The organism is Gemmatimonas sp. UBA7669 (assembly GCF_002483225.1).
GTDB lineage: Bacteria > Gemmatimonadota > Gemmatimonadetes > Gemmatimonadales > Gemmatimonadaceae > Gemmatimonas.
Genome location: NZ_DLHL01000036.1, coordinates 1 through 42,128, shown reverse-complemented (window position 1 = coordinate 42,128; position 42,128 = coordinate 1). Strand labels below are relative to the sequence as shown.

The window sequence follows — 42,128 nt, the reverse complement described above, 5'->3', positions numbered from 1 at the left end:
ACTACTTAATCAGAGATTCCTTAGCGCGGAGGCGATTGGGCAATCGCGCGGCCTCGGTCCCCCGTGCATTTTGAGGGAAGCGGACTTGCATCCGTCCCACCCCGTCCCCTCGCCCGTCCCGGAGCTCGAATGCCCAATACCTGCGTGTCCTGGTACAACCGTCTCGTGGCCAAGAGCGACATCAAGTCGCGGGCCGCCATCGTCAAGGAGCTGCGCCAGGCAAGTGAAGGCCGTTCCACCGGCAACGGCGCGCCGGAGGGACACTCCGGCATTCACTCCATGTCCTACGATTCGTCCGAGAAGACCGCCATCACCTACGACACGCTCATGGGTGGGACAGGCGGTGTGGCCATCGACAAGGGCAAGCACGGCGTATTTGTGCAACCGGGCGACATCGACAAGGTGCTGGCCACCATGTTGAGCTCCAAGGCCGCCAAGTACATGTTCACGCAGCTCGACGGCAATGGTGTGATCGGCAAGATGACAGCCTACGTGCCGCCTTCCGAACGCAAGCCAGTCATGTCTACCAGTGCGGGCGCGGCCGGCGGCGAGCGCGGCGTGGGCGGTGTGGTTTCCGGCGGCAAGCAGAATGAGTCGGTGGGCATGTTCATCTACTTCAAGATGGGCAACAAGGGCGGCAGCGAATATCTGCACCTGCAGACCTGCTACCCCATTGCCGATGCCGACATTGGTATCAGCAGCGACGGTGCGCGGGTGGTCATCACCGGGCAGGCCGCCGGTGGCGGTGGCGGCGCGGGCGTGAACACGACGTACAAGTTCGACTGGATTGGCGCTGACGCCCCCCGGCCATGATCAGGCGCGCTGTGGCGGCGGCCAGGCGTCTTGCTGGACTGGGTGCCGCCGCGGTGCTGGTGGCCTGCGGCGGCGACGCCGCGCCAACGGAAACCGACGGGCCGCTGGAGCGGGATGCCAGCGCCGCCTTTCAGACGGACTCCATGAGCTATGGGCTTGTGCGCACCACGCAGGAATACCAGGGACGCGTGGAGATGCAGTACACCAACCGGCGCAACGACACCGTGTACGTGGCCAATTGCGGAGGGGCGACGGCGGTGAAACTCGAACGACTCGTGGCCGGCCAGTGGCGTACCGCCTTCGAGCCGCCGGTCTTCAACTGCTTCAGTCAGCCCATTGTCATCGCGCCCGGGGCCACGCGGCGTTTCACCTTGCTCATCGGGGCCGGCGTGCAGGGCAGCGCGGTTGAGCCCCGCTGGCCGTATGCCGATGTGGAGGGCACGTACCGCGTGGTGTGGGGGCAGTTCCTCACCTCATACCGCGAAGATCGCTCCCCCAAGGGTGACGCCCTGCCGCTCGACCAGCGGCTCAGCAACCGCTTTCGACTCGTACTGTCCACCGTACGCTGAATCGCACCCTGAATCACGGCATGGTCACGCCTCCTGCCTTGACAGTGCGTCGCACACTCGCCGCGCGTCTCCAACGTCGTGTCTGGGCCGTGACGGGCGTTTACGCCCTGTTCGCAGCGCTCTGGATTGCCTTTTCAGACCAGCTGCTGCTCGTGATCGCGGGCAGCGCCGATCGATTCGTGCAGCTCAGTGTGTACAAGGGCCTGTCGTTTGTGGCGGTGACGTCCATCCTGCTGTTTGTGGTGCTGCGCCGCCTGCTCGATCGGGTGGCGGCGCGCGAACAACGCGAACGCGCGCGATACGAGGCCCGTATTCTCGGGCAGCAGCGCATTCTCGAACATGTCGCCCACGGGACCACGCTGTCTGCGTCGCTTGACGACATCGTGCGATTCATCGAAGCGCAGATGCCGGACATGCTGGGCTCCATCCTGCTGCTCGAGACAGACGGCAAGCGCCTGCGTCATGGTGCGGGGCCCAGTCTGCCCCGCGAGTATATGGCGGCCATTGATGGGGCGCCCATCGGCCCCATGGCCGGCTCCTGTGGCACCGCCGCCTTTCGTGATGACGCCGTGTACGTCGAGGACATCGCCACCGATCCTCTCTGGACCGACTACAGACACCTCGCGCTGCCACACGGGCTGCGGGCCTGCTGGTCCACCCCCATTCGCTCGGCGGAGGGCCGCGTGCTGGGCACCTTCGCCATGTACTTCCGCACGCCCGGCATGCCGCGCGAGGATCATCTCGCGCTGGTGGACATCGCCACACAGTTGGCCTCCATTGCCATCGTGCGCGCCAACACCGAGCAGGCGCTGCGCGACAGCGAGTCACGCTTTCACGCATTCATGGACGCCGCGCCGGCCATCGCATGGGTGACCGACGAAGACGGACGGCATGAGTACATGAACCATGCCTGGACGCAGGTGTTCGGGCGTGACCGCGAGGGCTTTCACGGTCAACGTGCGACGGACCTGGTGCCATCCGAGGTCGCCGCCCGCATTCGCGAGAGTGATGCGCAAGTGCTCGCCTCTGGTGCCCCGCTGCAGATCGCCGAAGATCGAACGGTGGTGGCCGGGAAGGAGGCGTGGTGGAACGTCGTGAAGTTCCCATTCCAAAGTGCCGATGGCCGGCGACTGCTGGGCGGGGTAGCCATCGATGTCACGCCGCGCAAGCGCATGGAGCAGGAACTGAACCGCACGCGGGCCCGCCTCGAAGTGGTGGTGGAGAACCTGCGCGAAGGGCTCATCATCACCGATCCGGTGGGTGACTTCCTGCTTTGGAATCCCGCCGCGCTGCGCATGCTGGGTTTCGCCGATCCTGAAATCGGTCGTCGGCACCAGCGGGACTTCTCCAGGTACTTCGAGGTGTCCACGGTGGAAGGCGAGCCGCTGGCCTTGGCCGATTGGCCGCTCGCGCGCGTGCGACGTGGTGAGGTGCTGGATCACTTCGAAGTGCGTGTCCGGCGCAAGGACACGGACTGGCAGCGCATCTTCAGCTACTCCGGCGCCTGCGTATCGCTCGACAGCGGTGACGAGCTGGCCTTCGTGACACTCGCGGATGTCACCGAGCGACGCGAGCAGGAGCGGCAGCTGCGTGAACTCAACGCCGGACTTGAAGAGCGGGTTGAGCAGCGTACCCGCGAACTGCGCGCCGCGTTGGAGCGCGCGGAGTCAGCGGATCGTCTCAAGTCGGCGTTTCTGGCTACCATGTCCCATGAGTTGCGTACGCCGCTCAACTCGATCATTGGCTTCACCGGAATCCTGCTGCAGAAACTGGCCGGCCCGCTCAACGACGAGCAGGCGCGTCAGATGGAAATGGTGCGGGGCAGCGCGCGCCACCTGCTGGCCCTCATCAACGACGTGCTCGACATCTCGAAGATCGAAGCGGGGCAACTGGAGGTCGCGGCTGAGTCTTTTGCGCTGTCGCCGATACTCGACCGCCTCATGGCCACCATGCAGCCGCAAGCCGAAAAGAAGGGGTTGGCGCTGGTGCTCATGGCCGATGAGCTACCGGCCGAGCTGCATACCGATCGGCGCCGCACCGAGCAGATTCTGCTCAACCTGCTCTCGAATGCCGTCAAGTTCACCGACCGCGGGCAGGTGACCCTGCGGGTGGGCACGGATGCGGCGTGGCAGCGTTCACCCAGCGACGCCCCGGTGGCCGCCGTACGCTTCGTGGTGCAGGACACCGGCATCGGCATCGCCGATCGGGATCTGCCGGCGTTGTTCCAGCCGTTCCGTCAGGTGGACTCAGGACTCGCCCGCCAACATGAGGGGACCGGCCTCGGACTGTCCATCTGCCGCCGGCTGACGGAGCTGCTTGGCGGCGACATTACCGTAGCGAGCACACCGGGCATTGGCAGCAGTTTCACGGTTACGCTTCCCCTTCACCTGCAGCGTCACGCATGAGCTCCCGCATCCTGCTGATCGAGGACAACGAGCAGAATCGCTATCTGGCGACGTTTCTGCTCGAGCGGCACGGCTACCAGGTGGAGAGCGCCGTTGATGGCGCCAAGGGCGTGCAGGCCGCCGCGTCGCATCCTCCCGACATCATTCTGCTCGACATCCAGTTGCCGCAGATGGACGGGCACGCTGTCGCGCGTGCGCTGCGTGAACTGCGCGCACTCGATGCCACCCCCATCATTGCCGTGACCTCCTATGCCATGGTGGGCGACCGCGAGAAGTCACTCGCTGCGGGCTGTGACGGCTATATCGAGAAGCCCATCGATCCGGATACCTTCGTGGATACCATCCGGGACATCGTGGAGAGTGTGCGAAGCACCAGAGGCCGCTCATGACGCACATTCTCATCGTCGATGACAAGCCGGAGAACCTGTATTATCTCCGCGCCTTGTTCTCGGGGTCTGGCTACACGGTGGAAGAAGCGCGGCACGGTGCCGAAGCACTGGTCGTGGCGCGCAGTCATCCGCCAGATGTGATCATCTCCGACCTGCTCATGCCGGTCATGGATGGCTACACCCTGCTGCGCTATTGGAAGGCCGACGCGGAGTTGCAGCGCATTCCCTTCGTGGTGTACACCGCCACCTACACGGAGGAGAAAGACGCGCGCCTTGCGCTGGACCTGGGGGCCGATGCCTTCATTCTCAAGCCCTGCGAGCCGGACGTGCTGCTCGAGCAGGTGGAAGCCGTGCGGACGCGCCGCGTTTCGACGCCCGGGGTGGAGAGCAGCGATCCACGGCGCAACGAAGTGATGCAGGTGTACAGCGAGGCGCTCATTCGCAAGCTGGAGGAGAAATCGCTCCAGCTCGAGGACGCCAACAAGCGCCTGGCGCGTGCGTCGCTGCTGCTGGAGATTGCCGGCCGCGTGGCGCGCATGGGTGGCTGGTGGCTGGAGCTCGATGCCTCGCACGTGGTGTGGTCGGCGGAAACCTGCCGCATACACGGAGAGCCGGAAGGCACGGCGCCCGATCTCGAACGGGCCCTGCATTACTACGAACCGCTGAGATCGCGTCCGGCCGTGCAAGCGGCATTGGCTCGCTGTCGGTCGGAGGGCACGCCCTTCGACCTCGAACTCGAGCTGGTGACCCGTCAGGGACACACCGTGGCCGTGCGCGTGATTGGCGAAGCCGTGCGCGACGAGCATGGGCGTACGGTGCGTATCCAGGGCGCCATCCAGGACGTGACCGAACGCCGCGCCGCCGATCGGCGGCTGGCGCAGCAGGCGGCGCTGCTCGAGAAGGCGCAGGATGCCATTCTCGTCCGTGCGTTGGACGACACCATCCTGTACTGGAACCAGAGCGCCGAGCGACTCTACGGGTGGAGTGCGGCCGAAGCCGTCGGGCGCAATGCCCATGAACTCATCAACGACGACTCCGCCGAATTCCTGGACGCGAAGGCCGCGCTGATGGAGCGCGGCGAGTGGACCGGTTCACTGCGGCAAGTCGCACGCGACGGACGCCGCGTGGTGACGGAGTGCCGTTGGACGCTGGTGCGGGATGAAGAGGGCAAGCCGGAGTCGATTCTCGCCATCAACACCGATATCTCCGAGCGGCGCAACCTCGAGCTGCAATTCCTCCGCGCGCAGCGTCTGGAGAGCATCGGCACGCTGGCCGGTGGGATCGCGCATGATCTCAACAATGTGTTGGCACCAGTCATGCTGTCCCTCAGCCTGCTGCGGGACATGGTGGGGCCGGAGGGCGAGTCATTGGTGAACAGTCTGCAGCAAAGCGTGGGGCGTGGCGCGGATCTGGTGCGTCACGTCCTGTCGTTTGCGCGTGGACTCGATGGCAAGCGTGAGCCGCTCGATTTGCGCGAGGTCGCGCGTGAGCTCGAATCGGTGGTGCGCGAGACCTTCCCCAAAAACGTGGCCTTCACCATACAGCTTGCAGAGGCACCCTGTCTGTTGCGCGGCGATGCCACGCAGCTGCACCAGGTCATCATGAATCTGGCCGTGAACGCGCGTGATGCCATGCCTGAGGGTGGCGCGTTGCAGATCGTGGTGGATCGTGAGCAGGTGAGCGCTGGACCCGTAGCCACGGCCATCGGACTTGCACCGGGTGCCTACGTGCGTCTGGTGGTAGAAGACAGTGGCGAGGGCATTCCGCCTGAGCACCAGGTCGTGATCTTCGAACCGTTTTTCACCACCAAGGGCGTGGGCAAGGGCACCGGGCTCGGGCTGTCCACGGTGCAGAGCATCGTCCGTGGGCACGGCGGCACGATCGAACTCGAAAGTGAGCCCGGCAAGGGCACACGGTTCATCTGCTGGTTCCCGGAGGTGGAGGCGGGTGCCGGCGCGCAATCGGCACGACCGGCCGAGCGCCGACTCCCCGAGGGCCGCGGCGAGTGCGTGCTGGTGGTGGACGACGAAGACGGCATCCGCTCCGTGGCGCAGCGCATTCTCGAACGCAGCGGCTATCGTGTGCTGCTCGCCGCCAACGGCCGGGAAGCGCTGCATCTCTTTCACGTACACACCGGCGACATCGATGTGGTGCTCACCGACGTCGCCATGCCCGAACTTGATGGCCCGGGCTTTGTGGCCGCCTTGCGCGCTGACGGGGTGGATGTCCCCATCATTGTCTCCAGCGGTCATGCCATGGACGCGGCCGCGCTCATGAGTACCGGCGCCGAGTTCTTCATCTCCAAACCGTTTACCGCCGAGACCCTGCTGGCCACGCTGCGCGGGGCGCTGGTGGGGCGGCGCTAGTCGTCAAGAGCGATGGGCCGCACACGCGTTCGACGATTCACCGACTGCGCAGGGTCCATCGCTGCGTACCAAGCCGAATCAGCACGTGGGCCTGGCGCGCATCGCGCTCCGTGACTTCGAGGGGGTACAGTCCCCACGGTGTCACCACGGCGTACAGGTCATCCCGGATTGCGCGCAGCGGCAAGCGATCAGCGCCCACGCCACCAGACTGCAGAAACCGTGCGCGCAAGGGTTCGGGCGTGCTCACCCATCCGCTGTCCCCGTTCACGACCCACTCGCCCTCAACGGCGGTGGTGTCGTATGTGCCCTGCCAACGGCCGGACAGCTCAAGCGCTTGCCGACGCGGCGCTGAGTTGAACAGGGCCTCGAGCAGCACGTTGGCCGTGCCATCCATGGAGGCCGTCCACTCGACGTTGGTCATGAGCGCGAGGCTGCGCCCCTCATTGCGTCGCATGAGCAGCACGGAACGTGTGCCGGGATTGGCCCCGGCATGATGCGCCAGCGGCCGGCCGCGCCAGTCCTGCTCCACACGCCACACAAACGCCACGCCGGTGCCGACGCCGGCGTTTGTGCGCTGCTCCGTAAACGCCGTGGACAACGTGGCGGCGGAGAGCTGCCCGTCAAAGTAGGCGCGAGTCATGCGCACCAGATCGGACGGCGTTTGCAGCAATCCGGCGCCGGCCCAGGCAAAGCTCAGGTTGCGCGGACCGGGCAGGGCGCGCAGCGAGTCGCCCTGACGGGCGTACAGGAGTGCCATGCGCGGCGACAGCGAATCCACGAACAGGCCACCCGATGAGGGCATGTCGAACGGCACAAAGACCTCGCGGGCCAGCAGATCCAGAATGGGCTGCTTCGCGCGTTGCTCCAGGACCGCCGACAGCAGCGTGATCCCGTGCGTGGAGTAGACCGAACGTTCACCGGGCGCACCAACGCGTCGCGCTTTCGAAAACTCGTCCAGTGCCGCGCTCGCCCAGACATGGCGTTTGTCGCTGGGCATGGAACCAGGTCCATAGTGCGGAATGCCCCCCAAGTGGGCGGCCAGCAAGCGCGGCGTGATCGCGGCGGCCCCCGGAAAATCCGGGAAATGCGCAGACACGGGCTGGTCGGGATCAAAGCGACCGTCCTGCATCATGCGCAGTGCGGCGGTGGCCATCACCACTTTTGACACCGAGGCCGACCCGAACCGCGTACTGCTGTCCACGGGCAGCCGGCGACTCAGATCACGATATCCCGCGCCACGTGCAAAGCGCACGCGGCCCTGGTCCAGTGCGGCCACACTGAGGCCGGGCAGGCGGGCCACACGCACGAGGTCCTGCATGAGCGTCGTCGCCAGAATTGAGTCGGGACGCGGCGACGCCGTAGCTTGGGACTGTATCGTGGCGGGAAGTAGCATCGCGGTCAGCGCGACGGGCAGCAACCGGAACACCCGGAATCGGACATGACGTCGGACATGAAGTCGGACATGGGATCGGACATGAGCAGCGACAACGGAAGCAGCAGGCACAGCGCGCCTCGTCAGCATGAAGGGGTGGGGCGATGCAAAGGGGTTACCTGCGAGGAGTACGCGGCCGGATTGCGTGGCAACAGGGAAGCCCGGTGAAGGACGGTGAAGCGAAGGAAAACGGCCCGTTGTCGGCCATTGTGCTGCGCCGAAGCACGCGTCAACTCATAGGGCCCACGGGTCGTGTGGTGGACCTGCCCTGGCTGACGATGCAGCTGCTGATCGCGCTGGGCGATCACGCGCCCCTATTTGTGGATCCGCGGAGTTTGCAGGAATTGGTGTGGCCGGATACACACATTTCACCTGACGCGCTCAAACAGCGCGTACGGCTCGCTCGGCAGTCGTTGCGTGAGGCCGGCTACGATCCCGCCGTCCTCGACTCGGTGCGTGGTGAGGGCTATGCCCTGCGGCTGCCGCTGACAGAACCGGGTAGCGAGACGACGCCCGTTGCCATGGTTGAAGCAAAGCCGGCGGCCCCCCTCCCGGTGGAGCACAGTGCGGCCCCGCGCGCCAGCAGTACCTACCAAACGACCTGGTGGAGACGTTGGCGCATTGCGATCATGGCGGCGCTCATCTTTTCCGCTGCGGTGGTTGCCGAGCGTCTTGGCACTTTGGGGCGGAGTGAAGCAGCGAGCGAAGTCGCGCGGGGGACCGTGCCGGCCCCGGCCATCGGTCCGGTCCCGGTAAGAGTGGCGCTGCTGCGCGATCTGTCCAGCGACACGGTGGTGGACCGCGCACTCGAGTCCGTGTTGCAGAGTGCTCGGCGCAGCATGTCCGCTCATGCCGACGTGCTGTTGGTGCCGCGCGCTCCAGGCGGTGCCTGCGCCGACGGTCCACCGGTGCACCTTTGCGCACACATTACCGGCGACGCACGTGAGGTTCGTCTCGATGTGACCGACCTCAGGAGCGGCACCGCGCTCGTGCTTGGCAACTGGCCCCTGCCTGCCACCGAAGGCGATGTCCTCGCCAATAGTGCCGAAGCGGCGCAATTGGCGGTGCTGCTCTCACCCGGTGCGCTGCGCTGGATTGGCGAGCCAACGGGGCGTGGGGACCGTGAATTCGGGACCCTGCTACGTGCAGTGAGGGCGGCCACTGGCTGCGACGGCGTAGCCTGGCGAGACGCGGTTCGCGCGCTCGACGCCACGGCAGAACGGGCGCCGCAGTTTCATGTGGCGCGTGCACTCAGGGCGCTGTTGGTGGCGGCGATCGTCGACTCCCCGTCGGTCGGGCGTGCGGACTCCAGTGCCATGGCCGCCGGGCTTGGTGATGTAGAGGCCCTGCTGCGCGACGATCCCAACCAGATGCTGGCGCATGCGGCGCGCTGGCTGGCGGCTGCGAGGCAACTGCCACCGAGCGAGGTGAGCACGGCACGCGAGGCCGAGTTGTCGGCGGAGTTCCGGCGGATACGCCGGCTGTCGCCTGGGGTGGCATGGCTGAGCGAGCACCTGAGGTCCTGTTCGTCCCGGGAGGGCGGCAATCCCGATTGACGACATCGGGATTGGAGAATACTTTTCAAGTATCTCTTGAAAATCGTTCTCAACAAACAACCGCGCTCGCGCCTCATGCGTACGCTTCGCCCCGTGCTGTTCTGGACCCACCTCGTCGCCGGCGTGATTTCTGGTGTCGTTGTGCTGATCATGTCGGTCACCGGCGTGCTGCTGACCTACCAGAAGCAGATGACGCTGTGGGCGGACCTGCGGGGCATCGAAGCCGGGCCGCCGGCGCCGGGCGCTGTGCGTCTCACGCCCGATTCGTTGCTGGCGCTGGTCGCGGCGCGTGAGAGCAAGACACCCAGCAACGTGGTCTGGCGCAATGGCGCCGACATGCCGGTCGAAGTGCAGTTCGGTCGTGAAGGGCGTCAGTATCTGAGTGCCTACACGGGCGAGGTACTGGGCACAGGCAGCGTGGGCATGCGCAAGGTGTTCTCCGTGGCCACCGATTGGCACCGTTGGCTGGCCATGAAGGACGATGGCCGCAGCACGGGCAAGGCGGTCACGGGCTGGAGCAACATGGCATTTCTGGTTCTCGTGCTCACGGGCATGGTGCTCTGGTGGCCGCGCAATCTTACGGCACGTGCAGTACAGCAGGTGCTGTGGTTTCGCCGCGGGCTGTCAGCCAAGGCGCGCGACTTCAACTGGCACAACGTGATTGGCATCTGGAGTGCGCTGCCGCTGGTGGCGGTGGTGGCCAGTGCCACGGTCATCTCCTTCCCTTGGGCCAGTGACCTCGTGTATCGCGTGGTGGGCGAGGAGCCGCCGGCGCGCGCAACTGCCACGGCAAACAGCGGGAGCGCAGCGACCGGAAGCCGTGAAGCCGGCAGCCGCCGGGCCGGGAGCCAGTCTGGCGATGCACCGCGCGAAGAAGCGCGCGATATCCCGGTGGTTGGTGATGTGTATACCATGGCCGCCGCTCGCATGCCCGATTGGCGCACACTGTCGCTGGCTTGGCCGAAGGCGGCCGACGCGCCGCTCGTCTACTCGCTTGATCGTGGCATGGGCGGTGAGCCGCACAAGCGTGCTACGCTTACCATCTCGCGCACGGGCGACGCACCCAAGTGGTCGGCATTTGGTGATCAGTCGCTGGGCCGCCGTACGCGCTCCATCCTGCGCTTCACGCATACCGGTGAGGTGCTGGGCGTCTGGGGACAGACCATCGCCGGCCTCGTGTCCCTCGGCGCCGTCGTTCTGGTGTACACCGGCCTCGCCCTATCCCTGCGTCGCCTGTTGGCCTGGCGTCGGCGCAGTGCCGCGGAGCCGGTGGTCCTCGACGCTACGCCTGGCGCAGTTGCCTGACATCCGTCTGCGTCTGCAGCACCCGAGCTTGCCATGACGCTGGCTGGACCGCATTGTCTCAGACATGAGCACTGCGTCCATAGAAACTCTGGCCTTCGTTCGTCCACGTGACGATGAACTGGATCTGTTTGGCATCACCCATCCGGGCAAGGTGCGCAGCAGCAACCAGGACCAGTTTCTGCTCTGCACGGTGCACCCACAGGTGGTGGTGCACGGCACCAGTCTGAGTGATACCTCCGCCATCAGTCTGCGCGGAGAGCGCGTGGCCACAGTCATGCTCGTGGCCGACGGCGTGGGCGGCAGTGCCGACGGAACCGAAGCCAGCCGACTCGCCACCATCGCGGTGACCGAGTATTTCGCCTCGGCCATGAAGTGCTGGCACGCGGCGGGCGCCTCGAGCGATCAGGAATTCACCGACGCCTTGCGGCTGGCCGCCGTGGAAGCACACCGGCGTGTGAAGGAGCGCTCGGCCACGGCCTTCGAAGGGCGCAAGATGGCCACCACACTGTCGGTGGGCATTGTGGTATGGCCCTGGCTGTACGTGGTGCAAGTGGGCGACAGCCGCTGCTATCACTACCAGGACGGACAGCTGCGTCAGGTCACACGCGACCAGACCCTGGCGCAGGAGATGATCGACCGCGGTGCGCTCACTCCCGAGCGCGCGCACAACTCGCCGCTCAATCATGTCTTGTCGAGCGCCATTGGTGCCGACGAAGCCTTGCCGGAGCTTTCACGGGTCGACGTGTCGCAGCGCGGCTGCATTACGCTGCTGTGCAGTGATGGGCTCACCAAGCACGTGAGCGATGCGGAGATTGCCGAGGAGTGCGCGCGCATGACGAACTGCGAGCAGCTCTGCCGGGCCCTGATGCAGCGCGCGCTTGATGGCGGGGGCAGCGACAACGTCACCATCGTGGCGGGGCGTGCGCTGCCGCTGGAGTAGCGCGAAAAACTCACGACCCGGAACCTGAACCCAGAACTCGAAACTGATCAGTTCCGGGTTGTGAGTTCAGGTTTCGAGTCGTGAGTCTGTACAACTCCAAACTCAAAACTTGAACTCAAAGCTCAGAGCTGACCGGACTGTCGGATAGCTCTGAGCTTTGAGTTCAAGGATTCAGGCCTGAGTGGACCCATGACGCGACCAATATTCACATTCCTCCTTCTGCCGCTGTGGTGTTTGCCGAGCCTCGCGGCGGCACAAGGCGACGATTTGCCAGCCCGCCAATCGCCCAGTGCGGTGGCGGGCCGCGTGCTGAGTACCGACGGCGAGCGTCCACTGGCCGGCGCGCAGATCCTTTTCGTCGCGTCCGGTACACGAGTACTCAGCGACAGCAACGGCCGATTCCATCTGGGCGGAGTAGCTGCCGGCCGCCACCGCATCCGCGTGCGGCTGCTTGGCTATGCCCCTGTGGACATGGAAGTACGGATTGCAGCCGGCGATACGGTGGAAGTCGATGCGCTGCTGGAGCCCCTGGCGCAGCGTCTGTCCACCGTGCGTGTGGACTCCAGTATTCCCGAGGTCCACCGCCGCTTCATGCAGGAATTCGAGGAGCGGCGAGCCTTCAAGACAGGCGGACACTTTCTCGACTACGAGTTTCTCCGCAAGAACGACACGCGTGAATTGGAGGCGTTGCTTACGTCGACCATTCCCGGACTCAAGGAGGAGCGAGGTATAGCGGTAGCACGTCGCAATGGAGGTATGAAAACCAGTTGCCCCGTCCAGGTGGTAATCAACGAGCGATTCGAGTATCGCGGATTCGGTGGCGGGTTTGCGATCAACAAATTACGGACGCAGGATCTGCTGGCCGTGGAGTTTCATGGGCCGGCGTCCACGCCGCTCAGGTACGGGGGGACCAGCATCGGCAAGGAGGGCGGACCGCAGTGCGGGACCCTGATTTTCTGGACCAGGTGATGTGGGGCAATCAATGAACTCACGACCCGGAACCTGAACCCAGAACTCGAGACTGATCAGTTCCGGGTTGTGAGTTCTGGTTTCGAGTCGTGAGTTTGTACAACTCCAAACTCACAACTTTTACTCAAAGCTCAGAGCTGACCGGACTGTCGGTTAGCTCTGAGCTTTGAGTTCAAGTCTTGCGTTCTGAGTGAAAAGGCAAAGCCCCTACAGCACTCCAGGGTTTCGCTGCCACGACACCCACGCCAGCGCCGCGGCGAAGGTCAGCCAGGCCTGGTAAGGCAGCAGCAGATTGGCCGCTGTCGTATCGACACGCCGAAAGCGCCACTGCACCGTGAACACCAGCGCCCACAGCACCACGATGGTCACCACCGACCACATCCCCAGGCGCCAGGCAAAAAACACCCAGCTCCACAGCGAATTCACGGCCAGCTGCAAGCCAAACAGCCCGAAGCTGAGGCCCGCCCCCTCAAACGGACGCCGCCGCCAGACGCGCCACGCACTCACGGCCATCATGGCGTAGAGCACTGTCCACACGGGTCCGAATACCCAGGCCGGCGGGGCCCAGCCCGGCAAGTCGAGGCCAGCATAGAAAACGGGCGCGTTGCGTGTGCCGAGCGCGCCGATGGCCGAGGCCCCGTAGCACACGAATAGCCACCACATGAGCGCGCCGGCTGCCGCAAAGCGGGGCGAACGCGAAGACGAGGACGCAGTGTCGCTGGTGGCCATGGAAACGGGTTCAGGTGCGGGCTGGGCGTGCCGCCGTGTACGGCCCTCCTGCAGAATACACGCCCTCAAAGCCCTCGCGCAGGCTCGCATCCATCTCAATGCCACGCGGCCGCACGGGTTCCCGGGCCGGCATGTCGTACACGGCGCAGCCACCCGGCGCCTCAGCCGTAGCCGCGCGACAGCCAAAGTAGCGGCCGCCGGGCCGCGCAAAGGTCAGCGCAATCGTTTCGCCCTCGGGCAGCAATTGTCCGGTGGACGGAAACGGCGGATTCTGTGAACTCCACGGCGTCTTGCCGGCATGACCGGCCCCGGTGAGCGCAATCACCAGGCTGTTGGGAACTCGGGCACGCGCCGCCACCAGCGCCTCGGCCAGCGCGGTCTCGCGCGCACGAGACACCGCAGGTGCCGGCACGAGATCAAAGGCCACCACGCTTACGCTATGCCCGGTCGCCCGAAGGCGACGCGCCGTGTCGAGAAGTTCGAACACGGCCAGCGAATTGCGGCCATCGGGCTGCTGCCACGCAGGTGCCGCAAGCACCCGCTCACGTGCGGCGGCGCTGCCGTCCGACTGCACATACGCCTCGAGCGCCGTCTGATTCTCTGCGGTGAACTCGAGGCCCAGCACGACCGGCCGCTTCTGCTGCACTGCCGCGCAGAGCAGGTCGGCGGCAACACGCGGCATCTCTACGGTGCCATGATATTCGCCTACCAGCAGGTAGTTGAGTCGCTCGCGTGACACGAGCGACGCGGCGCCCGGCAGGTCACCGCAGGTGGTCGACGCGAACAGCGAAGAAACAACAGCGGGCATCAACAGAGTGAACAGCATGGGAGCGGGGTCCAGGTGGGCACGGACACCCCCACGGCGTCCGTTAGCGCATTGGATGCAACGCGCGCACAAAGCGTTGCCCGTTGAGACGCAGTTCTGTCACCGCTCCGTCCGTCGATCGCAAGAAGCTGAGGCCCATCTCATCGCCCACGAACGCCATGCGGAACGCCTCGCCACTCGTATCCTGCGGCACGAGTGTGCCGTGGACTGCTCCCCAGCGATACTGCAATTCCTGTGTTCGTTCGTCCTGCGCGACCTCGAAACTCCCAAGCGTAGCCGACGCATAGCGGCCCACGTAGGCGGACAAGGGCACGGGCAGTTTCAGCGCCCGCCGTACACGCCGCACGCTGTCCTGTGCCTGCGCGGCCTGCACCAGCTGTGCGCGTCGTGCCACCACACTGTCCAGGCGCGCCGTGGCGCGCTGCTCGGCGTCCACACGGCCGGCTTCGAGGTCGTAGGCATAGGCTGCCAACACATCGGTGAGCGCTGCACCGGGGTCTCCGGTACTCACGGCCACCACGCCGATGCGGCGTGCGGGCAGGAACGACAGATGCGAACGAAAACTGTGGTAGCCACCAAAGCGGCTCACCATGCGCTCCCCTTCGTAGTGGCCGATATCCCAGCCAGCCGCCCAGCCCTCGCGATCAAAGTAGGCATACCGTCGTCCGGCTGGCCGCGTGTGTCGAGCGATGAGTGCGTGACTGCGCGCCACCGCCGATGCACGAAACACCTGGCGGCCATCAATGCGGCCGCTGTCCATCTGCACGATGGTCCAGCGCGCGAGATCACCCAGTGTACTGAGATGGCCGCCGGCCGAGTTCATGGTGGCGTCCACCTTGAAGAATGGGGCGGTTGCGAAAGCGCCTGTAGCCGTGAGCTGGTGCGGCTTGGCAATGCGTCGCGAATTCAGGCCGTTCACATGCGCAAACGTTTGCCGCATGCCAGCGGGTACATACACGGAACGTGCCATCCACTCGCGCCATCCGCGCGGTTCCAGCCGGTCGATGACCATGGCGGCCACATTGTAGCCGAGGTTGCTGTACACCAGTTCCGGCGTTGCGCGCACCGTGGCGTATTGCAGAAGCCCGGGCCATGCGGACTCCGCTTGAATGCCGGTGAACGCGGCGTTGAGTGTCACGGCCACGTCATTGAGATTGTGCGTGTGACTCAAAAACTCGGCCAACGTGAGTCGCTCGGCGTTCACGCCGTTGGGCCAGCGCGCCGAGGGCAGAAGCGTGGCAATTGGTGAGTCAAATGACAAACGGCCGGCGTCGGCCAGAAGACTCACCGCGAAGCCGGTGAACGACTTGCTGGTGGACGCCACATACCACAGCGTGTTGCCATTGGCGGGTATGCGCGCCGAGACATCGGCCATGCCAAAGGCACGCTCGTACACCGTGCGGCCATCCATGGTGATGGCGAGGCCCAACGCGGGCGTGAGTTCGGCCTGCATGGCACGTTCGGCCAGGGCGTTGACAGCGGCGGCAAGCGCTGCGGCTGTGGGACGCGATCCTTTGGATTCCTGTGCCCGAGCAATCGTGGGCGGACAGAGCACGGCGGGCGCTACGGTAGCCATCAACGCGGCGAATCGGCGACGCACGCCACGGCGGCGATGCGGGGTGTTTGGCAAGCGAGCTTCCATGAGACGATGAGGTGGAAAGGACGGCGGTCACCAGCCCTGCACGCATTCTCACCACAGGCCTGTCCGAGGCGCTTGCATTTTTCAAACCAACGGCGCCGCTCCGTGTGTGGAATCAACCACGGCGCGCAACGTTCGTGGTGAGAGGCCAAGCAGGGCTTTTACCTCTCGGCTCATGTGAGCCTCGTCGGCGAAACCGCAGTGCTGCGCCACGAGTGCGCCGCGCAGGCGGGACGCGGTCAGCATGGCGGCGGTGTAGCGGAGCCGCTCGTGCCTGAGCAAGCTGCCCAGACTGACGCCGTACCATCGCCGAATGCAGCGCGCGAGATACACCGGGTGCACGCGCGCCTCGGCGGCGAGTTGGTGTCCATCGAGCGACGGGTGCCAGCTCTCGTGCAAACGCTGCACCACATCCCGCAGCCAGCGCGGCGCTTCGCCGGTCGCCACGCGGTCGGGCCGCGCCGTGAGTGCCGCGACGAGATCATTGAGGTCGGTGTCCCCGGCCGTCATGATTCGCGTGCCAAGTTGCTGATGCCGCTGCACCAAACGCAGAAACGGGCGCGCCACCTGCACATCATGATACCAGCGCCACGCGGTGTCGCGACCTGGATGCTCACTCAGCGCGGCCAGCGTGGCCTGCGGCAGCGACAGCCGCGCCAGTCGAGCGCCTTCATTTCCCCAGGCATTGGCGTGCACCAGATCGGGGGCTTTGACCACCACGCTGAGAGGCGCGCCCTGCGCGGTTTCCCGCCCTACCGTTTCGCTCAAGCCTCCGCGTAGCACGAGGCTCAGGTGCAGCTCGTCGTGCCGATGCGGCGCCTGTCGCTGGGCGCTTGCATAGTTGTCGAGGCGAAAGGCCAGCGTGGGCTGTGAGGGCGGGGTGGGGGGCAGAGCGGCGGGCATGGGGACAATACGCAGCGCGGCGCTGCGGTGATTCACGCCCCCCGCAATGCAGCGTGCAGACTGTACGGTTTCAGCTGGCGGTGCGCATAGATTGCGGGGGTTGGGTTGCAGGTCGGCCCGATTCATTCTGCATTCCCGGAGTGTTGGCGTGGTCACACAAGAAGGTCTGGCGCAGCTGCTCGTGCTGGCGCAGGTGGTGGGCATTATCGTGGCGGCGTGGCTGCTGCGCCGTCTGGTGCTGCGGCTCATTCGCCGCATGAGCGAAGCCTACAACCTGCCGGCCACCTCGTTGCCGGGCGGGCGCCGGCTGGTCAGCCTGCTCATCAACACGGCCGCGCTGCTGCTCATTCTCCAGCGGCTTGGCGTATCGGGCACCGTGCTGTGGACGGCCTTCAGCGGCTTTGTGGCCGTTGGCGCGGTGGCCTTCTTTGCCGCGTGGAGCGTGCTGTCGAACATCTTCTGCACGCTGCTCATCTTCTCCACCAATCCGTTCCGCATTGGCGATCGCATCGAGGTGCTGGAGAACGGCGAGAAACCCGGCTTCAAGGGTCGCGTGACCGACATCAACCTGATCTACACCACGCTCGAGGAGCTGAACACCGAGGCCGTGGCCACGGGCACTGTGCTGCAGGTGCCCAATAACATGTTCTTCCAGCGCGCGGTGCGGCGGTGGCGGTAGGGCGCGGCCGAATCAGCGTTGGAAAACTAAGTTGCTGATCGCAGCTGGTGGGGTCTGACCTCTCGGCAGGAACGTCACCAACACGGTGTCATACAGGGTGGGGACCACGTTCCCCGGGAGTCGATAGCGAGTGGCCAGGAGCGAAACTACGACCTCCGCACTGGCCGTGTCTGGGTTTGGAACCTGCGGCGGTGATGCAAGCCGCTCGACGAGGTACGAGTACTCACCGCGTGCGTTGCTGATGACTGGCTGAGTAGCATAGCCGTAAAGTGGCCTTGAGGGGACCGTTACGAACACCACGGCGGAATCAATGGGTGTGCCGTCTGCAAACTCGACTCGTCCGACTACCAGACCGGTATGGCTTGCCCGGAAGGGAATGGTCGAAGTCGGTGTCGAATTGCAGGCGCCAGTAATGGGGATTAGGAGGCTGACACTGACGATGGCTCTTCGAAACATGGCTAGACCCATATGAATTGCAGATCAAGTTCAACCGGAACACGGTCACACTGGGTCAGGTGACCACCGTCGGTTCACTCCGCCCCGTGTGCTCGCGCAGTGCACTCACCGTGAGCGCCACGTTCACCAGATCCGCCAACGCGGACGCCGTATCGAGACCGAGACGCTCGACATCGGTTTCGCGCGACTCGATGTACACCCGAATGGTGGCGCCTTCAGTGCCCGTGCCCGACAGGCGAAACACGATGCGCGCGCCGTCCTGGAACAGGAGGCGAATGCCCTGGCGCCGACTCACTGCGCCGTCCACCGGGTCGGTGTAGGCAAAGTCATCTGCCTGTGACACCACACGCCCGGCCAGCGTGCGACCAGGCAGGGAGTCCAGTTGCGCGCGCAGCCCAGCCATGACCGCATTGGCGGCCTCGGTGGGCACACCCTCGTAGTCGTAGCGCGTGTAGTAGTTGCGGCCATACTCGGCCCAGTGCCCGCGCACGATCTGCTCCACACTCTCGCCGCGTGCAGCCACGATGTTGAGCCAGAACAGCACCGCCCAGAGCCCATCCTTCTCGCGCACGTGATTGCTGCCGGTGCCAAAGCTCTCTTCACCACAGAGCGAAATGCGCCCGGCGTCGAGCAGGTTGCCGAAGAACTTCCAGCCCGTAGGCGTCTCGAAGCAGGGAATGCCAAGACGTTCAGCCACCACATCCACCGCCGCGCTGGTGGGCATGCTGCGTGCCACGCCGGCGAGTCCGTCGCGATATCCCGGCACCAGCGTGGCATTGGCCGCCAGCACCGCGAGACTGTCACTCGGTGTGACAAAAAAACGGCGTCCCAGAATCATGTTGCGATCGCCGTCGCCATCGGATGCCGCGCCAAAATCCGGCGCATGATCCCCAAAAAGCTCCTCCACCAGCTCATGCGCGTAGGTGAGATTGGGGTCGGGATGCCCACCGCCAAAGTCGGGCAGGGGCACGGCATTGATGACGGTGCCCGCCGGCGCACCGAGCCGCCGCTCGAGAATCTCCACCGCATATGGGCCGGTGATGGCGTGCATGGCGTCGAAGCGCAGCGCAAAGCCCCCGGCCAACAACGCGCGAATGGCTTCAAGGTCAAACAGCGCCGCCATGAGATCAGCATACGCTGCCACCGGGTCGACCACCTCAAGGGTCAACGTGCCCAGCGTTTGCGCACCCAGCACATCGAGATCAAACACCGGCACGTCTGCGACACGGTAGGCTGAGAGCGAGGCTGCGCGCTCTGCCACCCGGTTGGTGAAGACCTCGGGCGCGGGGCCCCCGTTGCCGGTGTTGTACTTGATGCCAAAGTCCCCGTCGGCACCGCCGGGATTGTGGCTGGCCGAGAGAATGATGCCACCGGCTGCGGGCTGTCCGCGTACGCCGCGGCGAATGAGATGCGAGGCCGCCGGTGTGGACAACAAGCCGCCGCGTCCCACCACCACATGCGTGATGCCATTGGCGGCCGCCATGCGCACGATGGTGTGAATGGCTTCGCGGTTGTGAAAGCGTCCGTCGCCGCCGAGCACCAAAGTTTGCCCGGGTTGCAGCGCCGCTTCGTCGAGAACGGCCTGCACGAAGTTCTCGAGATAGTGCGGCTGCTGAAAGACGTTGGTGCGCTTCCGCAAACCGGACGTCCCCGGTCGCTGGTCAGCGAACGGGGACGTCGGGACTGTCTTCACGACCATGTCTTTACACCCATGCCGTTATGACCACTTGAGATCGACCTTGCTGAGCGGCAGCTGCCTGACGCGCTTGCCCGTGGCCTGCCAGATGGCTCCCATGAGCGCGGGAATGAGCGGCGGCATGGCCGGCTCACCAATGCCCGTGGGTGGATACGTGGTCTTCTTCCAGTGCACTTCAACCACCGGCGGCGCCTGACGGATGCGCAGCAGGCTGAAGTTGGAGGCGTTACCGGCCGTGGTGGTGGCCGGCGCGAAGTTGCCCTGATCGGCCTTGCCGGCGGTAAAGGTGATTTCCTGACCGTAGGCCTGACCCATGGCATCGAGCACCGCACCCTGCACCTGCTGTTCGGCATGGTTGGGATTGATGATCTCGCTGCCCACGTCGCCCACGGCCCACACCTTGTCCACCTTCACCACGCCGGCCTTGCTGACCGTGGCCTGCACCACCTCGGCGAAGTAGCCGCGATGGCTGTAGTAGAAGGCCACACCCATGCCCGTGCCCTTGGGCAGTGTGGTCTTGCCCCAGCCCGATACGTCACGCGCCATTTCGAGCACCCCGATGATGCGCTCGGCGCTCATGAGCTGCGCCTGCTGCTGCGGCGTGTAGGGCTGCTGGGGCGGAATCTCCGCCTTCAGCATGTCGATGCGGAACTGGATGGGATCCTTGCCCGCGGCTTCGGCGCACTCGTCGATGAAGCCCTGGAAGGCAAAGGACAGGGCGTTGGAGCGCGGCGCACGCAACGCGCCCGTGGGCACGCCCAGCGGCATCATGGACACGTCCATGCGCAGGTTGGGCACGAAGCGCGCGGGATACTCGGTCGGTCCGATGTCGGCGCTCGACGCAAAGCGCTCGCCGTTGCCGAACGTGGCGAAGTGATTGCGGAACGCGATCAGCTTGCCATTGGCATCCACACCGCCCGTGAACTTGTGGAAGCCACCCGGACGGAACTGGTCGTGCTGCATGTCGTCTTCGCGCGTCCAGATCAGCTTGACCGGCACCTTGGCTTCGCGCGCGATGAACGCGGCTTCGGCCAGGGGCTCGTTGTAGAGACGCCGCCCGAATCCGCCACCGGCCCGCATCATGTGCATCACCACCTGGTCTTCCTTGATGCCGAGTGTACCGGCCACCAGGGCACGACCACCCTGCGGCGTCTGCGAGGTGGTCCACATTTCGCAGGTGCCGTCGGCGTTGATGCGTGCGGTGCAGTTCTGCGGCTCGAGCGTGGCGTGGTTGATGAAGGGATAGCTGTACTCCGCCTCCACCACCTTGGCTGCACTTTTGATGGCCGCATCGAAGTCGCCGTCGTTGCGAATGGTGCGCTGTGGCGCCGAGGCAAAGAACTCCTTGGCCTTCGCGGCAAAGGCGGCACTCGACTGCTGCGACGTGGGATGATCCGCCCACTGCACCACGAGCTTCTTGCGCGCTTCCTGCACCCGCCACCAGTTGGTGCCGACAATGGCGACACCCGCCTTGAGGCCGGCGAGATTGTCGGTGCCTTCCACCACGAAGGCATGCGTAACACCTGGCTGCGACTTGACCACATCAAGGTTGGCGCTGGCCACCTTGGCCGCATACACGGGCGCCTTCACGAAGGTGGCGTAGTGCATGTTGGGCACCGTCACGTCGATGCCGAAGATCGGCTTGCCGGTGAGGATGTCCTTGAGCGCGACCGTGGGAATGCGCTTGCCGATGATGCTGAACTGCGACGGATCCTTGAGCGGCACAGTATCGAGCGCCGGCGGCGTGACGCCGGCCGCGGCCGTGGCCAGTGACCCGTAAGTGGCCTGACGGTTCGACGCCTTGTGATACACGACGCCCTTGGCGGTCGTGAGTTCCGCCACCGGCACGCTCCACTGCGAGGCGGCTGCCTGCAACAGCATGGCGCGACCCGCCGCACCCACGCGGCGCTGCGGAATCCAATTGGTGGGCGTGGCGGTGCTGCCACCCGCCACCTGCGCCGGATACTTGTTCGGATCAAAATCGGCCTGCTCAATGCGGACCTGCTTCCAGTCCACATCGAGTTCCTCGGCAATCAGCATGGGCAACATGGTCTGAATGCCCTGGCCGATCTCGGGGTTCTTGGCCGTGATGGTGACGACGTTGTCAGCCGTGATGCGAATGAAGGCCGACAGCATGGGCTCTGCGGCGGGCGCACCGCCAACGAGACGCTGCAGCGCCTCAACCGGTTCGGCGTAGCTGGCCAGCAGCAGTCCGCCGCCGGCGAGCGCCGACACCTTGAGGAACTCACGACGCGTTGGCGCCTGCGTGGCGGGTGTGGTTGTGGGTGTCATGGCTCAGTCCTCCCCGGGCGCGCCGCTGCTACCCACTGCCGCGCCGCCGGCCTTGATCTCCGCGGCACGATGTACGGCCGCGCGAATGCGCAGATAGGTCGCGCAGCGGCAGAGATTCGTGTTGAGCGCCGTGTCGATGTCGGCGTCCGTGGGCTTGGGCGTCTTGGCCAGCAAGCCCGCCGCGGCCATCATCTGGCCAGCCTGACAGTAACCGCACTGCGGTACGTCGAGTTCTTCCCAGGCCTTCTGCACGGCGTGCGCACCGTTGGGGTCGAGCCCCTCGATGGTAGTGACGTCGGCGCCGGCCGCGCGTGAGACCGGCAGCGTGCAGGTACGCTGCGCCACGCCGTTGATGTGCACGGTGCAGGCGCCGCAGCGATTGGCGCCGCAACCGAACTTGGTCCCCTTGAGGTCGAGTTCGTCGCGAAGCACCCAGAGCAGGGGCATATCGGGCGGCACATCCACGGTGCGGGACGTGCCATTGACCTTGAGCGTGATCGGCATGGGATCCGTGAGGTCGGAAGGAAGGAGGCTAACCCAACAAATGTCGCTCGCGGACGGGCGGGAATCCAGTCAGTTCAGTACCCAAAACTGAAAACTTGAACTCAAAGCTCAGAGCTGACCGGACTGTCGGGGAGCTCTGGGCTTTGAGTCCAAGTCATGAGTTCCGGGTATCACTTACCACGCGATGCCATAATCCTCGCCGTGGTTGCTGCTGCCCCCCCACATCGTGCCATGTTTGCGATCAAACCAGATGGCATTGATGGGACCGGAGGTGCGCTCGAGAGGACGGAGCCGGTACCCCATGGCCCGAAGTGCGGCCCGCGTGCTCTCCGGCATCGACGTCGCGATTTCCATGAGGCCAGGCTGCGTCTCGTGTGCGCCGAAGGAGTTGCGCATCTGGTACGAGTTGATGTTCGGCGCTTCCACGGCCTGCTGCACCGTCATGCCGAACTCCACCATGTTGAGGAAGAACTGGAGCAGGTTCTGGTCCTGCGTGTCGCCGCCCTGCACGGCAAACGCCAGGAAGGGTGCGCCGTCCTGGAGCGCCAGCGTGGGCGTGAGCGTCACACGCGGGCGCTTGCCGGGCTCAATGACGTTGTACGGTCCGTCTTCGGGACGCGTGACGAAGCTCTGTCCGCGCTGCGAGAGGCCAAGTCCCGTGCGGCCCGCAATCACCGCCGGCACCCAGCCGCCGCTCGGCGTGATGGACACGACCCAACCGGCCGAGTCGGCGGACACGATGCTGGTGGTGCCGCCATGGAACGCCTCGTAGCGTGCGCTGTCGGTGGCACTGGCCAGGTCCCACGTGGTCGCCGTGTCGGTGCGCACCACACGATCCTGCTGTCCGCTCTGCCGCGCGCTGTCGCGCGGCAGGAAGTTGCGCGGCGACCACTGCGCGAGATACTGCGCAAAGGGATTGCTGCCGCCCTGATACGGATAGGGGTCGCCGGGCTTGATGTCGGGATCGTTGCGCTCGGCGTTGATGAGTGCCGCGCGAGCCTTGGCGTATTCCTTGGACAGCAGACCGCGCATGGGCTCTTCGGGAGCGAACGCCGGGTCGCCGTAGTAAAAGTCGCGATCGGCAAACGCCATGCTCATGGTCTGGTAGAGCGTGTGCACATAGCGCGGCGAATTGTACCCCATGCTCTTGAGGTCCATCGGCTCGAGCATGTTGAGCGCCTGCAGCATGACGGGCCCCTGCTGCCATTGCTGCAGCTTGCACACCGCGATGCCCTTGTAGTCGCTGCACATGGGCTCTTCGATTTTCACGCGCCAGTTGGCCAGATCGGCCATGGTGAAGAGTCCACCTTCGTCGCGCATGCCGCGCACGAGTTCCTGCGCGATATCGCCCTTGTAGAAGCGGTCGTATGCGGCCATGATGGCGGCCTTGCGTGACTTGCCCGCCTTGCGTGCTGCCGCTTCAGTGGCCACGAGCTTGCGAAACGTGGCCGCGAGATCCTTCTGCACAAACACTTCGCCGGGCTCGGGGGCTTCACGCCCGCCGCTGCCCAGATGTGGCAGCATGATGGACGGTGACACCTTCCACTTCTTGATCTCGGCTTTCTGCCGCTCGATGTTGTTGGCGAGCTGGGCCTCGATGGGGAAGCCGTCGGCAAGCCGAATGGCCGGCCCCAGCACATCGGCCAGCGACAGTGTGCCGTACTCGGCCAGCATCACCATGAGTCCACCGGGCGTGCCCGGCGTGATGGCCGCCAGAGGCCCGAACTCCGGCGGATGCGCGTGGCCCTTGCTGCGATAGAACTCGGCTGTGGCGCCGGTCGGCGCAACACCCAGGGCGTTGATGCCAATGACCTTCTTGAGCTTCGGATGGTAGATGAGCGCCTGCGTTTCGCCGCCGCAGTGCAGCGTATCCCACATGGTGCAGGTGGCGGCCAGCATGGCAGCGGCGGCGTCCACGGCGTTGCCACCCTTCTGGAACATCATTGCGCCGGCGGTGGCGCCGAGCGGCTTGCCGGTGATGGCCATCCAGTGACGCCCGTGCAGGGGCGGCTTCTGGGTGGGTGAGCGACGCGGGTCGGCGGCCAGCACCGGGCGCGGGTTGTCGGCCTGTGCCAACGCGCTGGAGGGCGAGAGCAGCAGGGCGGATGCACCGGTCAGCAGCGGCGCCACGAGCACTGTGGCGCGGCGCACCAGACGAGGGAACGACATGGGCGGGCGGGCTGATAGTAAACGGCGGGAGCGCGGTCGGCGTCCACGGAGACACGCGCCATGCGGATAACTTACGGTACCCTCTTCGGAGTTTCGACCATGCGGATGGCAACGGCGTCAACGGTTCGGGGTTCGGTTGTGAGACGGCCTCTGATTCTCGTGTCCCCGCTGCTGCTGGCCTGTGCGGGCGGCAATGGCTCCACGACGCCGGTGGACAGCACCTCACCAGCCGATCCGCCACCGGTAGACAGCACCGTGGGGGGCCAGACGCCGGCCGCTCGCTCACCGACCCCCGGCAATACGCGCGGGGTGGTGCAGGCAGAAACCGTGGTCGGCGGTTTGGTGAATCCCTGGGCCATTGAGTTCTTGCCCGACGGCCGCGCGCTGGTCACTGAGCGTCCCGGTCGTCTGCGGGTGCTGTCCCCCAATGGCACGTTGTCGGCGCCGCTCAGCGGCGTGCCGGCGGTGCACGCCGTGGGGCAGGGCGGCCTGCTTGATGTGGCCATCGATCCGGCCTTCGCGCAGAATCAGCGCATCTACCTGTCCTATGCCGAAGCGGGTGCTGGTGGCAGCGGCACCACGGTGGCGCGTGCGCGACTGACCGAGGCCGGCCTCAGTGAGCTGCAGGTCATCTATCGTCAGGAGCCCAAGCTGAACGGCGGTGGACACTACGGCTCGCGGCTCGTGTTCGCGCGCAACGGGCAGTTGTTCATCACACAGGGCGACCGCATGAACTGGCGCGACTACGCTCAGGATCTCGCGCGCGGGCAGGGCAAGATCATGCGTGTGGCCACCGATGGCAGCGTGCCGGCCGACAACCCGTTTCGCGCGCGCACTGACGCGCGGCCAGAGATCTGGAGCTACGGGCACCGCAACGTGCAGGCGGCTGCGCTCGATCCGGCCACTGGCTTGTTGTGGACGGTGGAGCACGGCGCACGTGGCGGCGACGAACTCAATCAGCCGCAGGCGGGTCGCAACTACGGCTGGCCCGTCATCACGTATGGCGTGGATTACTCCGGCGCGCGTATCGGCGAAGGCAGCAGCAAGCCGGGCATGGAGCAGCCCGTCTACTACTGGGATCCGGTCATCGCCCCATCGGGCATGACGTTCTACACGGCCGACGCCATTCCCGGGTGGAAGGGTTCGGTGCTCATCGGCTCACTTTCTCCCGGTGCCCTGGTGCGCCTCGAACTCAGCAACGGGCGGGTGACACGCGAGGTGCGCTACCTCGGCGAACTCGGGGAACGCATTCGCGACGTAACCGTGGGACCCGATGGCTTCGTGTACGTGGTCACCGACAGCGGCAATGGCCGCGTGCTGCGCATCAAGCCCGTGGTTGGCTGAGTCGCGCGCGTCGCTTCAGCGCAAGAACACCCACCAAACCGCCGCCGCCACGACAGCGACCACTACCAGCAGTGGCACCAGGTAGGTGGTGATGGGTTCTCTCGCTGCGACACCGTCGCCCGACTGGCTCCCGGCCTCAGGGCTTCTGTTGTGCAGGCTTCCGGCGCCAAGGCTCTCGCGGTTTGCCGTTTCGCTGTGTGCGGTGCCGCTGTTTGCTGTTCCGTCGTTTGCTGTTCCGGTTTGCAGCTCGTCAATGACCTTGACGATCACCGACGCCGAGTGCGGCCGCTGCAGCGGATCCTTGTGCAGACAGCGCATGATGACGCTGGTCAGTGCCTCCGGCAGATCCGGCCTGACGTCCCGCAGCGGTGGCGGCGGGTCCTGCACCTGTGCCGCCATGGTCGCGCGCAGTGTCTCACGTTCGAGTGGTGGCGCGCCGGCAAACAGCTCGTACGCGAGGCAGCCGAACGCATACAGGTCGGCCTTGTGATCCACCATCGGCGCACGATTGATCTGCTCGGGCGACATGTACGCCGGCGTGCCGAGCGTCATGCTGACGGTGGTCACACGTTTGCCGCTCTTGAGTGCTCCATCGCTGGCATCATCGAGCGCCTTGGCCACACCAAAGTCGGCAATCATCGCTGCGTCGCCGGAGAAGAGAATGTTTTCCGGCTTGATGTCGCGGTGCACGATGCCACGCGCATGCGCATACATGAGTGCAGACGCCAACTCGCGCAGCAGGCGCATCCCGTCTGCCAGGCCAAAGCGCTCACGGCGATGCAATTGCTCGCGCAGCGTCTGTCCTTCGACATAAGGCATGGAGAACCAGCGCATGGCGCGATCGCCAGCCTCCGCGTTGACCGTGCCGGCCTGCAGCAGCGGCACCAGATGCGGATGCTGCAGGCGCGCAGCAATGAGGATCTCGCGGCGAAAGCGTTCACCGTCCACCCCCACGGTGGCCTCAGGCGCCAGCACTTTCAGCACCACCGGGCGATCCAACGCACGCTCAATGGCCAGAAATACCTTGGCCGAGCCGCCGCCCCCCAGCTCGCGCTGGATGGCGTAGCTCTCTCCGAGCTCCCGTTCGAGACGGGAGCGGAGATCAGACTCGGCGGTCGGAAAAGGCGCGGTCACCCTGAATACATAGCGAAAAAACCGGGCCCATGCGCTCAGGTCTTGAGCAACATGGGCCCGATTTGGACCAACGACTGTGACTCAGGTCACGCCAGGCGGTGCGGGACAGTCAGCCGCGGGTCGTCCCGGCCGATTCAGCGTGCCATCTGTCGCAGCACGTCCTGCAGCAGGCGCACCTTGGCCGGGTCACCTGACCGGCTGGCCTCGCCGGCCAACTGCGACACGAGCAGCGACAGCGCCTGCTTGCGCGCGCCACCGCTGGCCTTCTCGGCCGCATCGAGCGTCTTGTTGATGCTGGCAATGCGGGAATCGGGCAGCGCATTGGCGCGATCAAGCTGATCGACATAGGCGCGCGCCACGGGGAACGCGGCCGGCCAGGTGATGCGCGTCTGCATCTGCGGATTGAGCTCGTCCACCTGCACCAACTTGGCTGCTTCGATTTCGTTCTTCGTCAGGAACTCGCTCGGCTGCAGCTCGAAGATGTCGAGGCCGCGGCCGATCTCTGACGCGACGATGTGGCCGTTGTACCAGTAGGTGCTCCAGAAACCGGCCAGCGTGAGCGTCGGCGCGATGGGGCCGCGATCGAAATACGCGATTTCGACCGGCTTGCTCGGGTCGCTGAAATCGAACACCGAGAGGCCGCCCTGATACCAGGCCTGCGCCATGATATCGCGGCCCGGCACCGGAATGAGCGAGCCGTTGTGCGCCACGCAGTTCTCACTGGCTTCCTGCGCGGCCGGCAGCTTGTAGTAGCCCACCTGCTGCAGCTTGCGGCCCTCGCCGAGCTTGAAGAGCGCGTTGGCCCCCCAGGTGGGCTTGTCCGTGACGCGGCAGCGCGGCGCCGTGCCACCACCCCACTCGTCGGTGAACAGCACGGTCGTGCCCGCGTTGTTGAACGTGGCCGAGTGCCAGTAGGCGAAGTTGGGATCGATGACTTCGTCGATGCGCTTGGGATTGGCGGGATCCTTGATGTCCAGCAGGATGCCGTTGCCCGAGCAGGCGCCGGCCGCGAGACCGATGGCCGGATACACCGTGATGTCGTGGCACTGATCGGTGATGGCCGTGTTCTGCGTGCCCTCACCGTGCGTACCGCCCTTCCAGAGGCCCGCCGCGTTGCCGGCAGCGTCAGCGAATACTCGCGGCATGCTCACCACTTCCGCGTTCTGCGGCGCAGCGAGTGGCACCTTGATGACCTCAATGCGGAAGAGCGACGTGCCCGCATCGTTGGGCTGCGCGTTGCAGCCGGCCAATTCATTGGGCGAACGCACCGGGCCGGTGCCCTGCACGTACACATACACGTTGGCCTTGTCGTTGGGATCCACGAGCAGCGTGTGTGTATGCGAGCCGCGGCAGGTCTGCACAGCGGCCACCTGCTTCGGATTGTCGATGTCGCTGATGTCGAAGATGCGCACGCCACGGAAGCGCTCCGCGCTCACCGTGTCGCTCACGCCCTGCGTGCCGCAGTCCACGCGACCCACGAGATCTTCGACCGACATGAAGAGCAGATTGCCGTGGACGGACAGGTCGCCCTGTCCACCCTGACAGACGAAGGCCTTGCGCAGACGCGGCGCCTTGGGGTTGCTGATGTCCCAGGCCTGCCAGCCGTGCCACCCACCCTGGAACACGAGATTCTTCTGGAAGGCCAGGTCGGAGTTGGCGAAACCGAAGTCACCCAGGTTGTTGGGATTGAACCAGCCATCCTGCTTGGGGGTGTGCGACACCAGCGTGAGATGGCGAATGGCTTCACCGGCATCCTGGAAGCCGACCTTGAGGCCGACGCGCGGGTCCTGCGCCTCTGCGGGCGTGGCGAACAGGGCCAGTGAAGACGCGGCCAGCGAGGTCGCGGCGAGCAGCGCGCGATGACGAACGGTCGAACGAATCATGCGTGTCGTGTCGTGAAGTGATCAGGAAAGAACCTGCATCGAGCCCGCCGGCCCGACGGGGAACATCAGGGAGTGCCGGACGGCAGCCGATCGAGCAGCGCGCGCATGCGACGGATTTCGGCGCGCTGATCGGTGTCCACGTCGGAGGCAAACTGAAACACCTGCGGGTCGCGCGCACCACCCTGCGTGGCCAGCAGATCGGCCACCATGCGCAAAGCGCCATCGTGATGCTGAATCATGTAGCGCAGGAACAGCCGCTCAAACGGCGCACCAGTGGCCGCCGTGAGCGAATCCATTTGCGCCGCCGACAACATGCCCGGCATGTCATGTGCACTGTGGCCGGGCGCGCGGTGTGCGGCATGTGCGGCGTCCGATACCTGCGGTACAGTCTGCTTTCGCTCGCGCAACCAGGACTGCATGATGGCGATCTCGTCCTGCTGCGACACGACAATGCGTTCCGCCAGCGCCAGCAGCTCCGGTCGCTCTGAGCGCGCAGGCACGAGCGCGCTCATGGTCAGCGCCTGGGCATGATGGGCGATCATGCCTTGCATGAAGGCCACGTCGGGCTTGGCGGAGGCGGGGGGTTGGAGCGGGAGGACGAGGAGCGCGAGGAAGCGGAGCAGGGACATGGGTGAAAGGTGATGGTGTGGGTTTGGCTGTGGTACCCGTACGGCGGGGAGGGGTTCGGGTTCGCCATCCACCGCCGTGGGCTTTGCGCTGTGAGCTCTGGGTGAGAGTGGTGCCGACGCTGCACCTCGCGATCCATCGGATCACGCGATGTACACGCCAATCCACTCAAACCCACCACCTATCGCCCACGGCTCAGAACAGTGGACGGAGCGCTGCAGTTAAAGAGCTTGCCAACTATCGGTTAAACAACTAACATTCTCATATGTCCGTCACCACCGCCGACATCTTCGGCTCGAACCGCGCCCCGCAGCCCGCTGTCCCCGGCAGCTATGGCGAAGCGCCAGCGGTCACTCCGCTCCCCGACGCGCTGCGTCTCGGGCCCGTGCGTCTGCTCGTCTCCGACCTCGCCCGTTCCCAGGCCTGGTACGAGCAAGTGCTCGGTCTCGTTCCGCTCCAGCCCCCGGCTCCCGGCCAGCCACTGTCCCTCGGCGCTGCCGGTGACCTTGAGCCGCTGGTGGTACTCGACACCGCACCCGGCATCACGCCCATTCGCCCCGGCTCCCGCCTCGGCCTCTATCACTTCGCCATTCTGCTCCCCGATCGCGCGTCACTGGGCCGCTTTGTCCGGCACTTGTCCGCGATCGGTGCACGGGCAGGCGCGAGCGATCATCTCGTGTCCGAGGCGCTCTACCTCACCGATCCGGATGGACTTGGCATCGAGGTGTACGTCGATCGGCCGCGTGAGCAATGGCAGCGACTGGGACGTGAGTTGATGATGGCGACCGATCCCATCGACATGCCGTCCGTGTTGGCTTCGGCCGGCAACACCGCGTGGCAGGGCATGCCGCGCGGCACGCGCATGGGCCACTTGCATCTACATGTGGGTGATCTGGGCAAGGCACGCGCCTTCTACGCCGATGCCATGGGTTTCACACGCATGGTGTGGCGCTATCCCGGCGCGCTGTTTCTCGGGGCCGGTGGTTACCACCACCATCTTGGAGTGAACACCTGGGCGGCTGGCGCCGGGTCACCTGGTCCGCTCGACGCGCGATTGGCCGAGTGGCAGGTGGTGCTGCCAACCGCGGCTGATGTGCAGCGCGTACTGTCGCAGGTGCAGGACGCGGGCTTTAGGGCAGACGCTACGGAACAGGTGATCACCGACCCGTGGGGCCGCACCCTGCGTCTGCTCGCAGAGTCGGCTGCGCCGTCGGCATAAGCCGTCGGCATGAGTCGTCGCCGAACGGGTCCTGCTGTTACGCGAGCGACTCGCGCGACGCGAACAAATCGATCTGCGGTGGCTGTGTGGGCAGTCCAAGCTGCAGGAGCGCCTGTGTCGTCCAGCCATCGCGGTCGCCGGGATCGAGATGATGCACCGGGACCGCAAAATCACGCACGAGGTCGTCAATGATCTCGTCGATCTCCTGCTGAAACGCCGGACTTACCGCGCGCTTGCCGTCAAAGCGTGGGGCCTGCAGCACCGGCACCTTGAAAAGCGCGTGGTAGCCGCACACCCACTCGCGCACCAGCGGCTCGAGCTCCTCGCGCCGTCCCAGTCGCGCCACCAGGTACGCGTAGTTGTCGAGCACCGAGCGATCGCACACCACCACCTCGTACTGCGCAGCGGCCGCCAGTTCTTCGGCAATCTGCGTGTGCAGAATCCAGGCCTGTGCGTCGTAGGTGGTGTCTTCGTTGATGGGCAGTGGGCAGCGACGCGCCACTTCCTTCACGAGATCCACGCCAAGGTCGAGCCGCTTGAGTTGCGCGGCGAGATCGAAACACAGTGTGGTCTTGCCCACACCATGTGTGCCGACAAAGGCCACCTTGAGCCGACGACGTCCGAAGACGTCGAGGGGCAGGACGAGAGACGCGGCGTTCATGCTGCTCACACGCTAACATGTCAGCGTACGCCTTCCCACCCCTTGCATTCCCGAGCATGGCCAGCCTGACGTTTCCCGTGCACGATCCTGCCACCGGTGCCCTGGTGGACATGGTGACCGATCACACGCCCGACGATGCACGGGCGGCCATTGTGCGGGCGCACGGGGCCTGGAGCGAGTGGCGTGAACGTCCGGCGGCCGATCGGGCGCGGCTGCTGCGTCGCTGGCATGACGCGCTGCTCGACCACAAGAGGCCGCTCGCCGATCTGATGACGCGGGAGGCCGGAAAGGTCCACGCGGAAAGTCTCGGCGAAGTGGACTATGCCGCGTCGTTCGTGGAGTGGTTCGCCGAGGAGGCCAGGCGCAGCTACGGCGAGATCATTCCGTCGCCATCGCGCGATCGGCGCTTGCTGGTGCTGCGGCAGTCGATTGGTGTGGTGGCGGCGATTACGCCCTGGAACTTCCCGCTGGCCATGATCACGCGCAAAGTGGCGCCTGCACTCGCCGCAGGTTGTCCGGTCATCATCAAGCCGGCCACGGAAACGCCGCTCACGGCGCTCTACGCCGAGCGATTGGCGCACGAGGCGGGCATCCCGGCAGCGGTGTACTGCACGCTGCCCACGTCACACAACGCAGAAATGGGCGCGGTGTTCTTCGAGGATGCGCGGGTGCGCAAAGTGTCGTTCACCGGGTCCACTGCGGTGGGCAAGCAGCTGGTGGCGCAGAGTGCGCAGCACCTCACCAAGCTTTCACTCGAGCTGGGCGGCAACGCACCCGTGCTGGTGTTTGACGACGCCGACATCGAGCGCGCCGTACGTGGTACGATGGCGGCCAAGTTCCGCCACAATGGCCAGACCTGCGTGTGTGTCAATCGTGTGTTTGTGCAGGCGGGTGTGCACGATCGCTTTGTGGCGCAGCTTGCGCAGGCGGTGCAGGCGCTGCGCAGCGGACCACCCCGTGACACGTCGGTGCAGGTGGGGCCGCTCATCTCCGAGCGAGCCACCGACAAGGTGTATCAGCTCGTGCACGACGCGGTGGAGGCCGGTGCGCAACTGCTGTGTGGCGGACAGGTGCACGATGGGCGCTGGTTCGAGCCCACGGTTCTTGCCGACGTGCGTGCGGACATGCGCATCAGTCAGGAAGAGATTTTCGGACCGGTGGCGGCCGTGCAGCGTTTTGAAACAGAGGCGGACGTCCTCGCACGCGCGAACGATACGCCGTATGGACTGGCGGCCTACGTGTACAGCGAAAATGCGGCGCGCTGCTGGCGCGTGGCTGAAGCACTCGAGTACGGCATGGTGGGTGTCAACGAAAGTCTCATTGGCACCACGGTGGCCCCGTTTGGTGGGGTCAAGCAGTCGGGAATGGGGCGAGAGGGATCAAAGCAAGGTTTGGAAGCGTTTCAGGAGATCAAGTACGTCTGCTACGGCGGTCTGTAGCCCGGGACAGGCGCCATTTGGCGGGGACACGGCGTTAACATCGGCCCGTGTCGGGGCGTATACAGGGTATTGGCCGGTTCCGGCCAGTCTCTCCGCGCAGCGCTGCTGCGCCGTGCTTCCGGAGTTCGCTTCCGCGGGCGCAGCCATGGGGCAGCGGTCCCGGCCGCCCACTGATTCTCGACTCGATTCCGCGGTTCCTGATGCGTAGATCTGCTTTCGTGCCCGTTCATTGTGGGTCGCTTGCGCTGCTGGCGCTCACACTCGCGTCTGCCACTGCCTGTTCAAAGGACAATCCACCATCGGGTGGTCCCGGCGCGGGAGCGGCGAGCAATGGCGCGCGCGGGGGGCCTGGCGGCGGCGGTCCCGGCGGCGGGCGCGGACGCGGTGCACGCGTGGAGCCCGTACAGGTGGAGGTGGTGAGCCGCGCTGACGTGGCGCGTGACGTGGCCACGACGGGCCTGGTCGAACCGCTGCGCACGATTGGCGTCGTCAGTCAGTTGGCGGGCGTGCTCGAGTCCGTGGCGGTGGAAGAGGGCGATCGTGTGCGGGCCGGCCAGGTGCTGGCGCGGCTCGCGGTGCCCGAGGTCGACGCCCAACTGGCAAGCGCCGAAGTCGCCCTCAAGGTGGCGGAGTCGGCGGCAGCGCGTTCGACCACGCTGCGAGCGGCGGGCGTCATCACCGTAACCGAAGACGAAGCCGCACAGGCCGCCCTCGCGTCGGCACGCTCGACCCGCGATCAGTTGCGCGTGCGTCGGGGATTTGCCACCGTCACGGCGCCTGCCGATGGCGTCGTGCTCGAGCGTCGCGTCGAACCGGGTGATGTGGCGTCGCCGCAGCTGCGTCTGTTCTCCGTGGCGGATCTCTCCACGCTTGTGGTGCGCGTGCCCGTATCCGAGCTGCTGATTGCCTCGTTGCGCGAAGGCGGCAAGGTGGCCGTGCGTCTCGATGCCCTGCCGGGCCGCGAGATCACCGGCTCCATTCGTCGCATCTTCCCGAGTGCCGACAGCACCACGCGTCTGGTTCCGGTGGAAGTGGCCATCAACGGGGCAGCCGCCCGCGACGTGAAGCCCGGCTATCTCGCGCGCGCGGTGTTCACACTTTCGCCGCGCACTGATCTGCTCATGGTGCCCATCACTGCCGTGCTGGAGAATCCGCGTGGCGCGGTGGTGTATGTCGTGCAGGGCGGCAAGGCCGTGCGGCGCGACGTGCAACGCGGCTCCACCTTCGAGGGCCGCGTGGAAATCACGGAAGGCCTCAAGGTGGGCGACTCCGTCGTGGTGGCTGGTGCCACGTTCCTCCGTGATGGCGGCGAAGTGCGTGTCGTGTCACCCAATGCGCCCGATGCGCCGGTGGAAACCCGTCCGCGGGACTCACTGTCGACCGTGGGCCAGCGTCCGGCCGTGGGCAACGTGCCATGAGCGCACCACGCCATCGCGGGATTGCCAGCTGGTCCATCCGCCGACCCATCGGTACGGTCACGCTGACCAGCGTGATCCTCGTGCTGGGTTGGCTGTTTGTGTCGAGACTGCCGCTCGATCTGCTGCCACGCATTGTGTATCCGCAGATCCGCGTGGGCGTGAGCAACCCCGGTGTCGAGCCGAGCGTGATGGAAGAGACCATCGCCAAACCGCTCGAGGCGGCGCTCGCCACCACGGAGAATCTCACGCTCATTCAAACGAGCATTCAGGAAGGCAGCGTGGGTGTCGAGCTGCACTTTTCGTACGGCACCGATATCGACATTGCGCTGCAGAACGCGGCCACCAATCTCAATCGGGCACGCTCACAGCTGCCCATCGAGGCGTCAGCGCCGACCATCGGCAAGTCCGATCCGACACAAGCGCCCATCTACGAGGTGGCGTTTTCGTCGCCCACACGCGACCTGACCGACCTCCGCACCTGGATCGAGGATCGCCTGCGTCCGCAGCTGCTCACGGTGCAGGGCGTGGCGTCGCTCGACATCAGTGGGGGGCTCGTCCGCGAGGTGCAGGTCACGCTCGATCAGGAACGATTGCAGGCCTACGGCCTCAGCGTCTCGCAGGTCATCAACTCCCTGCGTACGCAGAATCAGGACGTGGCCGCCGGTCGCATTTCCGGTCTTGATCAGGAAGTGGTGGGCAAGACCTCGGGGCGCTTCCGCACGGTTGGAGACATTCGTGGTGTACTGCTGCCTGTGGGTGGTGGCCGTCAGATTCCGCTCACCGACGTGGCCACGGTCGAAGACACGCATCAGGAGCAGCGTCTCTGGGCGCGCCTCAATGGCGTGCCGGCCATCAAGGTCTCCATTCGCAAGCAACCCGATGGCAACACGGTCGAAGCCGCCGATCAGGTGGATGCCCGTCTGCGTGAACTGGCGCGCAATCGCTTCATTCCGGAGGACATTCAGTACGAAGTCATCCAGAATCAGGCCGGATTCATTCGCAACTCGGTCAACAGTGTGCGCGACTCCGCCATTCTTGGCGCGGGCCTCGCCATGCTGGTGGTGCTGCTGTTTCTGCAATCGCTGCGCAAGACGCTGGTGATCGGTCTGTCCATTCCCATAGCGGTGCTGGCGACGCTGGTGCTCATGGGGATGGCCGACCTCACCCTCAACATCATGTCGCTGGGCGGACTCGCCCTCGGTGTGGGCATGCTGGTGGACAATGCCATCGTCATGCTCGAGAACATCTTCCGCAAGAAAGACGAGGAAGGTGTGACCGATCCGGTGGAAGCGGCGCACATCGGCGCCCAGGAAGTCACCAGTGCCGTGGTGGCCTCCACCACCACCAACCTTGCGGCGGTGGTGCCCTTCCTGCTCGTGAGTGGACTCTCTGCGCTCATCTTCCGTGAGCTCATTCTCACGATTTCGTTTGCCATTGCGGCCTCGTTGGCTGCGGCGCTCACCCTCGTGCCCATGTTGGCCGCGCAGTTGTCGAAAGTCCGCTTCAAGAGCGGCCTCGATACCTGGCGGCCCTTCGTGGCCTTCGACGCTCTCATGGCACGCGTTCGCCAGGGATATCGGCGGGTGACTCAGAAGCTGCTGCCTTGGCGCTGGGTGGTCCTTGGCACTGCCATGGGCGCGCTGGTTGGCGCGGCCTGGCTGGTGCGTGATCAGGGCAGCGAGTTCCTGCCGCAGGTGGACGACGGCGGGGTGGGGGCGTTCATTCGCCTGCCGCCCGGCGCCACGCCGCAGCAAACCAACGACGTCACGCTGGCGGTCGAGCGTATCGTGGGCACGATGCCGCATGTGCAGAGCGTGTTCAGCACCGCCGGCGGTTTTCTGTTTGGCAACGCCACATCCAACCGCGCGGGGCGCGGGTCCATGGACATCCGTCTCGTGCCGCCGAGCGAGCGCGACATGTCGGCCGACGTCTGGGTGCGGCAGTTGCAGGATTCCATCAACAACGCCGGATTTGCCGGTGCACGTGTCGGGGTGCGGCCGCCGCGCATTCGTGGTCTGCGCACCTCGTCCACGGGCTCCGACCTCAGCGTGGCCATTCAGGGCGACAATCTCGACGAGTTGCAGCGCCTGAGCCGCGAGGTCGCGCAGCGCGTGCGTGGTGTGCCGGGCCTCGAAAACATGGAAGCCTCGAGCGAAGAGGCCAGCCCCACCCTGTCCATCCGCCTCGATCGCGAACGCGCGGCCGACCTTGGTCTCGACGTCGCGACGGTGGGACAGACCATTCGCACCGCACTCGACGGCACGGTCGCCACGCGCTATGCCGTGGGCAATCGCGAAATCGATGTCCGCGTCATGCTGCCGCGCGGACGCTTTGCGAGCCCCGAAGACATCGGCACCGTGGCGCTCTTCCCGCCACAGCGCGCGGGCAACGCGCCGGTCATGCTGCGTGACGTGGCCGATGTGCGCACCGAACTCGGGCCCACCGACATCAATCGCGAGAACCAGATCCGTCGACTGCGCATCAGTGGTGACGTGATCACCACCGTGGCTTCGCCGGGTGTAGTGGCCGACTCGGTGCGGGCACGACTGGCCGATCTCGAGATTCCGGACGGCTATGCCGTGCTCGTGGGTGGCGAAGAAGAGGCCATCGAGGAGAACAATCGCCAGCTCCTTCTAGTGGTGGCGCTGGCCGTGTTTCTCGTGTTCGTGGTGCTCGCCACGCAATACGAGAGCATGCTCAATCCTTTTGTCATCCTGCTGGCCATCCCGCTTTCGCTCATCGGGGTGGGTGTGGCACTCTGGGCCACCGGCGCGCCGCTCTCGGCGCCCGTCATGCTGGGTGTCATCCTGCTTGCGGGCATTGTGGTCAACAACGCCATTCTGCTCGTGGAATACATCGAGGAGTATCGGGCGCTGGGCACCCCCATGGAGCAGGCGGTGGTGGACGCGGGCGCGGTGCGACTGCGTCCCATTCTCATGACCACCATGACCACGCTGCTTGGCATGCTGCCGCTGGCGCTTGGCATCGGCGAAGGCTCGGAGCTCATGCAGCCGCTCGCCATCACCGTCATCGGTGGCCTGTCGGTGTCCACGTTGCTGACCCTCTTCGTGGTGCCCTGCGCCTACCTCATCGTGCATGGCATCGGTGACCGGCTCAAGCTCTTCCTCACGGGACGGCAGCCGGTGGCAGGCGGGGCCGTGGGCATGGCCCCCGAGTTCGAAGCCGGAGACTGACCATGCGGACGCCCCGGGGCCGGAGCGCGTAGCCCGGCCCGGGGCAGGCCCCTGATGTGACGGGGGTGGGACGAACCGGGTAGAGCCGAATACTCAGGTATTCACCCTGCTCTCATAGATCCGGACGGTCCGATGTTTCCGAAGTCTCCCGTGCCTGCCGCCCGCGCCCTTGGCCGCAGCCGCTGGGCACTGCTGCTGGTGTCGGCTCCGCTGTTTTTCGTGGCCTGCGCCGACAACGCCACGCTTGCCGGCCCCAATGAGCCGGCTCAGGCGCCCCCGGTCGATTCGGTGCCCCCGCGCGATTCCACCCCGCCGCGGGATTCGGTACCGCCGCGTGACTCCACGCCACCGCGGCCTGCCAGCCCCTACGTCCTGCTGTTCGATCGTCACGAGTCGGACATGAGTCCGATCCTCCGGCCGCGCCTCATGCGCACGGCGTTTGTGGTTGGCGATTCCGCGTCGCCGGCCAGTCTGATCGACAGCGCGGTTCAGCCGGTGCTCGACCTCGCCGGTGCCTATGACGCCAGCCTTGCGCCCAACGGGCGGGACCTGCTGATGACCTGCACCACCGGCCACGGCACGACGCTGTGTGCGGCGACGCTGGATAGCCTGGGCGTCGCGGGCCGTCTGCGGGTTCAGGCGGGCATCCGCATGGATAGTCTGCTCGCGGATCAGGCGGCCATCAGTCCGGATGGACAGCGGGTCGCGTTTCGCGGCTGGATGCCGGGCGGGCCGGTGGGCTTGTTCAATCCCGGCGACATCTACGTCATGAATCTTGACGGGACGGGTCTCGTGCGCCTGACGAACGCGGTGCGCGGCCAGTCCTCATACGAAGGCCCGACCTGGTCGCCGCAGCCCATCAACGGCACCTACCGCATTGCCTTTGCCCACGAACAGCGCAGTGCCGACGGCTATATGGTGGCGCGGCTCGAATCCATGCGGGACGATGGCGGCGACGTGCAGGCCCTGACACTTGATGCCGAGGCCTCGGATCGGGCTCCGGCCTGGTCGCCTGATGGGCGCACGGTGGCGTTTGTGCGCCGCAGCAGCTCCCTCGTGGGTGACCTCTGGACCGTGCGGCTTGATGCCAACGCCCGGCCGGTGACGGAGCAGGCCCTCATGACGCTCGATCCCGATGGTGAACAGCGGGCTCCGGCCTGGTCACCCGATGGCGCACGCCTTGCCTTCGTGTCGGCGCACGAAATCCTCGGCAATTTCTACAACTGGCAGGTCTACAGTGTGACGGCCGACGGACGCGACCTGCGTCGTCACACGTCAACGGCACACGAACACGCCAATCCGCTCTGGCGTCAACGCGCTTCGTTGCCGTAATCCACCGACTTGAGTGACAGCGTCAGACGGAACTTTGCGAACTTCGTGCGCACCTGCACGGGGATGCGCGCCGCATCATCGCTGAACCAGACCTGGGCCTCTCCTCCTTCCGAGAAGAGGCCCTTGGCGCGAATGGTGGGTCGCACCACCACCGTGGGAAACGTGCCGGCATCCACCTTGATGGTGTCGAGGCGCAAACCGGTGAGAATCACGGGATTGCGATCGGGACGGAAGTAGCGATCGTCGCGCTTGGTGACACCGGGTCGCAGCGCTTCCACCCGCACGGCGTAGATGAACGACGCGTCGTCGAGGGGCCGCGAGACACTGGTCTGCATGGGCTCGTCGTTGCGTTGGTACTGCGCGCGCTCCGGGAAAATCTCGTACACCGTGTGCCGCTTGTAGCGTCCCTCGCTGATCTGCTGCACATGGCGCAGCGAGGCGAGGGTGGCCACGTCGATCCAGCTTTCGTAGCGGTCGTGCACCCGGAAGAACGGGATGCCCCCATCGATGCTGAACACGAGATGATAGGCGGCGCGGCCCCGCACCGTGTCAATGCCGGCCACTTCCATGCGCGCACTGCCGGCGGGAATGCCACCAAAACTCGCCTTGTAGGTCAGTACCTCGCCCACACGGAACGGCACGGGGGCCGGTGCTGGCGGAGCCTCGCCAGCGGGTTGGGCAAAAGTCGGTGAAGTCCACGCGGCAGCAAGAACCAGCAGGGTACACCACCGCCTCACGCGAGACCGCCCATCTTGACCATGAACAGCAAGAAAAGAATGAGGAACAGCATGCCTTCCCAGCGCGAAATGCGCTTGTCCTGAGTGAGCAGATAAAACAGCAGCGCCGAGGCGCCGACGAAGGGCAGCGCGAAGTAGCGCAGCGCGTCGGTAACCACGACACCGTCGCTGCCGCTCGCCAGCCCCGCCGCGCCAGCCACCGCCAAGGCATTGAACACGCAGGAGCCCAGCACGTTCCCCACCGCCATCGACGCCTGACCAGCACGCGCTGCCGACACACTGACCACGAGTTCGGGCAGCGAGGTGCCGATGGACAGAATGGTGACCGAGGCCACAGCGGCCGAGATCCCCAGCGCGAGCGACACATCCTGCAGCGCGCGCACCGTCATGTCACCGCCCACGTAAATGAGCACACCCGCCACCACCAGAATGCCGGCGTCGCGCGCGAGCGATGCGCGTCGCTGCTTGACCTCGGACATGGCATCGGCGTGCTCGGCTTCCGCCGACGGGGTGCGCCCCTCGACCACCAGATAGGTCATGTAGAGCGCGTAGGCCAGCAGCAGCAGGCCGCCCTCAATGGCTACAATGCGCCCATCAGCCATGGTGGTCGCGACGGCCAGCATCGCGCCCATGAGGAAGTGCAGGTCGATGAAGAGATACTCCTCGCCCAGCACGATGCGGCCACCCGTGGCCAGCGCGCTCACGAGCCCCATGTTGAGCAGCAGATTGGCCGCGTTGGCCCCGAGCACGTTACCGGGCACAATCTCTGAGGCGCCCTCGCGCACACTGAGCAGCGAGGCGACGAGCTCCGGCAGCGATGTGCCGATGGCAATGATGAACACGCCCACCACGAACGGGGACATGCCGAACGCGAGCCCAACGCGCTGTGCGGCGTTGGTGAAGAAACGGGCAGCGGCCAGCAGCAACGCCAGCGCGAGTGCGAACTGCACAAGGGAGGACCAGACACTCATGACGACGTCGGTGGAGGCGGTGTGGGAGCAGGAGCGGCGTGCGACGGCAGCGCCACCCCACGACGCCGGAGCCAACCGCTGTACAGATCATCCCGTTCGAAGCGCCGGGCCAGCAACTGACAGATCACCACCGAGACCATGAGCGGCGGGACAATCGCGTAGTCGCCCGTGATCTCGAATACCAGCAGGATGGCCGTAAGCGGCGCGCCGGTGGTGGCGGCCACCACGGCACCCATGCCAACGAGCGCATAGGCCTCCACGGCAATGGGCAGCGAGGGGATGAAGGTGCGGATGAGTACACCCATGGCCGCACCAACGGCGCCCCCCACAAAGAGTGATGGTGTGAACAGGCCGCCGGAGCCACCGCCCTGCAGCGTCACGCTGGTTGCAAGAATCTTGCCCACAGCCAGCAGCAGGAGCGCCCACCAGGCGGTGTGCGTGAAGCTTTCGAGCGGAATGGACAGGTGGCCGGTCCCCACGAGTTGACCACGAGACGCCACCACCATCCCACCAACGAGCAGCCCAGCCGCAATGGGCTGCAATACCTCAGCGCGCGGGTGCCGCTCGCGCCAGGCTGCCGCGCGCGCGCCAATGGCAAAGTGCCAGCGCACAAAGAGCACCGAGACCACCGCGCACAGGACACCCAGCAAGGGGAAGAACAGTGCCACCTCGATGGTGTTCTGATAGCTGTAGTCCTCCGGCACGAGAAACGCCGGATGGTTGCCGAACACGGAACGCGACAGAATGGCGCCCGCCACGCTGGCCACAACCACCGGTGCAAAGTGGGCCGCGTGGAAGGAACCCAGAATCTCTTCGAGCGCAAAGAAGGCACCGGCCAACGGCGCATTGAATGCGGCCGAGATGCCGGCGGCCGCACCCGCGCCCACGAACACGCGTGTGCGGTCGGCGGGGAACTGAAACAGGCGGCTGATGAGCGAACCCAGCGTGGCGCCAAGTACCGCAACGGGGCCCTCACTGCCAGCGGAGCCTCCGCCGCCGATGGTCATGGCGCTGGCCAGCGTGCGTCCGGCGGCACGACGGGAGTGAATACGGCCGCGTCGACGCAAGACGGCGAGCTGTACATCGGGCACCGTCATACCGTCCTGTCCACGACCCAGGCGACGCCAGGTCCACCAGGCCGCGGTGAGTGCCAGCGCCGTCGTGAGTGGTCGATACAGCAGGCGCGGCAGCTGTGGGAGTACCTGCTCTGGCCAGCGGAAAAAGACCGCGTAGCTGAGGTCGATGAACCAGTAGAAGAGCACCACGCCGGCGCCTGCCGCGACACCGATTACGGCACCGAATAGCAGGAGCACTGCGTGGTCATCGAGGCCGAGGCGGTCGAGCACGGCGAGCACACGATCCCACACCGTACGCGAACTGCGCAGAACCTGACGTGTGGCGCCGCGCGAGAGCCGACGCACCTCGGAACTGGTACGCTGAGGCATTTCGCAAGCTAACGCGTGGACCGGAGGCACGGTGACGGGACGAGCAGTGAAACCCGATGTGCGTTTAGCAGGGTGCTGAAAAAGTCG

General features: G+C 65.6%; 32 protein-coding genes. 16 read left to right on the top strand and 16 right to left on the bottom strand.

Translation table 11 applies throughout. The features are described 5' to 3' along the window. The first annotated feature begins 129 nt into the window (after positions 1 to 129). The 5 genes from B2747_RS10120 to B2747_RS10100 are packed head-to-tail and all read left to right on the top strand — an operon-like array spanning position 130 to position 6,542. Entirely contained in the window at positions 130 to 813 is a 684-nt protein-coding gene (locus B2747_RS10120) for a hypothetical protein (protein ID WP_291159977.1), read from the top strand. Further along, entirely contained in the window at positions 810 to 1,382 is a 573-nt protein-coding gene (locus B2747_RS10115) for a hypothetical protein (protein ID WP_291159975.1), read from the top strand. The genes B2747_RS10120 and B2747_RS10115 overlap by 4 nt, the downstream gene beginning before the upstream one ends. A 20-nt stretch (positions 1,383 to 1,402) precedes the next feature. Then, positions 1,403 to 3,787 carry an ATP-binding protein gene (locus B2747_RS10110; RefSeq protein WP_291159972.1) on the top strand — a complete coding sequence of 795 codons (2,385 nt, stop codon included), beginning with the start codon at positions 1,403 to 1,405 and terminating at the stop codon, positions 3,785 to 3,787. Next, a complete protein-coding gene (locus tag B2747_RS10105) occupies positions 3,784 to 4,176 on the top strand; it encodes a response regulator (protein ID WP_291159969.1) in 393 nt (130 codons plus the stop codon). The genes B2747_RS10110 and B2747_RS10105 overlap by 4 nt, the downstream gene beginning before the upstream one ends. After that, entirely contained in the window at positions 4,173 to 6,542 is a 2,370-nt protein-coding gene (locus B2747_RS10100; RefSeq protein WP_291159966.1) for a response regulator, read from the top strand. The genes B2747_RS10105 and B2747_RS10100 overlap by 4 nt, the downstream gene beginning before the upstream one ends. Before the next feature lie 37 nt (positions 6,543 to 6,579). On the opposite strand, the gene B2747_RS10095 is transcribed toward B2747_RS10100, so the two are convergent. After that, the gene (locus tag B2747_RS10095; RefSeq protein ID WP_291159964.1) at positions 6,580 to 7,935 is read right to left on the bottom strand and encodes a serine hydrolase domain-containing protein; all 1,356 of its coding nucleotides are present in this window, start codon (positions 7,933 to 7,935) and stop codon (positions 6,580 to 6,582) included. Positions 7,936 to 8,138: 203 nt separating this feature from the next. On the opposite strand from B2747_RS10095, the gene B2747_RS10090 reads away from it, so the two are divergent. The 4 genes from B2747_RS10090 to B2747_RS10075 all read left to right on the top strand — a co-directional run bounded on the left by B2747_RS10090 (position 8,139) and on the right by B2747_RS10075 (position 12,744). After that, positions 8,139 to 9,530: a winged helix-turn-helix domain-containing protein gene (locus B2747_RS10090; RefSeq protein ID WP_291159959.1), complete on the top strand. Its 1,392-nt coding sequence runs from the start codon at positions 8,139 to 8,141 to the stop codon at positions 9,528 to 9,530. Positions 9,531 to 9,605: 75 nt separating this feature from the next. Then, positions 9,606 to 10,835, top strand: a complete 1,230-nt coding sequence (locus B2747_RS10085) for a PepSY-associated TM helix domain-containing protein (RefSeq protein ID WP_291159956.1) — start codon at positions 9,606 to 9,608, stop codon at positions 10,833 to 10,835. 64 nt (positions 10,836 to 10,899) lie between these two features. Beyond that, a complete protein-coding gene (locus tag B2747_RS10080) occupies positions 10,900 to 11,775 on the top strand; it encodes a PP2C family protein-serine/threonine phosphatase (RefSeq protein WP_291159953.1) in 876 nt (291 codons plus the stop codon). A 189-nt stretch (positions 11,776 to 11,964) separates the two neighbouring features. Next, a complete protein-coding gene (locus B2747_RS10075) occupies positions 11,965 to 12,744 on the top strand; it encodes a carboxypeptidase-like regulatory domain-containing protein (RefSeq protein WP_291159950.1) in 780 nt (259 codons plus the stop codon). 207 nt (positions 12,745 to 12,951) lie between these two features. On the opposite strand, the gene B2747_RS10070 is transcribed toward B2747_RS10075, so the two are convergent. The 4 genes from B2747_RS10070 to B2747_RS10055 form a co-directional block, all read right to left on the bottom strand. Further along, positions 12,952 to 13,407 (bottom strand): TspO/MBR family protein, encoded by a 456-nt coding sequence (locus tag B2747_RS10070; protein ID WP_343125890.1) that lies wholly within the window; start codon positions 13,405 to 13,407, stop codon positions 12,952 to 12,954. A 76-nt stretch (positions 13,408 to 13,483) separates the two neighbouring features. Then, entirely contained in the window at positions 13,484 to 14,299 is an 816-nt protein-coding gene (locus B2747_RS10065; protein WP_291159946.1) for a hypothetical protein, read from the bottom strand. A gap of 43 nt (positions 14,300 to 14,342) precedes the next feature. Then, complete coding sequence (locus B2747_RS10060; protein ID WP_291159943.1) at positions 14,343 to 15,875, bottom strand: serine hydrolase domain-containing protein; 1,533 nt, start codon at positions 15,873 to 15,875, stop codon at positions 14,343 to 14,345. A 147-nt stretch (positions 15,876 to 16,022) separates the two neighbouring features. Next, complete coding sequence (locus tag B2747_RS10055) at positions 16,023 to 16,841, bottom strand: helix-turn-helix transcriptional regulator (RefSeq protein ID WP_291159941.1); 819 nt, start codon at positions 16,839 to 16,841, stop codon at positions 16,023 to 16,025. A gap of 148 nt (positions 16,842 to 16,989) precedes the next feature. Between B2747_RS10055 and B2747_RS10050 the strand changes: the two genes are divergently transcribed. Beyond that, on the top strand, positions 16,990 to 17,520 hold the full coding sequence (locus tag B2747_RS10050; protein WP_291159939.1) for a mechanosensitive ion channel domain-containing protein: 531 nt from the start codon (positions 16,990 to 16,992) through the stop codon (positions 17,518 to 17,520). Between the two features lie 511 nt (positions 17,521 to 18,031). On the opposite strand, the gene B2747_RS10045 is transcribed toward B2747_RS10050, so the two are convergent. The 4 genes from B2747_RS10045 to B2747_RS10030 all read right to left on the bottom strand — a co-directional run bounded on the left by B2747_RS10045 (position 18,032) and on the right by B2747_RS10030 (position 24,637). After that, complete coding sequence (locus B2747_RS10045; protein ID WP_291159937.1) at positions 18,032 to 19,675, bottom strand: alpha-D-glucose phosphate-specific phosphoglucomutase; 1,644 nt, start codon at positions 19,673 to 19,675, stop codon at positions 18,032 to 18,034. An 18-nt stretch (positions 19,676 to 19,693) separates the two neighbouring features. Then, positions 19,694 to 21,964: a xanthine dehydrogenase family protein molybdopterin-binding subunit gene (locus tag B2747_RS10040; RefSeq protein ID WP_291159935.1), complete on the bottom strand. Its 2,271-nt coding sequence runs from the start codon at positions 21,962 to 21,964 to the stop codon at positions 19,694 to 19,696. 3 nt (positions 21,965 to 21,967) lie between these two features. Continuing rightward, positions 21,968 to 22,468: a (2Fe-2S)-binding protein gene (locus tag B2747_RS10035; protein WP_291159932.1), complete on the bottom strand. Its 501-nt coding sequence runs from the start codon at positions 22,466 to 22,468 to the stop codon at positions 21,968 to 21,970. A 174-nt stretch (positions 22,469 to 22,642) separates the two neighbouring features. Beyond that, entirely contained in the window at positions 22,643 to 24,637 is a 1,995-nt protein-coding gene (locus tag B2747_RS10030; protein WP_291159929.1) for a gamma-glutamyltransferase family protein, read from the bottom strand. Positions 24,638 to 24,796: 159 nt separating this feature from the next. Here B2747_RS10030 and B2747_RS10025 point away from each other — a divergent pair, with 159 nt between their 5' ends. Next, a complete protein-coding gene (locus tag B2747_RS10025; protein WP_291159926.1) occupies positions 24,797 to 25,981 on the top strand; it encodes a PQQ-dependent sugar dehydrogenase in 1,185 nt (394 codons plus the stop codon). Positions 25,982 to 25,996: 15 nt separating this feature from the next. On the opposite strand, the gene B2747_RS10020 is transcribed toward B2747_RS10025, so the two are convergent. The 3 genes from B2747_RS10020 to B2747_RS10010 form a co-directional block, all read right to left on the bottom strand. Continuing rightward, a complete protein-coding gene (locus B2747_RS10020; RefSeq protein ID WP_291159923.1) occupies positions 25,997 to 27,115 on the bottom strand; it encodes a serine/threonine-protein kinase in 1,119 nt (372 codons plus the stop codon). Between the two features lie 134 nt (positions 27,116 to 27,249). Further along, positions 27,250 to 28,998, bottom strand: coding sequence for an LVIVD repeat-containing protein (locus tag B2747_RS10015; protein ID WP_291159921.1), 1,749 nt, complete (start codon positions 28,996 to 28,998; stop codon positions 27,250 to 27,252). Between the two features lie 65 nt (positions 28,999 to 29,063). Next, positions 29,064 to 29,627, bottom strand: a complete 564-nt coding sequence (locus B2747_RS10010) for a DUF305 domain-containing protein (RefSeq protein ID WP_291159918.1) — start codon at positions 29,625 to 29,627, stop codon at positions 29,064 to 29,066. A 263-nt stretch (positions 29,628 to 29,890) separates the two neighbouring features. Here B2747_RS10010 and B2747_RS10005 point away from each other — a divergent pair, with 263 nt between their 5' ends. Further along, complete coding sequence (locus tag B2747_RS10005) at positions 29,891 to 30,844, top strand: VOC family protein (protein WP_291159915.1); 954 nt, start codon at positions 29,891 to 29,893, stop codon at positions 30,842 to 30,844. Between the two features lie 37 nt (positions 30,845 to 30,881). Here B2747_RS10005 and B2747_RS10000 read toward each other — a convergent pair whose 3' ends face one another. After that, complete coding sequence (locus B2747_RS10000) at positions 30,882 to 31,505, bottom strand: ATP-binding protein (RefSeq protein ID WP_291159912.1); 624 nt, start codon at positions 31,503 to 31,505, stop codon at positions 30,882 to 30,884. A 56-nt stretch (positions 31,506 to 31,561) separates the two neighbouring features. On the opposite strand from B2747_RS10000, the gene B2747_RS09995 reads away from it, so the two are divergent. From B2747_RS09995 to B2747_RS09980, 4 genes are all read left to right on the top strand, one after another. After that, a complete protein-coding gene (locus tag B2747_RS09995; RefSeq protein WP_291159909.1) occupies positions 31,562 to 32,944 on the top strand; it encodes an NAD-dependent succinate-semialdehyde dehydrogenase in 1,383 nt (460 codons plus the stop codon). 218 nt (positions 32,945 to 33,162) lie between these two features. After that, positions 33,163 to 34,362, top strand: a complete 1,200-nt coding sequence (locus B2747_RS09990; RefSeq protein WP_291159906.1) for an efflux RND transporter periplasmic adaptor subunit — start codon at positions 33,163 to 33,165, stop codon at positions 34,360 to 34,362. Next, positions 34,359 to 37,556 carry an efflux RND transporter permease subunit gene (locus tag B2747_RS09985; protein WP_291159904.1) on the top strand — a complete coding sequence of 1,066 codons (3,198 nt, stop codon included), beginning with the start codon at positions 34,359 to 34,361 and terminating at the stop codon, positions 37,554 to 37,556. Before B2747_RS09990 ends, B2747_RS09985 begins: the two co-directional genes overlap by 4 nt. Positions 37,557 to 37,706: 150 nt before the next feature. Continuing rightward, complete coding sequence (locus tag B2747_RS09980) at positions 37,707 to 38,888, top strand: TolB family protein (RefSeq protein WP_291159901.1); 1,182 nt, start codon at positions 37,707 to 37,709, stop codon at positions 38,886 to 38,888. Here B2747_RS09980 and B2747_RS09975 read toward each other — a convergent pair. Genes B2747_RS09975 through B2747_RS09965 form a run of 3 tightly spaced genes read right to left on the bottom strand, consistent with a single transcriptional unit; the run spans position 38,867 to position 42,041 of the window. Continuing rightward, positions 38,867 to 39,625 carry a DUF3108 domain-containing protein gene (locus B2747_RS09975; RefSeq protein ID WP_291159898.1) on the bottom strand — a complete coding sequence of 253 codons (759 nt, stop codon included), beginning with the start codon at positions 39,623 to 39,625 and terminating at the stop codon, positions 38,867 to 38,869. The two genes, B2747_RS09980 and B2747_RS09975, sit on opposite strands and share 22 nt — an antisense overlap. Continuing rightward, positions 39,622 to 40,596, bottom strand: coding sequence for a sodium:calcium antiporter (locus B2747_RS09970; protein ID WP_291159895.1), 975 nt, complete (start codon positions 40,594 to 40,596; stop codon positions 39,622 to 39,624). Before B2747_RS09970 ends, B2747_RS09975 begins: the two co-directional genes overlap by 4 nt. Beyond that, on the bottom strand, positions 40,593 to 42,041 hold the full coding sequence (locus tag B2747_RS09965; RefSeq protein ID WP_291159892.1) for a chloride channel protein: 1,449 nt from the start codon (positions 42,039 to 42,041) through the stop codon (positions 40,593 to 40,595). Before B2747_RS09965 ends, B2747_RS09970 begins: the two co-directional genes overlap by 4 nt. Positions 42,042 to 42,128: the final 87 nt, after the last annotated feature.

What these genes read in the sequence shown, in the direction of transcription:
- B2747_RS10120 (WP_291159977.1), top strand. Translation starts at nt 130, where the DNA reads ATGCCCAATACCTGCGTGTCCTGGTACAACCGTCTCGTGGCCAAGAGC.
- B2747_RS10115 (WP_291159975.1), top strand. Translation starts at nt 810, where the DNA reads ATGATCAGGCGCGCTGTGGCGGCGGCCAGGCGTCTTGCTGGACTGGGT.
- B2747_RS10110 (WP_291159972.1), top strand. Translation starts at nt 1,403, where the DNA reads ATGGTCACGCCTCCTGCCTTGACAGTGCGTCGCACACTCGCCGCGCGT.
- B2747_RS10105 (WP_291159969.1), top strand. Translation starts at nt 3,784, where the DNA reads ATGAGCTCCCGCATCCTGCTGATCGAGGACAACGAGCAGAATCGCTAT.
- B2747_RS10100 (WP_291159966.1), top strand. Translation starts at nt 4,173, where the DNA reads ATGACGCACATTCTCATCGTCGATGACAAGCCGGAGAACCTGTATTAT.
- B2747_RS10095 (WP_291159964.1), bottom strand. Translation starts at nt 7,935, where the DNA reads ATGCTACTTCCCGCCACGATACAGTCCCAAGCTACGGCGTCGCCGCGT.
- B2747_RS10085 (WP_291159956.1), top strand. Translation starts at nt 9,606, where the DNA reads ATGCGTACGCTTCGCCCCGTGCTGTTCTGGACCCACCTCGTCGCCGGC.
- B2747_RS10080 (WP_291159953.1), top strand. Translation starts at nt 10,900, where the DNA reads ATGAGCACTGCGTCCATAGAAACTCTGGCCTTCGTTCGTCCACGTGAC.
- B2747_RS10075 (WP_291159950.1), top strand. Translation starts at nt 11,965, where the DNA reads ATGACGCGACCAATATTCACATTCCTCCTTCTGCCGCTGTGGTGTTTG.
- B2747_RS10070 (WP_343125890.1), bottom strand. Translation starts at nt 13,407, where the DNA reads ATGTGGTGGCTATTCGTGTGCTACGGGGCCTCGGCCATCGGCGCGCTC.
- B2747_RS10065 (WP_291159946.1), bottom strand. Translation starts at nt 14,299, where the DNA reads ATGCTGTTCACTCTGTTGATGCCCGCTGTTGTTTCTTCGCTGTTCGCG.
- B2747_RS10060 (WP_291159943.1), bottom strand. Translation starts at nt 15,875, where the DNA reads ATGGCTACCGTAGCGCCCGCCGTGCTCTGTCCGCCCACGATTGCTCGG.
- B2747_RS10055 (WP_291159941.1), bottom strand. Translation starts at nt 16,841, where the DNA reads ATGCCCGCCGCTCTGCCCCCCACCCCGCCCTCACAGCCCACGCTGGCC.
- B2747_RS10045 (WP_291159937.1), bottom strand. Translation starts at nt 19,675, where the DNA reads ATGGTCGTGAAGACAGTCCCGACGTCCCCGTTCGCTGACCAGCGACCG.
- B2747_RS10040 (WP_291159935.1), bottom strand. Translation starts at nt 21,964, where the DNA reads ATGACACCCACAACCACACCCGCCACGCAGGCGCCAACGCGTCGTGAG.
- B2747_RS10035 (WP_291159932.1), bottom strand. Translation starts at nt 22,468, where the DNA reads ATGCCGATCACGCTCAAGGTCAATGGCACGTCCCGCACCGTGGATGTG.
- B2747_RS10030 (WP_291159929.1), bottom strand. Translation starts at nt 24,637, where the DNA reads ATGTCGTTCCCTCGTCTGGTGCGCCGCGCCACAGTGCTCGTGGCGCCG.
- B2747_RS10015 (WP_291159921.1), bottom strand. Translation starts at nt 28,998, where the DNA reads ATGATTCGTTCGACCGTTCGTCATCGCGCGCTGCTCGCCGCGACCTCG.
- B2747_RS10010 (WP_291159918.1), bottom strand. Translation starts at nt 29,627, where the DNA reads ATGTCCCTGCTCCGCTTCCTCGCGCTCCTCGTCCTCCCGCTCCAACCC.
- B2747_RS10005 (WP_291159915.1), top strand. Translation starts at nt 29,891, where the DNA reads ATGTCCGTCACCACCGCCGACATCTTCGGCTCGAACCGCGCCCCGCAG.
- B2747_RS10000 (WP_291159912.1), bottom strand. Translation starts at nt 31,505, where the DNA reads ATGAACGCCGCGTCTCTCGTCCTGCCCCTCGACGTCTTCGGACGTCGT.
- B2747_RS09995 (WP_291159909.1), top strand. Translation starts at nt 31,562, where the DNA reads ATGGCCAGCCTGACGTTTCCCGTGCACGATCCTGCCACCGGTGCCCTG.
- B2747_RS09985 (WP_291159904.1), top strand. Translation starts at nt 34,359, where the DNA reads ATGAGCGCACCACGCCATCGCGGGATTGCCAGCTGGTCCATCCGCCGA.
- B2747_RS09970 (WP_291159895.1), bottom strand. Translation starts at nt 40,596, where the DNA reads ATGAGTGTCTGGTCCTCCCTTGTGCAGTTCGCACTCGCGCTGGCGTTG.
- B2747_RS09965 (WP_291159892.1), bottom strand. Translation starts at nt 42,041, where the DNA reads ATGCCTCAGCGTACCAGTTCCGAGGTGCGTCGGCTCTCGCGCGGCGCC.